Consider the following 55,646-nt stretch of genomic DNA (forward strand, 5'->3'; position numbering starts at 1 on the left):
GATCTGGGTGAACTGATCCGCTGCCATCACCCCCCGGCGGATCCCCGCCCCGCCGTCGAGACGGTGTGCCGAGGCAGAAGGGAGCGCCGCGACGGGCTGTGGAAGGCGGGTGTCGCCGGTCGCGGGGCGGTCGGTGATGGAGAAGACGAAGTCGCCGAGGGTGCCGTCGTCACGCCGTAGCTGTTCGCGCACGAGGTAGCCGTGGGTCTGCAGCTCGCTCAGGCCGGCCCGTATCGCGTCCCGCCCGTCGCGCCCGGCCCGCATGAGATCGGCGACGGTCACCTGCCACCCGGTCCGGTGGGTACTGATCGAGCCGAAGATGCCCTTCGCTTTGAACGACAGCCGCTCATCGCGGAAGAGACCGTGGGCAATCTGAGTGAACTGATCTCCTGCCATCACGCCGCGGCGGATCCCCGCTCCGAGGCGGCTCATCGCGATCCCTGACGCGCCATGAGCCTGCGGCCGTCGATGCTCTGCGGCATGCCTGAGCGGGCGGAGCGAACAGCTGCGTCGATTGAATAGACGTGGGCGATGTCCATGCCGTCAGCTCATCTGGCACCCCAGACCAGAAGGCCGACCATGAGCCCCGACCAACGGTCACGATCCGACAACTTGCGCTGTGGACGGGCTTGGTACGCCCATGGTCTGGCCGTACCACGCATCCCGGCGCTGCTGCGCAATCGGGGCGCACGACCGACTGCGCAGCCTTTCCGGCCTCCTGCGCAATCGGCTTGTGCAGCCGACTGCGCAGCGCGGCCCGCGTCCTGCGCAGCCGACTGCGCAGCCTTTGTCGGCACCCTGCGCACCGGCGCGCGATCCTGCGCAACCGGCTTGTGCGGTGACTGCGCAGCCCGGCCGGTAGAGGGACGCGCCACTGCTTGCCCGACCGCTTCAGACGGCTGCGCAGTACGCATCTGCCGTCCGAGGAACCGCGTGAAGTTCCCCCTGGAGACAGGGCGTCGCGGGGTGTCGAAATGTCGTGGTGCGGCTCGTGGTCTGGGCGTACCACAGGCCGTACCACGGGTTTGTGTCCCTTTCGTAATCGTGGTCTGGCCTTCGTGGTCTGCGGTGTGGTCTGGGGCAGCGGGTTGTCTCGAGTCAGAAGCAACGACTGGTTCTGACCTGGGAGTTCGGAATGTCTCGTGCCAAGCAGGCAGCGCAGGAGCAGGCTGTTCCTGCGACCGCTGCGGGGGCCCGGCTGCAGCAGATGCGGCGCCGGGTCCGCCTGACCCGGCTGAGCGTGTGGGCCGTGATGGCGGCCGGGCCCGTCGCACTGGCCGTCGCCGTGGCCAGCCCCGCGACCGTGGTCCGTGCGGCCCCCGCGACCAAGCCGGCCACCGTGAAAACGGCCGCGCCAGGCAACCCGTCCGGCTACGCCACGGTGTTCCTCACCGCGTGGCTGCGCAGCCACGCAGGAGACGAGAGCACTGCGCAGGCCCGGCTTGCGCAGTCGATGGCCCCCCACGTTGATCTCCCCGAGACGGCGACTGCGCAGCCCGCGCCCGAGTCGGTCGTGGCGGTGCGCAGTGCGCAGCAGACCGACCACGCGTGGTCGGTGACGCTGGCTGCGCAGTACGCCGACGGACGGGTGCGCTACTTCGCGGTGCCGGTCCTCGCCGATCGCGCAGGATCCTCGTTCACGGTCTCCGGGGCCCCTGCGGTGGTGGCGTCCCCGCCGCGCCTCGAGGTGCCGCCGTCGCCATACACAGTGACGGTGCCGGCCAACGGTGACCTTCCCTCCGCCGTCGGGGAGTTTCTGGCCGCCTATCTGACCGGTGCCGGGGAGGTCGACCGCTACCTCGCCCCCGGGGTTCGCCTGTCACCGGTCTCCCCCGCGCCGTACAAGTCCGTCACGGTCGAGCAGCTCCTGGCCGCCGAATCCGTCCCCACGGACGGGACACGGGTTGGGGTGATGGTCCAGGCGGAGGCACGGGACAACGGCGGGCGGTGGCCGCTGGCGTACGAGCTCACGCTCACCGCCCGCTCCGGCCGGTGGGAAGTGTCCGCACTGGAGTCGGGCACCGCTCAGGGCGGGGGTGCCCGGTGACTGCCGTGCACGGCCAGATGCTCGCGGGGAAGCTGGACGATCTCGGCGACGCGTGGATCACCATGTTCCAGGACTGGGCGACCAAAGGTCTGCAGGCCGGTCTGCTCGTCCTGGTCGTCATCATCATGATCCAGAAGTTCTCGCTGAAGGCGGGGATCGGCGCCCTTCTCCTGATGATCGTCGCGCTGGGGCTCTACAACTCCCGCGACTCGCTCGCGGACATGTTCGAGGACGAGGTCAACAACCCCTCCCAGGGCGCACCCGCCGTCCCCGGCACGGTCCGCTCCGAGCTCCCCGTCTCCCGCGTGCACGCGCCCGGCGCAGGGGGCTGGCTGTGACCGCCGCCACCGGGCGGGTGGGCCGCTTCTACACCACCGCGCGCCGCCATCCGTGGGTGCTGGGGAAGGTCGCCGACTGGAAGATCCCGCTGGGTCCGTACACACCCGCGCAGATCGCGGTCGCCGTCGTCGGCGGCTTCCTGCTCATCAAGACCATCGGCTGGTGGTCATGGATGGGGCCCGTCCCGCTGGTGGCCTGGCTGCTGGCGATCTGGGTGGTCCGCCGCCCCAGGATCCGGGGGCGTGCCCCGATGCAGGCGGCGCTGGGCTGGGTGCTGCTGGGGTGGCAGCCGCAGGGAGGCCGCATCGGCGGGCGGGCCGCCCGCGACCGTGCTGCCCGCCCCCTGCTCGGGGGTTTCACCATCGAGGACGTCCCCCACCCTGCTCCGCCCGCCCCATCGGTTCGTCCAGCTTCGCGGCCGGCCGGTGCCCGCGCGTCGATGCCCCGCCGCACAAAGCCGGTTGCTCCCGTGGCAGCAGGGGTGGGGCCGGTGTCGGGGGTCCAGCAACTACTCAATCGTGCCGGGCAGAGCGGGGGTGCGCGATGAGGGTGCCATTCCGTCATATCGCCGGGCACCTGGTGTGGTCGACGCAGGGCAGCGTGTGGGCGATCTACCGCCTGCACCCGGGCCCGGATGCGCGCGGCCAGGTCGAGGAGAGCGTCCAGGGCACCTATGTGCCCGCCGCGGTCCGCGACGAACAACTCGCCAAGATCACCCACATGGTGCGGTCGCTGTCCGGGGCACCGCGGCTGTTCGGGCTTGCCGCGCAGGTCGATCCCGGCGAGATCGCCCTGAAGATGATCGACGGCATCGAGCCCGCCGACACCACGCCGGGCACGGAGCACCCGTGGGTGGAGAACGTCGAGGCCACTTTGGATCTCCTGGACGACCAGGAGATGCACCGCCGCACCCTGTGGCTGGCCGTGCCACTGCAGAGCGAGACCACCGGGCTCCAGGTGGCGGCGTCGCTCGGCTCGGCCTGGGCAGAGCTGGCTCCCCTGCTCGGCATGCGCCCCGGCCCCATCGCCCGCCGCGAGGTGCAGGCGTATCGCGAGCAGGCCGCCCGGGTCGAGGCCACGCTCGCCGGCGGCATCGCGTTCCGCCCCGCCCGCCCGGCGGAGATCGTGTGGATGATCCAGCACGCCCTGCACCGCGGCGCTGCCGAACCGCTCCTGGCGGAGGCAGAAGACAGCGACCTGTACGGCGGACAGCTGCGGGACGGGGTACTGCGCTCCCCCAGCTACGCCGACCTCGGCCAGGTCCGCCTACAGGAAGGCGGCATCGACCCCGGCCTGGACGACGCCGGCGACCTCAAGAACGCAGGCCACATCACCCGCTCGGGCCGCACGGCCTGGTGGCGGATCAACAGTGGCTCACCGCTGGGGCGGCGCTGGCTACAGGTCGAATCCGACGCCGGAGTGGGCTACCAGGCCCACCTGGCGCTGGCCGAATGCCCGCCCGCAGTCAGCCAGGACGCCGCCGACCTCTTCGCCCAACTCGAGTCCCTGGACTTCCCGGTCGACTACACCGTCGACCTCACCTTGGTGCCGGCGGAGAAGGCGCGGGCGCAGGTGCAGCGCAAGAAGAACGAACTCATCGACCAGGCCGACCAGTACGACGCCCGCCCCACTGGCATGCCCGCCTCGCTGAGTGAGGCCGCCCGTGATCTGGGCGAGTTGGATGCGCGGCTGTCGCGTACCTCGGTGGAGGTCGAGGTGCAGTCGGTGACCGTGCTGACGGTGTGGGGGCCAACCGCCGCGGTCTGCGACTCCCGGGCCCGCGCCCTAGCCGCGCTGCTCAGCGGCGCGGACTACCGGGCGGTGCGTCCGGCCGGGCTGCAGGAAGCCCTGTTCACGCTCGGGCTGCCCGGCACCGTGCGGCCCGGTGTGGTGCGGGAGTTCACCCAGCATCAGGTCAGCGAGGACTGGGCACTGTCCGGGGCCTTCACCCTCGGCGAGGTCGGCGACCCGAACGGGATGTTCCTCGGCATCGATCTGGACTGCGGCACCACCCGCCCCGTCATGATCAACGTCGCGGATGCGCCCAAGCAGGACGCCTCCGCCTCCATGGGCATCGTCGGCGACCTCGGAGCAGGCAAGAGCGTCCTGCAGAAACTGATCGCGGAGGCGGTATGGGCGCGCGGCGGCTGCGCCATCTGCATCGACCGCACTCCCGTACGCGAGTGGGCCACCTTCGCCCGCACCGCCGCGCAGGACCGGGTGCAGATCATCGACGCCGCGCAGGCCGAAGTGTCCATCGACCCGCTGCGCATGTTTCCCGGCCCCGAGGGCCGCCACTACGCCCTGTCCTATCTCACGCTGCAGCTCGGCATCGGCCCGATGAGCACGAACGGCGAGGTCCTGCACCACGCGGTCGAGCAGGCTGCCGCTGGCCCTGAGCCGTCCATGCATCGGGTGCTTCAGGTGTTGGAGGAGATGGCCACGGGTGAGGCGGGCAGGCGGCAGGACGCGGCCGCCACCCTGGCCGGCCTGATCCGTGTGGTTGCCACCAACTCGTTGGCGGCGATGGTGTTCGACCCGGCGCTGCCGCCGGTGCGGCTGGACGCTTCCACCGCCCACGACATGATCGTCATCACGACGGCCGGGCTGAAGCTGCCGCCGAAGGCAGCGTTCGTCAACCCGGAGATCCTGCACCAGCAGCCTTTGGAAGCGTTGATCGGCCGGGCGGTCCTCTACCTGATCGCCGCCCTGGCCCGGCAGACCGCGTTCGAAGACCCGGCCAGGTTCACCTCCGTGGTGCTGGACGAGTTGTACTGGCTCACCTCCTCCGCGGAGGGGACCGCGCTGGTCCACGAGATCCTCCACGACGGCCGCAAGCACGGTGCCGGACTGCTGGCCGGCTCGCACGACGCCGCCGAGCTCGGTCCGGACCGCGGTCTGATGGCCTACCGGGCCCTCGCCCGCACCGCAGACCGCAAGCGCGCCCGCCGCGGCCTGGACTTCATCGGCCTCGACCCCGACGACCCGGAGCTCCTGCGGCTGGTGACCACCGGCCTGTCCCCGGTCGGCCAGAAGGGCCGCGAGGGCGAGTTCCTGCTGACCTGCCCCCGCCAGAACACCGGCCGGATCAAGGCCGTCATCCCCCGCATCGCGCGCATCGCCACATCCATCACCACTACCCCGGGAGGCCACACAAGGGAGCCTGCGCCCGCTGCGACCGAACATCCTCCCGGCGAGCGCGTCGGTGCACACCCGGGGGGATACGCCTGATGCCCACCACTGCGTCGTCGTCCTTCCCCTCCGCCCGCTCCAGGCGGCTGGCCGCCGTGGCGAGCGCGCTGACCGTGATCACCGTCGCGGCCGCCGTCGTCGCCCTGGTGGTGGGGGCGAGCCTGCCCGAGTCGTGGTGGCCGCGCACCGGAGCCGCGTTCACCGCCGAGACCTCTTCACCTCGCCAGGATCCCTGCGAGGTGATCGTGGGACCGGCCAAGAAGTACTGCGAGCGCGGGGCGGCCGCCTCGGTCTCGTCTCCTGCCGCCGCCCGCCAGGACCTTGGCGATGCGGCATGGCGCCTGGTGCCCGCCGGAGCAGGCCTGGCAGCCCTGGTGATCTGGCGGCGCCGCAGCACCACGACACGAAGGCGGGCCTGAATGATCCGCCCAGACCGCGCCACGCTCCGCTCGGCTGCCCTTCTGCTGCTGCTCACCGGCGTGTTCGTGATGGTCAACAGCCAGGTCGTATACGCGGCGAGCAGCACCAGCGAGACCGGAGACCTCCTGTCCCCGCTGAACATCACGTCCTCCGAGGGTGTGCCGATCAACGGCTACGAGCTCAATGCCCAGGGCGGTTCCATCTTCAGCTTCCAAGCGCAGTCGCTCTCGTTCGCCCTGTCCGGTCTGTTCACCGTGATCCGGCTGCTGGTCGGCTTGGCCGGGTGGGCGATCGAGCTCGCGTTCCGGTTCCCGCTGCTGAAGATCCTCATCAAACCGGCACAGCGGGTCTCCAACGCCTACGAGACGGTCGTCGTCGACACCCTGGGGCTGAAAGGGCTGTTGCTGGCGTGGGCGTTTGTCTTCGCCGGGTTCATGATCGTGCGGGGGCGGGTCGGCCGCGGTCTGGGCGAAATCTTCCTGACCCTGACGATCGCGGCGTTCGCCGCGTCCGCGTTCGTGCGCCCCGACTACCTGCTCGCCCCTAGCGGCCCGCTCGGGCAGACTCAGCAGGTGGCCGCCGAAGTGGCGCAGGAGAGCGTGAGTTCATACGACTGGGGCGGCAAGCTCGCCAGCCTGGGTCCGTGCGATCGGATGGCCGGGGTGCAGGAGGCCAAGTGCCTCGAGGAGGAGGCTGCAGCGCCGGTTGCCGCCACAGACGTGGCTCGTCCGCTGCAGGACTCGATCACCAATGCGCTGATCGTCAAGCCGTACATGCTTTTGCAGTACGGCCGCATCTTGGACCCGGCCAAACAGTCCGATCGCAAGGCCTATGCCGTCCATCTGAAATGGATCACCGGCGGCTACAAGGCGGGAGATCAGGACGGGGACAGCGGCCAGGACGACGACACGTGCGACCTGATCAAAGGGCCCGCCAAGAAGTACTGCGAGCGCGACGCCAACCCCGGTGCTGCCGCCGAGGGCCCGACAGCAGATGTGCCCGCCGTGGGGCTCGCGCCGGGCCAGTCGCTGGGGGACATCGACAGCGCGCAATTCAGTGAGGAAGGCCAGCAGTTCGCCGCGTTCCTCGAGGACCTCAAAGACGCTGGGGCCGTCGGCAAGGCGTGTGCCGCTTATGCGCAGAAGCCGACCTGGTGGCGGGTCGGCGGCGCCGCACTGCTGCTCGTCGCGGCGTTCTTCATCTGCGGCACGCTGCTGTCCAGCGCGATCGTGCTGCTGGGCACCCAGGGCATCGGCGCGGCCGCGGCGGCCGCCGGAGGGCTGGCCTTCATCGCCGGGATGCTTCCCGGTCCGGCGCGGCAGTCGGTGTGGAAGTGGCTGTCGATCTGGGGCATCGCGATCCTCGCCATGGTCGGTATCTGCGCGTTCGTGCCGTTCTTCGGGATCGCCGTGGACGCCACCACCACCAACGGCCCCGACCTGATGGTCGAGCGCATTCTGCTGATCGATGTGCTGGCGATCGCCGGCGCGGCCGGGCACCGCCGCCTGCTGACCGGCATCACCTCCTTCGGGCGTCGCATGGCGATGCGGATGCGGTACGCCAAGGTCGGCGGCACCCACCTGCCCGGCGACACCTCCGAACTCGGCGCCGCCCTCGCCATGAACTCCCCCGCCGCGCTCGGCGGGTACGGCGGCGGCGGTCTGCGCACCTTCACCGGCGGCGGAGGCCGGTTCGCCATCCTCGGCACCCGCCAGCGCCTGATGGGCGCGCTCACCTCGATGTTCGACGGGGCAGGCATGCCGGTGGACACCGGCCGGGTGCTCGCCGACGCGAGAGCCGAGGCCGGGCGAGGACTGGCCCCCCTCACCGCGGCGGCGGCCGCGGGCGGGCTGGGCGCACGGCTCGGCCTGACCGGCGCCCGCCTGGGGGCCAAGGGGGCGCACTGGCTGCTGATCGGCCGCCGCCCCGACCACGAGAAGTTGGCCAAGTGGCGCAAGCCCACCGCGGACGGCGATCCCTACGAGGGCGGACCGTCGGACGGCGGCGCAGGCCCTGGTGGTCGGGGGCCACGGCGGCCTGGCGGGCCGCCGGACCGCTACCGCAACGACGACGGTGAAGTCGTCGATGCCCGCACGGGCGAGGTGCTCCACGACCAGCACGCGGACCGCACCCTACTGTCCACGCGCGCTCACAACCGGCTGGTCCGCTACCGCGGTTACCGCATCCTGCACCGCGGCGGCCGGATGGTGTACGGGGCAACCCACGGTCTGCCCGAGAACGTCCGCCGGGCCCGGGCGGGAGGCTCCAACTACTCGCAGGATGCCCGCCAGCAAGCACGGGTGTGGGGCAACACCGTCCGCGAGGACGCCCACGCCTGGGGAGACACGAGGCGGCACGTCGAACGCGTCCTGAGCGAGCACACCGACGACCGCGGCGGGACCGGCCCGTTCACCGGCCGCCGCCTGCCCACCACGACGGCATCACGCGCCTCCTCCGCTGGACGTGCGCCCGCCAGCCGCCCGTCAAGCGGACCACCGCCCGCCCCCGCGCGGCCTTCCCAGCCGGCTGCCGGTCCTGAGCCGGGGCCGCCTCCCGTGCCGCTCCCCCGCCGGGACAGCCCTACGCCGCGGCCGAGCTCCGGCAGCCGGCTTGGCGGACCGGTGCTCCCCGGAGGCGGCAGTGCAGACAGCCGCACCCGCCAGGAGGCGGCAGCCCGGATGCGGGAGCTGATGCGACGTACCGCCCCGGAGGCCGAACGGCTGCGCCAGGAGCGGCAGCAGGCCCCGCGACGCGACGAGGACGGTGAGGGCGAGTGAAGCGGCCCGGCCGGCGGGTGAGGCGGTGGGCATGCATGGTCGCGCTGCTGATGTTCGCCGCCGTGTGCTGCGCGGCCCCGGTCGGTAACGCGATCAGCGCGTACGTTGCGCTGCAGACGGGTGCGCAGGACGACGGCGGGATCGCCGAGGGCGGCAGCGCGGCGGACATCCCGGCCCGGATGCTGATGGCGTACAAGAAGGCCGTGCAGCAGGTCGGCACGCATGTCCCGAAGTGCCGGGGGATGCGCTGGCCGGTCCTGGCCGGGATCGCCAAGGTCGAGTCCAACCACGCCTCCGGACATGGCATCGCCAGCAACGGGGACATCCGTCCGCGCATTTACGGGGTGCTGCTCAACGGTTCCGGGGCGGGCGGCAACACCACGGCCTTCCCGGACACCGACGGCGGCCGCTGGGACGGCACCGCCAGTGGGGAGCGTGCTGTTGGCCCGTTCCAGTTCCTGCCCTCCACCTGGGACGGCGTCGGCAAGGACGCGAACGGTGACCAGGTCGCTGATCCGCACAACGCCGACGACGCGGCGCTCGGCGCCGCGATCTACCTGTGCGGGAACGGGCGCGACCTGAGCAAGCGGGCCCAGCTCGAGGCCGCGATCTATCAGTACAACCATTCCGGCGAGTACGTGGCGAACGTGCTCGGGTGGATCGACCAGTACACAGCGGCCGCCACCGGCCCGGGCCTGGGGAACGTCTCGGGCAAGGTCCGCACCGTCCTCGAGGCCGCGCTCGCTCAGCGGGGTGTCCCCTATTCCTGGGGCGGCGGCAACGCGAAGGGCCCGTCGTACGGGATCTGCTGCTCGCCCAGCGGGAAGAGCGGCGCGAGCATCAAGGGCTTCGACTGCTCCGGACTGGCCCTGTACGCGTACGCCAAGGTGGGCATCCGGCTGCCGCGTACCGCGGCCACGCAGGCGGGCGTCGGCCGGCGCATCCCCGCAAGTCTTGGCCCGGGCGCGCTCAAGCCCGGCGATCTCGTCTTCTACGCCTACGCCCCCGGCCGCGATTCGACGATCTATCACGTCGGGATCTATCTGGGCGGCGGTCAGATGGTCAACGCCGCCCGCCCCGGCACGGTGGTCCGTCTCGACGCGGTCGAGGCCATGTCCGGCTATGCGGGGGGAGCACGGCTGCTGTGACCACTCCCCCGCGCTCGCCGCGTCTGCTGGTGCTGAGCACCGTCGTCCTCGCCGTCGCCGGCGTCGCCCTGCTGGCCGTGCCGCACGGCCAGGAGCAGCCGGCCCCGAGCTCGTCGCCGGTCTCCGTGACCGGGGTGCCGACATCGGCGGCCGCCGCGCCTTCGGTCATCGCGCCGACCGTCGCGGCAACGCCGTCCATGCCGCGCGCTGCCTCGCCATCGCCGGCGGCTCCGTCGGCTCTGCCGCCGCATGGCGAGGGGGCGGCTGGCGACCGGGCCGTCCAGCAGGCGCTGGAGGCGGCCTGGCCCGCGGACCTTCCCGCCGCCGACGAACGGGAGTTGCTCGCCACCGGTCGTGCGCTGCTGCGTGCGGACGTGACGGGAATTGGCCGCGAGAAGTGGCCAGTGCTCTTCCCCCACTCCCCTGCCGTGGCCCCGGCATTCGCCAGCGGCCGCTTCCGTATCCAAGCCACGATCGCCCGCCAAGACGGCCGCCCGGACGAGGCGGTGGTCCACCTCGTGTGGGCCGGCATGGACCGCGGCGGCACCTTCACTGACCTGCGCATCACCGACTGGTACTTCACCCGCACCACAACGAAGGGAGCAGCGACGTGGACTCCGCAGCCCCGTACCTGACCCACCAGACCGATACGACCGCCTCAGGTGAGGTACTCGACCTGGTCTCGAGCCTGGTCAAGGCCATCGGCTGGCTCTGGGCCCACTGGTATGTGCTCGCCGGAGTCGTCGGCGTGTGCTGGGGCGCGGGCGAGTTGGTGGTCCGTGCGATCGCGGCGCACGCTTCGGCCGAGCGGATGGCGCTGGAGCTGGTCCCCAACCGGCACTTCGACCCGGGCTTTGAGGTGATCTTCAGGCGTGGTGTCCAGCTTGCTCGCGCGTCCACGGCGATGCCGTGGTGGGCGCCGCGCCGGGCGAAGAGCGTGCAGATCCGGCTGCGGGCGGATGGCAGTGCGCCGTTGCGCTACCGGATCGAAGGACCGGCGGGCGGTGAGCGGCTGCTGTCCATCACTCCGTTCGGTCCGGACATCACCGTCAACCGGGCCCGGCCGATCGTGGATGAGCCCCGCGAACACACCGTGCGCGCCGAGTTCATCCTGCGCGGCAAGCTCACGGCCCCGCTGCGCGAGGTGCCGCTGGATCCTGATCCTCTGCAGCCGCTCGTGGATGCCGTGTCCGACCTGCGGGCCGAGCTCGGCGACCTCGCCGAGATACGGCTCGACATCCAGCGCGCTCCGAAATGGGCCTTGCGGGCGCGTCGCCTGCAGCTGATGAGTGCCGCGCGCCGCTCCGAACGCCGGGAGGCACAGCGGTCCGCGCGCTGGCTGCGGCAGGATGCCAGCGGTATCGAGGATTCCTGGAGCGGGCAGCTGCAGCACCTCCTGAGCGACCGATCCGGTTCCGGTGCCGGGCGGCGGCTGGTGATGCCGCCGGTGCCGCGCCGGGTCGAGCCGGCCGAGGCGCTGGGCAAGCTCGCCGAGGACGACCACCTGGTGCGCGTGCAGCTGCTGGTGATGTGCGCCTCGAACACCGAAGGCCGCGCCCAGGCGCGGCTCGCCCAGCTCCAGGCCGCGTTCGACGTGTTCGGTGGCCGCTCAAGGTGGGCGATGCGCGGCTGGCGGCTGGGGCCGTGGCGGATCGGCGCCGACCAGTGGCCCACCCGGCACGCTTTCGAGCGCCGCTGGACGCTGGGGCACTGCCAGCCACCACGCGCGAACTGGGTGCGGCTGGAGGAGCTCACCGGGCTACTCAAGCCGCCGACCGTGCACTGCCGCCTGCCGGTACTCGCCGGTGACCTGCCGACCTTCACCTTCGGCGATCCCGCGCTGCTGCTGCAGGGCACCTACCGCGGTCCGGACGGTAAGCCACGGCTGGTCGCCACCTACGCCGAGGAGACGTTGTTCGAGGTCGGGACGGGCAAGGCGGGCGGCGGCAAGACCGAACGCGCGCTGGCCCAGGCGATCGGCTGGGCCCACGCGGGCGGCGGCCTGGTCTTCGTCGACCCGCATCGCGACTCCTGGCCACGGGCCACCCCGTTCCTGGCACACGAGTCCCTGATGCCGCGGATCGCGCTGGTCGACCTCAACGCGCTGGGCGCCAACCCGAAGGTGAGTTCGTGGAATCCGCTCGGCATGCACCACGGCCAGAAGGCGCACGAGGTCGTCGAAGCGATCGCCGACGCCTACGCGGCCGCGCTGGCTTGGGACGACGCGAGTGCTCCGCGCGCGCTCACCATCCTGGTCGCCGCGCTGACCGTCTTGGTCGCGGTCAACGAGAAGGCCTGCCAGGCCGGCCGGCCCGAGGACCAGGCCACGATCTTTCACGTCCGGGCCCTGCTCACCGACGCCGGGTTCCGCGCGGCCGCGCTCGCCGCGGTCGCCGACCGGCTGGACGAGGAGAGCCGCTCGTGGTGGACGGGCGTCTTCCCGACGCTGGCGCCGGACGCGTTCTCGGTGGTCCTCAACCCGATCGCCCGCCTGGCCGCCAACCCGATCACTCGCGCCTTCCTCGGCCAGCCCGTCGGCGTCTACAACATCCGCGCGGCGATGGACTCCCGGATGATCGTGTGGGTGTGCCCGGGCGGCAACGGGCCCACCGACCGTCTGCTGACCGCACTCCTTGCCCGCGACCTGCTGCGGGCCGCGCGCTCCCGGCGTGACACGCCCCCGGAGCAGCGGGTGCCGTTCCGCCCGTACTTCGACGAGCTGATCACCCTGACCGGCGCGGCCCCGGAGACCATCGCCGCGATGTTCGAGGATCTGCGCAAGTACCGGTGCCACGTCCACGGCATGACCCAGCTGCTGTCCCGGCTGCCCGCCCCGGTACGGCTGTCCCTGCTGCAGAACGCCTCCACCCTAGCCACCACCGCCGGATCGAAGACCGCGATCGCCGCGCTCACCGCCGAATGGGGCGACAACCCCAGCCCGGACCGGGTCGCCACCATGGAGCGTTTCGAGCACTACATCTCCCTGACCGTGCGCGGCCACCGTGTCGGGCCCGTCCAGCTGCGCGGCCCCCACCTCGACACCGTCTTCGCCGCCCAGGCCCGCCCCGGACGCGTCCCCGCCCTGGAGCAGGCCGCCCAGGACAAGGCCGGGGCACTCCCGCTGGACCAGCTCACCGCACGCGCCGCACAGCAACTCGACAAAGTCGCCGCGTTCCTCGCCGCGCACGCTCCTGCCGGCGCCGCCGCTGCCCACCAGTCGAAAGACGAACACGGATGGACCTGACCCTGGGAGCCACTGTCCTGGACGGCCCCGAAGAGCGCGGCCCCACCGCCGACGTATGGGACTCCCGAGGTGAATGTCGCAGCCTTGCAACTACCCCGAAAACCTCTTGCAGTTTGCGCACGCGAACCATAAATTGTCTGCCACGCAACGAGATCCGCAAGAGCTATGGCCTTACGTGTAGCCGAACTTGGGAGTTCCTGATGGCGCAAGCAACGGAAATGATTCGCAACGACGAAGCATGCAGTGAGGACGGGTGGCCGCCCCTAACGCGGGCCGTCTCCTACGTCGGGAGCGCCTGCGTCATCCAGGGCAGCGGCGACTTCGACCCGAACGACCTCGCGGCGGTCCGCCGCCGCTTCCCCGACCGGTACGTGTCTCTGGACGGCGACGTGATCACCGTATGGCCGCCCTGCGGGCCCGCCCGGTGACCGGCCGGCCCCCACAACCTGACGCAGAAGCGCCTGCAGATCGTTCATCCGACCCGAAAGGACACAGATCCATGAGGAGACGGAACACCACAGAGCGCAGAACGCACCTGCCGGCCGTGGGGATCACGGTGGGACTGGCGCTGGCAGTGGCCGGCTGCTCGGACGTGGGCAGCAGCACGCTGCCGGACCGTGCTGCGGCAGCCACCCCGCAAGGGGGTGACTCCTTACCGCGCAGCCAGCAGGAACGGACGGTGGCGCCACAGGCGGAGCTCGCCGGGCGCAGCGGGCTGGTTCTGACGATCACGGTGGCCGAGCGGGACCGGGCGGCCGGCTACCTCACCGTCCGCGGCGACCTGACGAACAACGGCCCCAAGACGACCGCGGTCCCGGCCGCAGTGCGCGGCAACGAGGTGGACGTCCTCAGGACCGGCTCGTCGCTGGCCGGTGCGACGGTCGTCGATTTCTCAGCCCGCAAGCGCTACTACGTCCTGCGCGACACCGAAGACCGCCCGCTCACCACGACCGGCCTGTCCACCCTCGAGCCCGGTGAGAGCGCGCGTGTCTTCATGCAGTTCCCTGCGCCACCGCCGAGCACCAGCACAGTCGGCTTCCACCTGCCTCAGTTCGACACCGCGAACATCACGATCTCCGGGTGAGGTGACGGTCTCCATGCGATCGACCCGTTCCCTACTTGCCGGCTTGCTCGCCGCCGGAGCCGCCGCGGCAATCGCCCTGAGCGCGGCGACCGGCGCCACCCCCTCCACGGACACGACACCCGCTCCCGGCGCGCTGCTGTCCGCCGATCCCACAAGAGCCGACAGCGGCACGGGCAGATCCGGCCTCGCGCTGCACACAGGAGCCACGCTCGCTCCGCCCAAGATCCTCGATATCGGCTCAGATCCGGTCGACATCACTCAGCGGATCTTGGACCAGGACGACGCCCAGCGCCGACGGGCCCCGGAGAAGGAGGAGCAGTGACGTTCACGCAACTGGTGCGTCCCTGTCCTGCGGGTCCCGGGAATCGCGCGCGGCCGAAACGGACGTATCCGCACCCGCGTAGGTCGCCTTCTGGCCCCGCATGTGACCAGAGACGGCCCGAGTGGTTTGAGTCAACTCGCCGCCCGCAGAGCGTAGTTGGCTGGCATATGCGTTACCTTGCGGTCACTCACGATCATCACAGCAGCTGGAAGCGGCCGTGCGCCCAGAACGCCGATGAGCGGCGGGCGGAGATAGCGGTCATGTCGTACGGGGAGACAACATGACACGAGCAACACGACGCAAGACCGGGCACCGCGGTGTTCGCGCCCGCACCTACGCAACCGCCCTGCTCGCCACAGGCAGCCTGGTGGCGCTGGCCGGTTGCAGCGAGAGCACGGCGAAGGACGACGCCTCAGAGTCGAAGGCTCCGTCTGCTGCGCCGTCGACGCCGACCGCCACCTCTGTATCTCCGAGTGCTGATCCCGGAGCAGCCGTCGAGGCCGCCTACCGCAAGTACTGGGACGCTGTAGTCAAGGCGTACGGGAAGGGCAGCGTTCAGGGCACGGATCTGAAGAAGTACGCCGTCGCAGAGGCCTACCTGCAGGTTAAGACCGACGTGAAGGCCCTCAAGACCAAGGGGATCGTGGCGACCGGGAAGCCGGTCCTCGCCCCCAAGGTCGATTCGGTCGACGTGAACCGGCAGACGCCGCAGGCCTCCTTGACCGACTGCACCGACATCTCGCAGTGGACGCTCGTCAAGAAGTCCACCGGAAAAGCGGTCGCCCTCCCCGAGGGCCGACGGACGAAGTACGTCACCAAAGCCGAAGCCGAGAAGTGGTACGGCAACTGGGTGATCATCAAGATCACGCCGCAGGACCAGACATGCTGATTCGCCACAGAGCCATTGCCGCGCTGGCCTCCACGTTAGTCGTCGCCTCAGCCGCCACAGCCCAGGCCGCGGATAACCCGGACATCGACAAGGGCACCTGCGGCCTGCTGTTCTGCGTGGGGGTAGGCACAGAAGACAAGAGCGACGGGCAGAACGGCCAGGGGTCCAACGCTGGCCAGGACACCTCCGGGGACGAAGCTCCCGACTGCACATATCAGGCCATGGACCCGCAACCGCCCCCCGGCAGTAAGCACTACCAGGGCGGAAAGATCGTCTACGAATACGTCTGCGACGTGGACGGTGACGGGCTCGTCGAGATAGGCGCCGGAGCGGACCAGGACGGCGCACCGCCGGTCGATCCCGCCGTTGTCGCGCAGCAAGCCGTCGACAAAATGAAGTTGGCGGGGCCCGATGTCGCCAGCCCACGGGCGGCGGGCAAGTACACCGTCGGTGTGCCCGTGTGGATGTGGGTCAACCAGAGCGCAACGACCTACGGCCCCAACACCGCATCCGCAACGGCCGGTGGAGTCACCGTCACCGCCACCGCGAGAGTCTCGAAGATCGTGTGGCAGATGGGCGACGGCACCACGGTGACGTGCACGGGCCCAGGCACGGCCTATCAGGCATCGGACAGCATGGCGAAGTCCCCGACCTGCGGCCACGTCTACACCACAACGTCAGCCAAAGAGCCAGGCGACAAGTTCACCCTGAGCGCCACGTCGACCTGGACGATCAACTGGCAGGTCACCGGAGGCGGTGGAGAAGCAGGCCAGCTCACCGAGACACGGCAGTCCCAGATCCCCGTCGCGATCGGCGAACTCCAAGTCGTCAGGTAGCACCGCCGGAAGGAGAAAGCGTTGAGCACGACACAAGAACGCCCTGCGCCCCCGGCCGGCATACCTCTGCAGGGGCAGGTCGCCAGCCCGGTGCGGCCGCCCGGCCGTCAGAGGGGTCGAGGCATGCTGAGGCACTTCGGTCTGGCTGCGTTCCTGACCACCTCTTGCAATCACGCACACGCAAAAGCATCACCGCAGATGGTCCGAGACTTGATGCCGGGCCGGTGCCTGCTGGTAACCACCGCAGCGGTTCTGCCGCACCGCTCGTACGGGGAGACAACGTGACACGAGCCCACCGACTCCGAAAGCACGCCGCCCTGATGGCCGTGACCGGCCTGGCCCTGCTGACCGCGTGCAGCGACACCGACGGGGACTCCGACGACGCCGCATCAGCATCTCCGTCAGTGGCCACGAGCGAGCCGGCTTCTGCTACGCCTTCCGTGAGTGGAGACCCTCAGTCGGCAGAAGAGACGGCCGTCCTGAAGGCCTATGCCGCTTTCTGGGCGGAGCAAGTCAAGGCGTACTCCAAGGGAGATACGCAGGGGACTGACTTCGCCCAGTACGCCGCCGCGGAAGCCAAGTCCAGCACCGAGGCTGACCTCAAGGATCTGCGGTCCAAGGGCATCGTGACGACGGGTGCCCCTACGCACGAGGCCGAAGTCGACCGTCTGTCGTCGGCGAAGCAGGTGCCCTCTGCCCGGCTGACGGACTGTCTGGACAGCGCCGACTGGAAGTTCATCTACAGCAAGACCCGCAAGCCAGTGCAGATGCCGGAGAACCGGCTCGTTCGCTACGTCACGAAGGTGGACGCTGAGAAGTGGGGGAAGCAGTGGAAGATCGTCAACGTCACGCCCCAGCAAGACGCCTGCTGACGCGCACCACCCTCGCACTGGCCCCCGTGACCGCACTGTCGCTGCTGTGGCCCTCGCAGGCATTAGCCGGGCCGCCAGAGGGCGGTGATTGCAGTGGGGCCGGCAAGTGGGTGGTGTGCGAGGCCGACAACGACACTTCAACCCCGGGATCGGGCTCTCAACCAGCCGGCGCCGACGGCGGCAAAGACGGTGCGGAGCCTGTGTGCACGGTCAGGAAGCTCGACCCGCAGCCGCCCAAGGGCAGCATGTATTGGAAGGGCGAGTCTCCAGGGGACGGCAAGGCCGTGTACGAGCGGGCCTGTGCCACCGGAGATGGTGGCACCCCGGTCTACACGTACTTCGTCGCTGAGGATGCTGCAGACGTCCCGGTGGTCGACCCCGTTGTCGTGGCGCAGCAGGCCGTCAGCAAGATGCAGCTCACCGGTCCGGACATCGCGAACCCCCGCGCCGTCGGCAAGTACGTCGTGGGCATTCCCATGTGGATGTGGGTGAACAAGAGCCCCACAACGTTCGGACCGAACACCACCAGTGCCACCGCAGGCGGGGTAACCGTCACGGCAACCGCGAAGGTAACCAAGATCGTCTGGGGCATGGGCGACGGGACGACCGTCTCCTGCACTGGGGCTGGCACCGCGTATGCAGCGTCGTATGGAAAACAGGAATCGCCGACTTGCGGCCACACCTACACGCGCAGCTCCGTCTCTAAAGCCGACGGCAAGTACACCGTCACGGCCACGTCCACGTGGACCGTGGACTGGCAGGTCAACGGAGGTGGCGAAGCTGGCCAGTTCACCGAGATCAGACAGTCCCAGGCACAGGTAGTGATCGGCGAACTGCAAGTCGTCAGGTAGCACCGCCGGAAGGAGAAAGCGTTGAGCACGACACAAGAACGCCCCGCGCCCTCGGCCGGCGTGCCCCCGCAGGGGCAGGTCGCCAGCCCGGTGAGGCCGCCGCGGGTGTCGGCGCGCAGGCGCCGCCCGGGCATGATCGCCTTGTCGCTGGCGCTGATTGCCGCCGGCGGGGCGGGAGTTGCGGTCCTGCTGCTGCAGGTCGCGCAGCGCACCGAGGTGGTGACGGTGGTCCGCGATGTCCAGGTCGGGCAGGTCCTCACCGAGCTGGATCTGGGCCAGGCCTCCGTCGCGCTGGACCCGGCCGTCAAGGCGGTCGAGGCCGACGAGCTGGAGTCGGTGGTGGGCAAGCGGGCCGCGGTCGAGCTCAAGCCGGGCTCTCTGCTTACGCCGTCGCAGGTGACGAAGGATTCCCTGGTCAAGGCGGGCGAGCAGTTGGTGCCGATCGGCCTGAAGCCGGAGCAGGTCCCGGCCACCGCCCTGGTACCGGGCCAGAAGGTCCGCCTGGTCCATGTCCCCGCCCAGGGCGCGGCGGCCTCGGAGTCGCAGAGCAACGAGGCGCCGAAGACCCTCGCAGGCCGGGTGGTCAAGGCCTCCGCCGCCGCCCCTGGAAGCGGTGTGGTGGTGGTCGACGTCGCTACCGCCGCCGCGGACGGTCCGACCGTCGCGGCGTGGGTGGCATCCGGCACCCTGCGCCTGGTCCTCGATGCTCCGGACGGCAGCTGATGAGTGTGATCGCGATGGCCGGCTGCAGCGGCGCGCCCGGGGTGACCACCAGTGCGCTGGCGCTGTTGCTGAACTGGCCGCTGGAGCGGGGCCGGAAGATGATTCTGGCTGAGTGCGACCCGGACGGCGGTGCAGTGCTGCACGGTCTGCTGCAGGGCACGCTCGGCGACCGCTACGGGCTGCGCAATCTCAGTGTTGCTGTCCGCAAGGGCGAGTTCGGGGAGGCGTTCTGGCGCCAGCTGATCGACCTGAGCAGCGAAGACGGCACCAAGGAGTCACCGCGGGACCGGATGCTGCTGCCCGGCATCACCGACCCGGCGCAGGCAGCCAGCCTGGCACCAGTGTGGAAAGCCCTCGCGCTGATGTTCCGCGGCATCGACGCCGAACACGGACACGACGTACTGATCGACCTCGGACGCAGCGGGGCCTTCGGCCCTTCCGGCGTCCTGGCCGAACAGGCCGACACAACACTGGTGGTGGTACGCAACACGCTGCGCTGCCTGCAGGCCGCACAAGCGCGGGTGAGCGCCCTGGAGGAGCGTGTCGGCGGCGTCGGCCTGATCCTCATCGATGACGGCCCCTACCCCGCCGGTGAGGTGCAGCGGGTACTGCAGGCGCCGGTGGTGGCCACCCTGCCGTATGCGCCGCAGGACGCGAAGGTGCTGTCCGACGGCGCCGAACAACCGCGCCGCTTCGCCAAGTCACCGCTGATGAAGGCGGCCCGCACCGGCGCCACCCTGCTGGTCCAGCGAGCCGCCTGGCAACAGGCCCACCTCGCCCCCAGCGCGGGCGCAGGTGCGGGCGCGGGCGCGACAAGCGGGGAGGTGACCCATGCGCGGTAGACCGCTGCACGACAACCCCACCGTGACACCTCCGCCCGGACGTGCCCCGGTGTGGCCACGCCAGACGAACGGCGTCCCCCTCGGCTCCGCGGCGAGCGGGGAGCACCTGGGGGCTGCGGTTCCTCAGATCACGGTCGACTACCGGGTGGCCCGGCACATCGCCGGGCAGGTGGCCCGCCAGCGTGAGGAGCTGCTGAAGAAGAACCCGGAGGCGGACCGGGCCACTGAAGAACAGCAGTGCCTGAACTGGATCAATGAGGCCGTCGCACTGTGGGCCGACGCCCAGGGCCTCGAGCGCGGCCTCAGCACGACCGCGCAGGAGGACGACACGCTGCGGCGTGCCGTCTACGACCTGCTCTACCGAGCCGGGCGGCTGCAGCCGTACCTGGACGACGAGCGGGTCGAGGACATCATCATCCAGGGCCCGGGCGAGGTGTGGCTGGACTACGGCGACGGCGAACGCCGCAGGGTCGGCCCCATCGCGGACTCCGAAGAAGAACTCCTGGACCTACTTCGCGAGTTGGCGCGGGAGTCCGGGCACAGCGAGCGCACCATCTCCACCGCGAACCCGACGCTCGCGCTGTCGCTGCAGGACGGCTCCCGGCTGCAGGCCATCACCGGGCTCGGTCCGACGACGTATGCGGTCATCCGCCGGCACCGGGTCTCCCACGCGAATCTCGACGACCTTGTACGGCTGGGGACCATCGACCCGATCCTGCGCGAGTTCCTCGGCGCGTGTGTCCGCGCGGAAAAGAACATCATGATCGCGGGAAAGCAGAAGGCCGGGAAAACCACCTTGTTGCGGGCGATGCTCAAGGAGTTCGACCCCGAGACCCGCTTTGCCACCATCCAGACCGAGGACGAGCTCTTCGCCCACACCAACGGCTACCACCGCCAGGTCGTCTCCCTGATCGGGCGCGAGTCCAACGGGGAGAAGGACGCCACCGGCCGCGGCGCCGGCGAGGTCACGCTGCTGGATCTGATGCACCCGGCGCTGCGGATGTCGCTGGAGCGGATCGTGGTCGGCGAGGTCCGCGGCCCCGAGATCGTCGCGATGATGCAGGCCCTGACCAATGGCGCGGGCGGCAACCTGTGCACGATCCACGCGCGTCGCCCCGACGTCATCGTCGACCGGATCGCCGAACTGTATGCGCTCGCGCAAGGCAATCTGTCTGAGCAGCTGGCTTACCGGCAGACCGCGAACGGGCTGGACTTCGTGGTGTTCGTCGACATGACGGACGAGACCCGGATCGGCGGCCGCCGCCACCGCTATGTCTCCCACGTCCTGGAGCTGACCGGGATCGGGGAGTCCGGCCGCCCGGCCATGAACGAAGTCTTCTCCCCCGGCATCGAGTTCGGTGACCTGCGGGCGGTGCCGCGGATGGACCCCGGCTGCGTCGATGACCTGCGCCGGGTCGGCTTCGACTCCACCCTCCTGCAACACCCCTACGGAGCCTGGGCAGCGCCGCTTCCGCTGAAGGTCGGGGCCGGCCGATGACCCTACTGCTGGCATTGCTGTCGGGGATGGCCGTGGTCGGCGGGCTCATCGGCACCGTCGCCGGGATCGTCGGCACCACCGCACCCTGCCGAGCCCCGCTGCGCCGGCGCTGGCAAGCCCTGCGCGCGGGCCAGGACCAGGGCGAGGAGGTGCGGCTGCGCCGGCGGACCCTGACCGTCTGCGCGCTCGTGGTGTTCGGCGCGGTGTGGCTCATGTCTGGGAACTTCGTGGCCGGCCTGCTATTGGGCGCGGCGGTGGTGGGAGTGCCGTGGCTGATCACACCGTCCAAGATCGCGGCCGAGCGCATCGGCCAGCTGGAAGCCCTCAGTGAGTGGACCCAACGCCTGGCCGGGCTGCTGCGGTTAGGAATGGGCCTGGAACAGGCGATGATCACCAGCCGGAAGGGAGCACCGGACGCCCTCGCACCGCAGATCGCGACCCTGTCGGAGCGGCTGCGCCGCGGCTGGCGCCCCGAAGAAGCCCTGCGGGCCTTCGCCGGCGAGCTCGACGACGTCACCGCCGACAAGGTGACCGCAGCACTCATCCTGTCCGTCAACGACCGTGGCCCGGGCCTGGCCCAAGCCTTGGAGGACCTGGCGGGCACGGTCCGCGAGGAGGTCGGCCGCAAACGCTCCATCGAGGCGGACCGCGCGAAACCCCGCACCACCGTGCGGTGGATGACGTTCATCACCCTGGGCGTGATCATCGCGGGGTTCTTCGTGCCGTCGTACACCAGGCCCTACTCCACCCTGCTGGGCCAGCTGGTACTTGGGTTCCTGACCGCAGGGTTCGTGGCGGTGCTGGCGATGATGCGGCAGCTGGGCAGCTTCCGCCGCATTCCCCGCTTCCTGATCACCGACCCGCGCAGCACTGTCCGTCTGCCCGCCCCGCACCTCGAGACATCAGCGGCGGCGGTCGAGCGTGAGCCGGAAGGAGCCCGCTCGTGAACCTGTTTCCCGTCGTCATCACCGGCGGCCTGGTGGGCGGGGGCGTCGCTCTGTTTGTGCGGGAACTGCTGCAGCCGCAGCCCGCATTGGCCACCGCGCTGGCCCGCAGTGCACCCGGGACGTTGAGCATGCCCCAGGAGGAGGTGCTCGACCGGGACGAGGTGTGGGGGCGCTGGCTGCTGGCCCGTCTTCAGCGGCTGCCCGGCGTGACGGTGCCGGCCACCAATCTCGCCCTGCTCGGGCAGGGGCCGGGCACCTTCATGCTGAAGAAGACCGCGCTCGCCGCCCTCGGGCTGCTGTGCCCGGTGCTGGTGACCATCCCCTGGCTCCTCGCGGGCATCTCGCTGCCGTTCTACGTCCCGGCCGTGGTCGGACTCGCCGTCGCGGGGCTGCTGTTCATCACTCCCGACCTCGCGGTACGCGACCAGGCCAAACGGGCCAGGGAGGAGTTCGCGCACGCCCTGTCCGCCTACCTCGACCTGGTCGCCCTCAAGCGGGCCGCGGACGCCGGACCGACCGAAGCCCTGGAGAAGGCGGCCGCGGTCGGGCACGGCTGGCCGTATCTGTATCTGCAGGGCGCACTGCGCCGGGCCCGCCTGGAAAAGATTCCGCCGTATCAGGCGCTGACCGAACTCGCTGACACCTACGACCTGCCGGGCCTGGCCGATGTCGCCGACATCATGCGCGGCTCGGCGACCGACGGCGCCGCCGTCTACAAGGCCCTGCGCGCACGGACGGCCGCGCTCAATACCGAGCTGCTCACCGCGCAGGCCGCCGAGGCGAACGCCGCCAGCGAAAGGATGACCGCCCCCGGCGCCTTGCTCGCCGTGCTGGTGATGCTGCTGATGGCGTTCCCCGCAGTGATCCGCATGCTCACCGTCTGACCAAACCCGATGCACCGCAGTCAACTCACGCAACTTGGTGGAGGAGCACTCTGATGAAGTACCTGGCAGTCCGTAGCTACCGTGCCGTCCGCTTGCTGACCGAGCGTCTGGAAGAGGGCCTGGCCGAGGCGGGCCGGCGTCCTGACCGGGGGGATATCAGCATCACGACCGTCATCATCTGGGTGGCCGCCGTCACCGGCGCCCTGCTCATCGCCGGAACCATCGCCGTCGTGATCAACAAGTACAACACCAGCCTGAACGGCATCTGATGCCCCGCGGCGACCGGCTGAGAGCCTGGTGGCGCGGGCGAAGATGGCACGAGGACCGCGGGGATGCCTCCATCCACATGGCGATCGTCTACCCGTTCATCCTGCTGGCCACGATCGCCGTCATCCAGGCATCCCTGTGGTACTACGCCCGCTCCATCGCCCTGACCGCCGCCCGCGAGGGCCTGACCGCGGCCCGCGCGTATGAGGCCTCGCCCGCCGACGGCACCGCCAAGGCGCAGGAGGTTCTGGGCAGGGCGGCGGGTGACAGCCTGCTCGGGTACACCGTCTCCACGGCTGGCAGCACCGCAGAGCGCGTGCGTATAGAGGTGTCAGGCACGGCGCAGTCGATGATCCCGGGCGTGGCAGGACTGCAGGTCAAGCAGGCAGCGTCTGGGGCCGTGGAACGGTGGACGGTGGCGGCTGGTGGGTTCGCGAATTCCGAAGCACTCAAGGCTGGGAACCCCGGCGGCGGTGGCCCGTGACGAGGGTGCCCAGGGCTTCGGGTTCGCGAACTGACGGTGCGAGCAGCGTTGCGTCAACCCCGCTGCGTGGTCAGTCCGGGATGGTCGAGGACGGCCGCGTAGCGCTGGGCGGCCAGGACGGACAGACCGAACAGGTCGCAGATCTTGCGAAGGTCTCCGCCGGTGGCCTGTACCTCGTGCAGGATGCGGTCGGCGCGTATGTCGCGGGCGGGGACCGTCAGGTGGAGACGGATCCAGCGCACGCCGACAGGCCAAGTAGCCAGGGCGGAACGGGTGTTGATGAACAGGTGGGGGTTGGCCGTGTTCGGCCAGCGGGCGTTGCGGTAGTCGAGGTAGGAGGCGATCCGCGTCCGGACGGGCTCGGCGAGCAGGACGGTCTGATCCGGCAGATGGATGCGGCCGTCCCGGATATCGGTGAGCTGCAGGTGACGCAGTTGTGCGGGACGCACCGCGTGGAAGGCGAGCAGGGCGGTAAGGACGGCTCGGGCGGGATCGGCGGACTGCAGACCCTCGCGCACGGTCTGCAGGGCGGCGGCCAGCGGCGTGGTCTGCTCGGGTGTGCCGACGCGGATGCGGACGGTGGGGTCGCGGAAGATCACCCGATGTGCCTTGAGCGTACGGAAGATGGTGCGCAGTCCCGTGACGGTGTGCACTCGGTCGTTGCCGCTCGCAGGCAGGGCCGCGAGGAGCTCGGCGCGGGTGACCTCGCGCAGCGACTGAGTTCCGCTCAGGGCCAGTTGACGCAGCACGGGCAGGGCGAAGCGCAGGTTGTGGCGCGCGGTGTTCTGCGAGCGGGGCAGGCTGCGCGGACGGAGCCCAGGGAACGCACCACCGCGAGAGACATGCCCCACCTCGGTTCACTGCCGGTGACTCAACGCCATCTATACCGACGGATCTTCAGGAAATGCGACAGATGACCGGAATTCGCAGGAGTGTGATCGCACCGTGCCGACCTGGTCCGTATGCCTGCCAGGGATCTCGCCCTTTACGAGAACTCGCGACAGTTCAGACACCGGGCCAATGAACGCGCTGCGACGCAGGGCCTGTTGGGTGCGCCGGAGCCGGGGGGACGACGGCAGTGTGGCGATCGAGGCCGCCATCATCGTCCCGCTGCTGGTCATGTTCCTGTGCCTGGCGATCGCGGGCGGCCGCATCGTCACCTCCGGAGCGAAGATCGACGCAGCGGCCGAGGACGCCGCACGGGAGGCATCCATCCACCGCACGGTGGCCGCCGCCCAGGACGCCGCGCATACCGCGGCCGCCGAAACACTGAGCGATCAGGGCATCGCGTGCGCCTCCACCAGTGTGGCCGTGGACGCTGGCGGGCTGGCCGTGCCGGTCGGGCAGGTCGCCACCGTCACGGTGACGGTGACCTGCACGGTCACCCTCTCCGACCTGCTGCTGCCAGTCCCAGGAAGCCGCACCCTCACCTCCACCGCCACCTCGGTCGTGGATCAGTACCGGCAAAGAGCTCTTGGGTTCGCGAATTCTGACGTGCCCTGGAGTACGAACCGAAGTGCCGGTGCCGCGCAATGAGCGCGCGAGGGTACTTGGGTTCACGCTCCGTGCGTCGAGCGTGCTCGAGCTCTGGCCTGGCAGGTTGCTCGTGCGGTGAGCCAGACGGTCTCGAACTCTTTGGCGGTGAGGTCCTGCGGCTCGTGTGCGTCCCACGCGTGGACGGGAGCCTCCGCCGTGGCACCGAACGTCGCTTCGTAGTCTCGAAGGGTTCCGGCCTGCCGGGCAGCTTCCCATTCGGTCGACGAGGCTGCGGCGACGGGTTTCTCGAACGGTCCGTGGAGTTCGACCTGGCGGGTGACCCAGCCATCGGCGTCGACCTCGAAGTAGAACCAGGTGTCTTCCTCGGCCCAGTAACTGCGGAACCAGCGCGTCATGACGTCATTGTCCGCGATGGCGCTGCGGTTGCCTCTTCACAGATCCTGCGTCCACACCCCGACGGGGTGTTCGTCGGGACGCAGCGACAACCGGGGCTGGCGGCCGTGGAGGTCTTCTCCACCGGGCTGCCAGGGGAAGACTCCATCGCGGTTGGACCAGACGACCTGGAGGAACGGGAACGGTGGCTTGCGGTAGTAGCCGATGGCGGTGCCGAAGAACGCCTTGTACCACCGGTAGTCGACGGGCTTGAGGACCACCGGGACGTTCGCGATGTCGTGCCGCTCCTGGTCGGCTTCCAGCAACTGCCCCTTACCAGCCCGCTGTGCGAGGTCGTTGAGGAGTGTCTGCATCCGCGAGATGTCCAGGCCGAACATTGCCAGCTCGGGTATCCGGTGCTGGTGCCACAGGCCGATGGTGTAGGCCCAGCCCGGTCCCAGGTCGTCGGCGGGGATCATCATGACCTGCCAGCCGTGCTGATGGATGGTGTCGACGGTCGACTGGGTGCGGGGGTCCAGTTCGTTGATGTCCTGGCAGACGACGCAGTGGCAGGCGCTGTGAGCGGTCGGCATAGCCGTCAGGCTATGCCACCGCGTCCGCGCCGCATCCGGCGGGAACGGTCCCGGCCAGACCGGCGGGCCGTCCCCTACGGCGGTCGCCGCCCGGGCCAGCCCGCACTGGTCAATGCTCTCCTGCGCGGCGTCCGCACCGTCGACGTCCGGTCGCAGGAGCCGGGGCGGCTGCACACCCGCGCGCGTCATGACCGCATCGGTTCACCGGGAGAGCCCACGTCTACGGGTGATACACCTCCGGCCCAGCGTCATGACAGTTCGACACCATCCGCACCCCGTCGGGCGAACTTGCTGACCAGCAGGAGCACGACTCACCGGGGACATCGCTTCCACACCCACGACCGGTCCGACACGGGAGAGCGCATGAGCTGCCCACGCCACGCCCGGCACCTCGCGTTCGACGACCGCGGCGGGGTGACCGTGTTCGTCGCGGTGTGCGTCATCGCGCTGATCGGCATCATCGGCATCGCCGTCGACGGGGGCAGCAGAATGCGCGCTCTGGAACGCGCCGACTTCCTCGCCGGTGAGGCCGCCCGGGCCGGCGGACAGGCCATCGACCCCGCCCAGGCCATCCCCGGTGAGGCCGTCGTCGTGGACCCGCAGGACGCGGTGGCCGCCGCCCGCGCCTACCTCGCCTCCGCCGGCGCCACCGGCACGGTCACCGTGTCGAGCGACGGCACCACCCTCATGGTCGACGTCACCGACGCCTACGACACGACGTTCCTGTCGGTCGCCGGAATCGGCTCACTCCCGGTGTCTGGCCATGGCGAGGCCACCCTCCTGTACGGCGTCAACGCACCCGAAGGAAACACCTGATGGGCACCACCCCCACCCCCACCACCGCAGGGTGCCGTGTGGTCCACCCGGCGCGGGTTACCTGGGAGACCACAGGTGAGCGCTGCTGTCCCGTGCTCAGGCGGAATCTAGGCGCGGCCATGAGTGTCGGGCCACGTCGTCGTGTCGTCGGCGCGGGCGTCAGTGAGGTCAGCACCTTCCAGGTGCACGCCCGACAGGTTGGCTCCCCGCAGATCAGCGCCGCGCAGGTCGGCCTGGCGCAGGTCAGCGTGGTGCAGATGCGCGCCGCGCAGGTTGGCCTGGAACAACCGGGCTCTTTGAAGATGGGCGTGCCGCAGGTCGGCGTTCACGAGTTGGCTCCTCTCGAGGTTGCTGTCGGGCATGTAGGCCCGGGACAGATTCGCATGCCGCAGGTTGGCGCCCGCCAGCTGCGCTTTGGAGAGCTGGGCGCGGCGCAGGTCTGCTCGCGACAGGTACAACGCGTGTTCCTGGGGGTGCCCAGCGCGGCGGCCCAGCACGTACAGGGCGGTCTGTACGTCCGGGGCTCGGCTGGTCAGCCACGGTATGTGGCTGTCGACGGTGCGTGTGGGGTGTTCCGGTCCGTCGGGAGCGCCCACCGGCCAGCGGGCGTGCTCACGGACGAACGCACACAGAATGTCAGTGACGGTCGGCTGGTCGTCGGGCGAGTTCTTGGCGACCCGTTCCAGCGCGTAGATGCCTCCCAGCCGGACGTCGAGCGTTTCGCTGCCGAGGTGATCGATGGCCCGGGTGAAGCGTTCCGTGATCTGTCCCTCGCGGGCGAGCCGGAATTGCTGCCAGCCCACGGCTGCGCCGGCCACGACGACCAACCCGCCCAGAGTTTGCAGCAGTTGGCCGCGCAAGTCGTTTTGCACGCGGGACTGGGCCTGCTCCAGTTCGACGCGCTTCTCCTTGCTTGTCACCCCGCTCAGGTCACGCGACGTCAACGGTGGATAGACCTGTTTGGGAAGCCAGACGACCGCGGCCACAGCGACCACAACAGCAACCGCCCCCAGCGTGCCGAGCGCTTTGGCCTGCCACCGCATCGGAATCACCGATCCCCCTGCCGACGAAGCCGGACGCGTTACCTTGCCCACCTTCCAACACGGTCAGTCCCCGCACACCGCAACCCGCCCCGCGGATACGGCTGCTGGAGCCGAACCACCGACGTTTTCCACGCGCAAGGAGCGATGGGCTCCCTACGGCGGTCGCAACGGGCATCGTTCAACGATCGAGGCGGCGTGACCGCTTTTGGCGCGGCGCGCGTGAGCGTGCTGATCATCAGCGCCGGCGAACGCACGGCGCGCACGGTCGAACCAGCCGCTCTCATCGCCGAGAAGGCCGCCCACGCCGACCGACAGACGAGCGACCTGGCACAGGCAAGTACCCGCAAGACGAGCGTTGTCGACCCGCAGGTCGCGGTGGCCGTCGCCCGCGCCTGCGACCCGGCGTTCCTCTCCGCCGCCGGGACCGGCTCACAGACGGTGACCGGCCACGGCGAGGCCTCCCTCCTGTACGGCGTCACCACACCCGAAGGAAACCAGTGATGGGCACCACCCCCACCCCCGCCGCCAACGCGGGCCGCCGCGTGGCCCGTGGGGTCACGGCCGTGCTGAGCCTGCTGGTCTTGGCCGGCACGCTCGTGGGCCTGCCCCTGCTGCTGGCCTGGGCCACCCCGGTGCTGTGGGAGGCAGGCCACGACGACCTCGCGCACCTGCTCGACCGGCAGGACACCGGCTCGGCCGCCCTGCTGCTCATCACCTGCATCGGCTGGATCGGGTGGGCGCAGTTCACGTACTGCACGATGCGCGAGCTGGTCGCGCAGCTGCGCGGCCGGACCTGGCATGCCCCCCGCGGCATGGGCTCCTCCCAGCGGGCCGCGGCGCTGCTGATCGGCAGCATCCTGGTGCTCCTACCCACCAGCTCGGCGCTGGCCTCCGACGCCCAGGCCGCCCCCGCCGCACCCGCAGCCCGCCTGCCCGCACAAGCCCAGGCCGGGCACGACACCGGAGCCGACAGGGCGTCCACGGCGACCGGGCGCACGACGTCCCCGACCTACACGGTGCGCCAGACGCGGCCCGCGGAAAGCCTGTGGAGCATCGCCGAGCAGGAACTGGGCGACGGCGAACAGTGGCGTCAGATCGCCGCCCTGAATGAGGGCCACACCATGGGCGACGGTCAAGTGTTCCGCTCCAACGGGTTTCTGCAGCCCGGCTGGCAGCTGAACATGCCCGCCTCCTACACCCCGGCGGGAGGCGTCCACACGCAGCTCGACCAGGCTGCTCTAGCGGCGGCTGACGAGGCCGCGCAGGTGGAAGTCGTCGAGCCGGGCGACTCCCTGTCCACCATCGCCACCCAGGAACTCGATGACGGCAACCGGTGGCCGGAACTCTTCGCAGCGACCAAGGACCAGCCGCAGCCGGACGGCCTGCCGGCCATCACCGACCCCGACATGATCTACCCAGGCCAGCACGTCACCCTGCCCGGCACCGGCACCGGCACGTCGGACACCCCGCCACCCGCAAGGGATCAACCAGGAGAGGACGAGCAGGACTCCGAGCAGCCCGCGCCGCCGGACCCTTCGGCCTCCGACGACGAGCACCAGCCAGGACACGACGACGACCATGAGGCGCAGCCACCGGCGCCCAGCCCCTCCGCCAGCCCAACACCAGAGCGGTCTGCCTCCAGCAGCCAGCCGGCCGAGCGCCCCGGACAGGAACACGAGCAGGGCGCTCCGCCCCCAGCCGGCTCGACAGTTCCTGGGCCGAGCAGCAGCGGAGCGCCCTCGACCGCCTCTTCCCCGGCGTCACCCGAGGTGTCCGCCTCCGATGCGTCCCCGGGCGCGGCACCGACGGCCGAGTCGGCTCCGGCCGGCAGTTCGCTGAACCTGCGCCTCGTGCTGGGAGCCGGCGCACTGCTGGCAGCCGCCGTCACCGGGGCACTGGCCTTGCGCAGGACGCTGCAGCGGCGCCGCCGTAGGCCCGGCGAGAAGATCGCCATCGCGCCGGAAACGTCCACGGCCGAGGCCAAGTTGGCGGCCGCTGCCGAGGCGGGCGGCGCCGCCCGTCTGGACCTTGCCCTGCGCACCCTGGCCCACCACCTGCCCACCGACGCCGACACCGCGCCGGGGCTGCCGCGGCTGCGGGCCGCGCGGATCGGCACGCACACCGTCGACGTCCTGCCCGAGGATCTCGCCCGAAAGCCGATGTCGCCGTTCGTGTCCGGGACAGCGGGGTGGTGGGCCCTGCCCGACGACGCCGTCCTCCTGGACGAGGAGGCCGCCCGCGAGGTGCCTGCCCCCTACCCGGGGCTGGTCACCATCGGTAGCACGGACACGGGTGACCTGCTGCTGCTCAACCTCGCCGCCCTGCCCGCCTTGCTCCTGGACGGCAGCGCGGTGCACATCACCGAAGTCTGCACCTCCCTCGCCCTCGAGCTGGGGATGAGCCCGTGGGCCAGCGACGTCGAAATCGTCACCGTGGGGTTCGGCGAGGACCTGCCGCAGCTGCTGCCGACCGCGCGGATCGCCCACGTGCGCCAAGCCGCGCACGCGCTGCGGGACCTGAGCGAGAGGCTGCTGGAAGCACGCCAGATGCCCGACACCCAGAACCAGCCCTACCTGCTGCTATGCGCGTCCGCACTGGACGCGGACACGTCGTGGCGGTTCGCCGATCTGATCGACAAGGCCGGCCCGGTCCCCGTCACCCTGATCGCCCCGGCATCGTCGGCCGCCGCTCACTTCCCCGACGCCGACATCCTCAACGCCTCACTCAACATCCCACAGCACCTCGGCTGCGTCGGCACCGACATCACCATGCAGCGCCTGGAACACGACGCCTACCAGCAGATCACCACCGCCCTCGCAGTGTCCGGACAGCCCGCCCAGCCCGCCGAAGGCCCCTGGAGAGACGTCCCGGACGAACCCAACCAGCTGCCCCAGCCCGCGCCAGCCGACCAGACCCCTGCACCAGCAACCGACGCTGTCGAAGTCCCCGTTCCACAGACCGCGTCGGACACCAGCCCTACTGGTGGGGCTTTCGCGGCCCTGGTCGCTGCCAGTGCCGATCCGTCCGGGCTGCGTCTGCTGCCTAGGGCGTCGCCTTCAGCGGGCGACGAGTCTGCGCCGAACACCGAAGGGACCCCGCGGACAGCTACCGAGCCGGTAGCTGACGCAGCGGCCGCGGGGAACGACGACCACAAGCACAGTGCCGAGAACGGTAAGGAGCCGACAGCCGCGGAGGGCGCGGCGCATGACCTACGCGCGCCGGAGATCCGCGTCCTGGGGCCGGTCGAGGTAGACGGCGTCTCCGCCTCCGGGCACGGTCCGCGCAGCAGCCAGCTCGCCGCGTTGTTGTATTTTCGGCCAGGTCGCTCCGCTGACGTGCTGTGCACCGACATGAACCCGCTCAACCCGTGGAGCGTGAACACCCTCAACTCGCGGCTGCGCGGACTACGAGGCGCCCTGGGCAGCGACACCTCCGGCAATCCCTACATTCTGCGGCGTAGCACCGGCGAGGACCCCTACCGCCTCTCCCCCGCGGTGCGGTGTGACTGGACCAGGTTCCTCCAGCTCGCCGAACGCGCGCTACCCCAGGGACCAGCCGGTGTGCCGGACTTGGAAAAGGCCCTCAGCCTGGTACGGGGCAGGCCGTTCGGCGGCAGGCCCCTGCCCTGGGCCGAGCCTTTCCAGCAGGAGATGATCACGAGGATCATCGACGTCGCACACGCGGTGGCCACCCACCGCACCCCTCCCGGACCGCTGCACGACCTCAGCGCGGCCAGACGAGCCGTCATGACCGGCCTCGGTGCCGACGACAGCGCCGAGTTGCTCTACCGGGACCTGATGCGTATCGAACACACGGCCAGCAACCGCTCCGGCCTGCACACCGCCATCACCCGCATCCAACAGATCAACAAGACACTCGACTGCGATCTCGAGACGGAGACAGAACAGTTGATCAACGATCTTCTTCACACACGACGCGAGCCGGACATCGGGGGTCCGCGGCTCCACTGCCCGTGAAGGGGCCCGATTGACAGTGGATTGGCCAATCCGCAGACACGTCGGCCTCACTGAGCCGAGGGCCACTCCCCCACGTAAAAGAGCTCCAACTGGCCGTAGGGCTCGTCAAGGTTCGACAGCTCGAGCGACAGGTTCTGCAGGACCGAGACCGCGCGCACGAATCCGTGGACGTCGGCGCGGAGGAACGCGGGAGCCGAGGAAAAGACCACGGCAATGGCCCAGGGGGCGCTCGCGCCGCGCTCCCTGAGGAGGTCACGGAGCGCATCCCAGTTGTCGTCGTACTCGTCGGGCTTTGCCAGGGCTCGTCCAAGTGCGGCCTGCAGATCACCCTCCCGCCGCACGCTCGCCAGATCGATCTCCAGTACGGACAAGCCAGAACCCCTCAACACCTCCAGCAGAGGACCGTGTTGTTCCTCGGCGACAAAGTACGGGGGCGCCGGCAGCCAGGGCAGCGCCTCCTCCACATCCACCCAGGCATCCAAGAACTCGTCTTCTACCGTCACCGAATCCGCCCCTCGCCACGCTCACCCACGACCAACATGATCCCCTACCGCGGGCGGTCAGGCTGCAGCCTCTCGGGCAGCCCGTATTGCATCGGCTGCTGCCATGCCGCAGTGGGCCATGCAATGCCGAAGCTGGCACCAATCCGCATGGCTCGCCCCTCGGTCCGGAATGGCTGGATGATCTCATTGCGTAGTCGCACTGCGAAGTCCCAACAGCGCGGTCGAGTCCGTCAGCAAGAATCACGAACTCGTCGCCTCCGAACCGGGCAACGGTGTCACCGTCACTCACTGCCTGGGACAGCCGTCGCGTAACCTCCACGAGGGCCGCGTCGCCCGCTTGCTGTCCGAACCGATCATTGATCGACTTGAAACCGTCAAGGCTGCAGAAGAGGACCGCCAGTCCTCTGACGCCGCAGTCCCGCACGCCCTCAGGGGCGATGGCGTGCACGTGGTAGTCGTGAGAAGCGTCGTGTGCTTCCAGCTCCGAAGACTCCATCGTTCTGGGGCGGGCCGGATACTGACAGAGACGGGCCGAGAGGCCGGAGAGCAGCTCGGTGGAGTTCGGCAGACCGGTGAGAGGGTCGTGGGCTGCGCGGTGGGCGAGTTCGAGCACGCGGCCGGGAACCGCTCCGGCCTGCACACCGCCATCACCCGGATCCAGCAGATCAACAGAACACTGGACTGCGATCTTGAGACAGAGACCGAAGACCTCATCCGCGAACTCTTCAATGCCGAGTGCGGCTGATTCTGGTGCGATTCACGGTGGTGTTCAGGAGCCGCCCAGGTCGTACTCGTCGACCGGGCGGGCCTTCCAGATATGGTCACCGCCGTACATACCCGATCCGACGTTGGCGATGAGGTCCCGGTCCCTGCGCGCCAGACCGCCGCTGTACGTGAGTAGCAACTCGTGGACCTGGCGCAGCCGTTTCGTCAAGTGGTCGGTCGACTGCTGGTCGTACTGCGAGGATTCCCGGAATACGTCGAAGGCGTCGAGGATGCCGAGGACGAGGAGGGCGAGTCCCGAACGGACTTCCTGGCGGTGGCCGGTGCTGGAGCGCAACGCACGCTCCACGGTGTCGTTGGTGAGGACCAGGAATTGGGCCTCGCGTTCGAGGCTGTCCCACAGCCACGGACGATCAAGGTTCTGCAGCGGGGCGCCGAAGGTTCGGGCGTCGCCCAGTTCGCCCAGGATACGTGCGGCCCGCCCGGGGCCCGGCTGGCCCTTCCGCCGGTTCGCGGCCATCGATCTGATGAGCCAGAGGGCGGAGAAGCTCGGACCGAGGCGGCTCTCGGCGCTCACGTTGGTGAAGTGCCTCGTGTAGAGGGGCCGCAGAAGCCTTGAGGTGACCGCCGCATTTCCTCCGTGAAGCCCTCGGCGCAGACCCAATTCATGCGCCAGGGCAGCTGGTTCGAGGGAACGCAGGGGTTGCTCCCAGCCTCCGGCGAGGTTGTCCGCCGCTTCCTCCAGCCTTGCCCGGGTGCTCGGGACGCAGTCGGATGGAGCCAGGTCCTCCAGGTGTGTGGCGATCCAGAGGAGCTCAAGGAAGGCGTTCCCCGAACTCTCTTGGAGAGAACTGCGCAGGGTGGCCTCGAGCGACCGCGGGACTTTCGCTTCGTGCCGGAAGGAGGGTGCGAGGATCTGGACCAGGGTCTGGGGCGTTTGTGGGGTGCTAGCGGAGACGGCCTCCATCACGATGCGGTGGACGAGGGATTCGAGAACGTCTTGCTGGAGTTCAACGACGTCCACGCATCTCACGAGTACGTCCAGTGCGTTGGACTGGGTGGCGCGGGGGAGTTGAGTGAGCCGGCTCAGCATCCTTCGCACGACTCTGCTGCCACCATTGCGGGTGTTGAGGTCACAGATGCTCATACTGATTTGGGCCAGGATCTCCCACTGGCCCGCACAGATGTAAGGGAAGAGGATGTCGGCCAGGGCCTCGGGGGTTTCGTGGTTGCGATTTAGGAACCAGGCGGAAAAGTACTCGCGGAAGCTCTGGTGGGTGAAGTTGAAGTACTCCCTTCCCCTGCCGTCGGTGCCGACGTCCGTGAAGATCCATGCGCGGCCGCGGCACACCTCCAGCATCTCGTCGACGGTCGCTCTGGCCTGTGGCAGGTCCATCCCCCGGTCCTGAACCAGATACCGGTCCAGGAGCTCGTGCACGTCCTCGATGGTGAAGCCGGACCGATACGCCTGATCGGTCAGAACCGGATAGGCCAGCTCTGACAGCACGATCTTCACTGCGCCGAGGTCGACCAGGTCATCTATTACGCCACGATGCATGTCCCATTCACCGAGAAGCAGATCCGCACATTTGCTATAGAGCTCTGGTCTGCTGTGAGGGATGTATTTGTAGCCGAGGCCTCGGTACAGGACACACATGAATGCGAGCATCAATGGGTTACTGCGGAGGTCTGGGATCGTGCTGCTCTGCCCCATGAAGTGCTCCACGGCGGTGAGCACTCTGTGCGGATCGAGTTCCCCGCTGAGAGAGAACCAGTTGCGCACATACTGTCTGACCTGTGGTTCCGTGAACGGATGTAGTTTGTAGACCTGGAACATGGCCCCTTGCAGTCGAGCGGCATCGTAACCGACACGCCGAGACGTGACGACTATGGTGGCGAGCGGGTAGAGATTGCTGACCGATTCGATGACCTCTGCGGCGAGCCTGCGGTTCCGGGGATTGAGAAGCTCGTCGAGTCCGTCGAAAAACAGGACTGCGGAGCCGTCGAGAAGAAGCTCTTCCAGAAGTCTCCTAGGCAGTGGGGTGTTGTATCTCTCATCGAGCATCTTCTCGACGGCAGCGATGACGGAGAACCCCGTTCGTGAGATGTCGAGCTCTTTCATCACGATATAGAACGGGACCCTTTTACGTTCTTTGAGTAGCCGCAGGGCCAGAATGCCCGTGGTGGTTGATTTCCCTGCTCCCGGGTCCCCCAGAATCACCGTTCTGTCGATCCTGCCGAGCATCTGGCTCGTCGAAAAAGTCGACGCGTCGTTGCGCTGAGCCTGTTCCAGGGATGGTTCTACGTACAGGTCGGCATAATGTACGGTCGTTCTGCTCTTGAGGTCCGGAAGTACGACCTTTTCATGGAAACCGTTGAAGGCTGCGGTGTAGGTTTCTATCAACTGTCGGCGGGTCTCGATGTCGATACGGCCCGGAGCATTGAGCAGGGAGACGTATTTCTCAATGGATTCCAACGTGGCCTTCATTAGGGTATGCTGGGCCCACTGCAAAACCTGCTCCGGCGCCTTGGACTTGCTGACCAGAACCCCAGCCGCCTCTCTCGCATGGGAATCCAGTACCGTGAAAAGGATCTCGGCGTACTGATTCTTCACGGGAAGCTTTATTTCCGGGTCAGGGAAGCTCGAACGGAACTCGCTGCGCAGGGCGAAGTTCAGCTTTCGGTGCGCCTGGTCGTCTTGGAGTACTTCGACGGCGACCAGTTGTTGAGTTATGGCCCTGACTGTGGGGGTTTCCAAGAAATCTTTGACGACGCTCAGCGCTATTCCCTCGGGAAGATCCTCCAGCGTGCCGAGAAGTTTTGCTGGTTTCTGCTGAGCTTTTTCCATGCTGCGTTTGTAGCTGAGATACAGATCGCCTTTGGCGATCCCTCGTTGTGCCAAGTAGCCGTAGAGCCGATCGAATACCGGCTTGATGGCCTGCACGGCGACCCGCCCCGCCATGACTTCCACACCCGACATGACTCCCCCTCTGATGCTGGATCAGCTTAGCCGTAGGGTGTAAATATCCACCAGAAGTCGTTCCGTGTTTCTCCTGTGACTGTTGTTTCTATTGGGAACCATGAGTCACAAAGATCGATCGTCCACGAGTCCCCGTCGATTTCCTGACAGGTACTCGATGTTTGCGGCGGCCGTGTGGTCCAGGCCCGGGAGGTGGGTGAGGACGAGGACGTCGAGCTGAGCGGGCAGCCGACTCACACCCCCCAGGCTCAGGTCGGACGTTCAAGGGCGGCTTGCGGTGGCCCCGCTCAAGCGCCCCGTACCTGGTGGGAGGCGGAGCCGCACACGACCGATACATGCCCCTGTCCGATTTGGGCGGGTCCACCGCTCTCGGGTGGTCGGCGTGCGGGCTGCTCGGCTACCCGCCGAAGGTGAGGTTGTGCAGTCGAGCGATACCGAGCATGGCGTGGTGCACGCCGTCGCCTTTGAGGCGGCAGTCACGGAGGATCTTCCAGCCCTTCGTCCGGGCAAAGGTGTGCTCGACGCGGGCGCGAACCTGTTTGTGGGAGCGATTGTGCTTCTCCTTCCAGGCCGGGAGCTCCTGGCCCTTACGGCGGCGGTGCGGAATGACCAGACCGGTGCCCTGGTAGCCGCCGTCGGCGACAGACGTTGTGGTGCCGACGGCAGCCTTGGCCCCGGACTCCTCCCAGCCGCGGGAGTCGTGCCGGTTTCCCTGCAAGGGCCGACCGACCACGACGACCCGCCGGGTGTCAGCGTCGATGACGACCTGGTGGACAGTGGAATAGCGGTAGTTTCTCGACTGCTCGGCCACCGAGTGGTCGCGGGTGGGCACGAGGGTGCCGTCGACGATGAGCACGGTGTCCTTGCGGAACTTCTTCCGCTGCTGGAGCGCCAGCATCGGACCATTGTGGTCGATGATCCGGTCAGCGGCCGACTTGGAGATCCCGAACAACAGGGCAAGCTGTCGCATCGTCAAGTTCGTGCGCCAATACGCCGTCACCATCAGGACACGGTCCTCCAGCGGCAGGCTCCAGGGCCGGCCGCGCTGCTGATCCGAGGCTTGCTCGCGTCGCACCGATGCAACCAACTTCCCAAAGCAGCGCGAGCTCAGCCCGGTAAAGGGCTCTATCCAGGACGGCACCGACGCCGTGATCACACCAGCCACAACATGATCGTTTCACTCGGAGAAGGGCAACCAACGCCCTGTACCTTCTCGGCCTGAGCCGGTCCAGAATGCCGCCATGGCCGACGAAGAGCACAAGAAGCCAGCTGCACGCTCGTTCCTGTCATGCGCCACCGAGGTGGCGCGGCTGATGGATCTTGGGAACGCGGCCGACGTGCCGGAAGCACGCCGCGCACGGCACCTGGCCCATGCGGTGCGCAAGCCACTGCTCGAACGCACCCACCTGCCCGAAGAGTTCTTCGCCCCGTTGCTGGCCGCTGCCGTCTACGACCCGGACCCCAGCTTCTGTCGCTGGTTCGTCGAACCAGCGGTCTACGTCTTCGGGCGGCGCCGAGTCATGACCGCACTGCTCGACTATCTACGGACCGGCACGGAGGCGGAGCAGGCAGGCGCAAAGCGGGCCTGGTACTGCGCTCATGTGCCGCTCCGCACCGACCTGTCCCCTGCCTACGCACCCGGCGGAAGTCGCGATCCCGCCATGGATGAGTCCCACGATGTAATGGCCGAGTGGCGGGAAACTGTTCGGCGATCAGCCATGTGATTGGGGCTCCGCGAAATCTGATCCGACCCCATTGCCATGGGGCTGTTGGTCACCCTGACCAGCTGCGGGACAAGTCTTAGGCACGTGCGCGGGAGACGCCGGGCGCTCTACCGGTCGGTGTCGACGTCACGGGCGACGTAGGCGAGCAGCTCGCGCACGCCCGCTTCCTTCGATGCGGGCGGCCGTGCCTGCCAGCCGCCCGCGTCTACGGTCTGGGCGACGGCGTGTACGTGTCCGGCGAGTGTGTCGTCCAGGGCGCTCGTTTCCCCGTCCGGCGTCCGGCCGGTGACGACCACGTGGCCGCGGAACGGGTACAAGGGCATGCCGCGCCAGGCGCTCGCCAGGGCCCAGGCGGTGAGGTTTCCATCGAGGCCGGTCGCTGTTCCGTCGCCATGGACGTGGAGCAGGGCGCGCGGGTGGTAGAGGCCCTGGTCGACCGTGTCTGCCGATCCGACGTGGTCACGGATCGCACAGTGCGCAGCAGACTCCGGGAGGTCGAGTTCTGTGACGGTGTCGTCGGTGGCAATGAGAAGGACACGCATGGTTCCTTCCGGGTCCGTTGCGCGGTGCGCAGGTTCCGTGCGCACTGCGCAGTTCGATCCGAGCTGCGCAATCGCCATCTGACCTGGTACTTCTTCCAATTGCGCAGCCTGGAGGGGTGGACGGGATCGGCCCTTGCGTAGCTGCTGCGCAAGGGCCGGTTTCACTGCTGGTTCTGTGCATGGTGGCGGGTGAGGGCCTGCCAGCGCCGTTCGAAGTCGTCGATCTGGTCGGCGAGGTAGGCGGTGGTGATGGGCCTGTTGTGCTGCGCCGTGATCCCCTGTGCAGCGCACTCCTGCGCAACGGCGTCCAGAGAGGGTGTCTGGCTGCGTACCTGTTGCTCGGCCCACAGGTGGTAGATCCGGAACGGCAGGAGGTAGCGGCGCAGGTTGCTGGCGCTGACCGGTTTGCCGCCGCGGCCGCGCAGGCCCTTCTCGTCGGCGAGGTAGCGGGACAGCTTCGCAGCCTACTTCGCCGAGGAGCGGATCGGTCGGATCCGTAAGTACCGGCCGAACCTCACAGTGGCAGAGACCCCGGACAACGACTGATCCCACGAGCTGCGGTCCGCCCCTGAGGAAGACCCGCCGACACCCCGTCTGACGGGTCTTCGCCTGTCCCGGCCCTCGCCCTCGGTGCCGGCAGCTACGATCCGCCGCACGACTCGTCCTTGGGGGGACCATGCGCCACACCACCATCCTGCTCACCGCCGTCCTACTCGCCGTCGGAGCTGTCGGCTGCTCGAAGTCGGACGAGGAGAAGGCCGAGGACTGCGCCACCGCGCTCACAGAACGGACCGGGGGCGATTCCGCGGACAAGCCGACCGTCAGCGAAGCCGAGGAGCGGGTCGACGCCCTCGACAAGACGCTCGCCGACATGGTCCGTTCGGGGTACGCGAGCGTGGCCAAGGACGCGTCCGACACCCTGGAAGAGAAGACCAAGGCGGGCGGCAAGGGCCGGCCTGAGGGGTGCGGGCCGCTCTCGGAGGACGACTACACCGTGCTGCTGATGGCCAAGGCGATCGATGGTCTGGGGTGGACGGACAAGGATGGGCAGTTCGACAAGCTCAAGATGGTGCAAGGCCTGCGCGACTAGCGCTGCTGTCGTGGTGAGGCCCTGCCGGTTGGGCGGGGCCATCGCGTGACCGCATGCAACGCCTGCCGTTGATCAGCACGTGATGCGACTCGGCGGTGAAGGTGGCCCAGCTGACGGCCGGGAAGTGGTGGCGGGGCCCAGCAAGTTCGGCCGGCCTCCGGGTCAGATGGAGATCGGAGGCGCCCGGTACGTGCTGCGGATGTTCGGGGCGCCACCGCACGAGGATGCGGAGTGGCGCTACTGCCGGGTTCGCCCATGAAGCCCCGCCTAGCGCCGCAACTTGGGCACACTGCCTCCACGACGGAGGGCCGACGGCTCGACAAGCCGACCAGGAGAGACATGGCCAAGCAAGGCGGCGTTGGCGGCTTCTACGGAGTCATCGCCGGGTTCGGCGCCATCTGCCTCATTGGAACCGCCGTCACCGAACCCTGGGAGCGCGGCGACTACGGCCCGGCGATTGTCCTCGCCTCAGTCGTCGTCGGTATCGCTTTGGCAGCTGGCGCTGGTTTTGCCGTCTGGTTGTTCGGGGTTCCCTGGTGGAACCGTCGGCGGCGCGAGCCTGAGGAGCCCTAGCAGTGGCGTGACTGACTACATCTGTAGTTGCCTTCCGCGCGATCCTGCCGCATCCTGAGGCCAGTTCCGGCACGCCCAGAAGGAGTGGCAACAGGCACTCGTTCGTGTCACAGGAACGTCACTTCACCTTCACGAGTCCCACACGCCGCTAGATTCGCTCCCCACGCAAACTGCGCAAGGGGGCACATGAGTCAGCAGTACCCGCAACAGCCGGGACACGGGGCACCACAGCAGCCGACACAGCCTGGCTACGGCTATCCGCAACAGCCCGGTTGGGGCGCTCCCCCGCCCCAGCCGCCGCGGAAGCGCAAGATCGGCAAAGCCCTCGGAATCACCGGCGCCGTGTTTATCGGCCTCATCGTCATCGGCGCCGTCGCTGGCGGCGGGGAAGACGGCTCCGCCGACAACAGCAACAAGGACAAGGCCGTTGCCGCGACGTCGGACAAGCCCAAGGCCGCAGAGGACGCCGCCGACGAGAAGGCGCCGGCCGAGGACAAGAGCCAGGCCGAGCAGTTCAAGGACTGCGTTGCCAAGTCCGGCACCGCGAGTGAGAAGGACGTCATCGGGCACGTCACGAAGGTCACGGGCGCCGACAAGAAGAACGACATCCTGGACTCGGCTGAGGTGTTCACTGACTACACCGGTGGTCTGGTCGGCCCCAACGCCTCGAAGGGCAAGCTGATCGCGTCGGCGTTCGCGTCCTGCTACGAGTCGGAGAACGGTCTGGTGACCGTGTACGACAAGGGCGGGGAGCTCCTTTCCAACGGGAACTACTGACTCGTCGCTGAACTGGCCCGGCTCGCGCCTGTGCGTGGCCGGGCCTTCGTACGCCCGCAGGGAGGTGGTGACCATGGGCCAGCCGAACTTCAGCACGGGCGGACTGGTCACCGACGCCGAGCGAGCCGACATCATCCGCCTGCACGGCGAGGGCCACGGCCGCAACGAGATCGCCCGCCTCACCCGCCGTTCCCAGCGCACCGTCTCCCTGATCTGCGCCGAGGAAGGCCTCGTCTTCGACGTCACGGTGACCGAGGAAGCCACCCGGCACCGTGTCGCCCAACGCGCCGACCGCCACGCCATGCTCACCGAGGCGCTCCAGGATGACGCCGAACGCCTCACCGAACAGCTGTGGCGGCCAGCAAAGGTCTTCCGGATCGGTAACTCCTCCAACACGTACACGGAACGAACGGCTCGGACCATGCGCACAACGTCCGCCCGGTCCGCACCGACGGCAAGAAGACGTTGCGCGGCCGGCAGCTGTGCGAGTGAGCCCGGCCCGGTCCAGCCGTCGATCGCACCGCGCCACAGGCAGGGGCGAGAATGCGGATGCGGGGAGGTCGAACGATGCGCGGCCGGACAACGCCCTCCTGGGCCCGTCCCCCCCGGATCACGTACCCTTCCACGACACCGGGAACTGCGCAGCCAGCCGCATGCAGCGGCACAACCGCGCGGCAAGACGACCGCCGAGATCGCTCGCGATCGACCGCAGCCAGTCCGCCACCTCGCTGTCCGGATCGATGCACAGCCGCCTCAGCTGCACAATGATCAACCGGTCCTCATGTTCGGACGGTCCAGGAGGATGTGAGTGAGCACCAGCGGGGCTCAGGCAGCGGCCTTCTTTCGCGAGGTCGCCCGGACTCGCACCGTGTGGTGGGTTCGAGACGACGACGGCAGTCCCGCCCCGATCTCCGCCTCCGGGCACCCCGCTTTTCCCTACTGGTCGTCACAGACCCGCGCACAGCGAGCCGCTCAGCTGTGGGGGCCTCAATTCCGTGCAGTCTCCATGCCGCTGGATCATTGGCGAACAGCGGCTTTGCCGGATCTCGCCAGGGACGGCTTGCGGGTAGGGATCAACTGGAGCGGACAGCGCCTGACCGGATGGGACTTCACTGCCGGTGAAGTCGTCAATCGACTCGTCCACGCACTCAGCGAACCGCCCCACGACCGATAGATCCAGTCCAGTGGCAGCTGTGCCGGGCAGGCGCGGAACTCCATGGTGCGGTCCCGACAGAGGCGGCCGAGATGACCAACTGGCCGGCTGCTACTGCTGGGTCTGCGCGGGGTGGCGGGTGAGGGCCTGCCAGCGCCGTTCGAAGTCGTCGACCTGGTCGGCGATGTAGGCGGCGCTGATGGGCCTGTTGTGCTGCGCATTGATCCCGTGCGCAGCACACTCCCGTGCAACGGCTTCCAGAGAGGGCGTCTGGCTGCGGATCCGCTGCTCGGCCCACAGGTGGTAGATCCGGAACGGCAGCAGGTAGCGGCGCAGATTGCCGGCGCTGACCGGCTTGCCGCCTCGTCCGCGCAATCCCTTCTCCTCGGCGAGGTAGACGGACAGCTCCTGCGCCTCCACCGTCGACGACGCAGGTTCTTCACTGCGCTGCGCCTGGAGCTCCGCCCAAGCCAGGTAGTAGCGGTCAACAGTGGTGAGCCCGGCTACTTCCCCGGCTGACGGGTCCTCATGGGGCGGAGGACCATCGATAGCGGCGCTCACCCGAGGGCCCCGCCGGTCCGTGGCCGCCTGTGCACCCGCTCCGGCCGACGCGGACTCCGTCGTCTCCTCGTCGCCCGACGCCAGCTCGTCGGCGCGCCGCTCACGCAAGTCGTCGGCTGGGCCTTCGACGTGCGGGGCCGACGCGGCGACCTCGCGCTGCTGGAAGTCCTCGACAAAGGCCTGAAGGTCGGCGCCCGTGAGGGGGCGGCCACCGGGGCCGGCGATCTGATCCCGCTCGTAGACGTACGCGGCCAGGGCGCCGGCATCCGGGTAGGCGCCGTGTTCCTGCGCAAACGCAAACCACGAGTTGTAAAAGTAGTCGTACCAGGACAGTTCGTCGTCTCCCTGCTGCTCCGCGGTCATGGGCTGCGGTGTCGGACCGTGGCGTTGGGCAAGAACCTGCAGCAGGGGCTGCAGCTGGGTGTCGGTGAGAAGTCCGCCCGCGGCGGTGGTGATGCCATGGTCTTGAAGCCAGTACGCGAACTGGGTCGCGGTGGGTTCGGTCTTGAACCTCGCGATCCAGGCCTGGTAGGCCGCGGCAAGGCCCTCTGCTTTGTCCGTCTGCGCTTCCTCAGGAGTTTGTTCCGCCGCCACGAGCGGGGCCTGGCCCGTCGCGCCTGTGGCCTGACTGCTCAGTGGGGCCGGTTCCGCCTCGGCCCTGGTAGCGGGCTCGAGTGCAGGCTCCTCAGCGGGCGTTGGGACTGATGCGCGCTCGGCAGCGAAGGTGAATGCGATCGGTGGCTCGGTGATCCCGGCGGCCGCGAGACCGGCGGGAGCCGTCTCGGCGAGCGGGACACCGTACCGGGCCAACCGCAGCGGCATCAGCGCTTCGACGGGTGCCTTGCGGCGCCAGGCGCGGCCGAACCGGGACCGGAGACTGGCCTGGTACACCAGGCGCTCCTGCTCCAACTTGATCACCTGCTCGTAGGAGCGCAGCTCCCACAGCTTCATACGCCGCCACAACAGGAACGTCGGCCCCGGGGACAGGAGCCAGCGGGTCAGGCGGACACCCTCCATGTGCTTGTCCGCGGTGATGTCGGCGATCCGGCCGATCGCATGGCGGGCGGCCTCGACCGAGACCACGAACAGGATCGGGATCACCGCGTGCATGCCCACGCCGAGCGGATCCGGCCACGCGGCCGCACCGTTGAACGCGATCGTCGCCGCCGTCAGAAGCCAGGCCGTCTGACGCAGCAGCGGGAACGGGATCCGGATCCACGTCAGGAGAAGGTCCAGGGCCAGCAGGACACAGATACCCGCGTCGATGCCGATCGGGAAGACGTAACTGAAGTGCCCGAAGCCCTTCTCAAGCGCCAGCTCGCGAACGGCCGCGTACGAGCCCGCGAAACCGATACCGGCAATTGCGACAGCACCGAACGCCACTACGCCAATCAGTACCCGGTGCGTCCGTGTCAGCTGTAACGGCGCAGCCACCCCTACTCCCCCTTCGATCGCACTAGCGAACACATGACACTCTGTCATGCCCGGCGGGGCGACGGGAGAGCTTTACGCGTCGCGCAGGAGGACGCGGCTTGGTCAGTCTCATCCACCCCTGCGTCAACCTGATTTGGCCCGATTCTCGGGGCGGGTTTCGGCCAGGGTGTTTTTTGGCCCCAGCAAACCGAAGGGTGAGAAGCCGATGACGCTTGATCCAGCTCGCGTGGAGCGGATCTCCGCTCTCGTCACGGAGTGCGGGCCGTTGCTTGGCTCGCCTGCGGGGATGGACGCGGTGCAGCGGCTGCTGAGGGACCGCGGGGTGAGCGTGATGGACGCGACCCTTGTCACGCGCGAGCTGCTCGGCGCGGGCCCCACCGCCTTGGGCGAGGCGATGAGCATCGTGCTGTCCAGCCCGTCACGGGGTGTGGAACGTCAGCGTCATGCCGAACTGGTGGACTCGCTGCTCGACGCGGTGGACCAGGGCGTGTCTCCCAACTTCGGTGGGGCATGAGGGGCTTCACCGATTCTCGTAGACTCATGATGTGGCATTCATGAGCACCCCGCACTGCTGCTTCCTGTGATCGGAAGGCGCTGAGGGCGATGCCGGACGGCGTCGCCCTCCTTAGCGTGCCTGCTGCGTGAGCCACGTTCCCACCGCTGCCCGCTCCTTCCTCAGGCAGTGCCTCTCTGAGCGCGCGTACAGGCACGGACTCTTCCCTTCACCCTTGCCAGGAGTGCCTCGTGCCCGTGTCGCTGCCCCCTGCCCTCGAGCTGTCCCTCGACCTGCTGCGTTGCCCAACGTGCCGCACGCGCCCCCTGCGCCCAGACCGCGGCGCACTGCGATGCCCGGTGGGCCACGCCTTCGATATCGCCCGCCACGGCTACGCCGGCCTGCTCACAGGCACCCGCGCCACCAGCGGCGACGACGCAGCCATGGTCCAGGCCCGGGACCGATTCCTGTCCACCGGCACCTACGCCCCCATCCGCGACATCGGAGCCCGCCTGGCGGCCGACGCCGTCTCGAAGCAGGCAACGGTCGTGGACGTAGGGTGCGGCACGGGCTACTACCTGGCCGGCGTACTCGACCAGTTGCCCGGTGCCCGCGGTCTGGGCCTGGACACATCGGTACGCGCACTGCGCTCGGCAGCCCGAGCCCACCAACGAGGCGCCGCGGTGGCCTGGGACGTCTTCCGCCCCCTTCCCCTGGTCGACGGGGCGGCCGATACTGTGCTGAACGTGTTCGCCCCGCGCAACCCGGCCGAGTTCCACCGCGTGCTGCGCCCAACCGGCCGACTGATCGTGGTCCGTCCCACCGGGCAGCACCTGGCCGAGCTACGCGGCCGATGGCCTGCGATGGTCACGATCGACCCGGCCAAGGAACAACGCCTGCACCGGGCACTGGACCCCTTCTTCGAGGCCGCCGTCACCGAACACGTGGAGTACCCCGCAACCCTGACCAGGCTCAATGCCCTGGACCTGGTAGCGATGACGCCGAGCGCACGCCACGTGAGCCGAGCAGACCTCGACGATGACAGCTTCGTGCCCGATCAGGTCACCGTGTCCGTGCTGGCCACCGCCTACCAACCTCGGTGACCACGAGCAGGCGCATGCGCCTGCTGACCGACAAGCAGAGGGAGCCCCCTCGCCACGCTATCCCTTCGGTAAGGCACCGAACGGCCACAGCAGTCGTGCGCACCACGCTCAGCCAGCGTGCCGGACGGCGTGGTAAGCCAGACCCGCCCCCTTGGGCCCCTTCAGCGTCGCCGACATCGCCGTTCGGGCACGCGACGGCATCGGTATAGCGAGGCGGCCCAACCGGTGCGCGGCCGCGCGGAGTCTGTCGCCGGTCAGGTGTCCTAGCGCTCAGGCTTGGGGGCCCGTGCCATGAGGCGGGCGGCGGCGTCTTGGACGGTGAGCTGGCCGTTGATGACGTCGACAACGACGTCGGTGATGGGCATCTCGACGCCGTGGCGGCGGGCCAGGTCGAGGATGGCCTGGCTGGACTTGACGCCCTCGGCGGTCTGCCCGGTGGCGGTGGTCGCTTCGACGACGGTCATGCCGCGACCGAGGTGTTCGCCGAAGGTGCGGTTGCGGGAGAGCGGGGAAGCGCAGGTGGCCTGGAGGTCGCCCACGCCGGAGAGCCCGGAAAAGGTGAGCGGGTCGGCCCCGAGGCGTTCGCCGAGACGGGCGGTCTCAGCGAGGCCGCGGGTAATGAGGACGGCCGTGGCGTTGTCGCCCAGGCCCAGGCCGGTGGCAAGGCCGACGGCGAGCGCGATGACGTTCTTCACGGCGCCGCCGAGCTCGCACCCGATGACGTCGGTGTCGGTGTAGGGCCGGAAGTACGGGGTGAGACACGCGGCTTGGAGGGCCTTCGCGGCGGTCTCGTCGGGGCAGGCGATGACGGAGGCGGCCGGCTGGCTGGCGGCGATCTCGCGGGCGAGGTTGGGGCCGGAGATGACAGCGACCCGCTCTGCAGGGATGTTGGTGGTTTCCGTGATGACCTGGCTCATCCGCAGGCCGGTCGTGGTCTCGATGCCCTTCATCAGGGACACGATCACTGCATCGGCTCCGATGTGTGGCGCCCAGGCGGCGAGGTTGGTGCGCAGTGTCTGGGCGGGGATGGACACGATGACGTGGCGGGCTCCGTCCAGGGCCTTGGCCGGGTCAGTGGTGGCGCCGATCGTGGTGGGCAGCGTGATGCCGGGCAGGTAGGCCGGGTTCTCGTGCCGGGTGTTGATCGCATCAGCGATCTCGCTGCGGCGGGCGTGGAGGGTGACGTGGTTGCCGGCGTCGGCCAGGACCATCGCCATAGTCGTGCCCCAGGAGCCGGCGGACAGGACCGCGACCTTGTTCATCTGGCGGTTTCTCCTTCAGTGATCTCAGTTGGAGACTACTGCGCGGGCCGCTGGCGGCGATCGGTTACGGGGCGGCGCAGGGTGACGGCGAGCGCCTTGCGGGTGGCGAGGCGGGGCAGCATGCGGCGGGCTTCGGCCAGCATGCCCTCGGCCTGGTCGTGACCGAGCTCCACCCGCAGGCGGTCCTCGTTCACGATCCAGAGCTGATACACGCGATGCCACAGGTCGGGTTCGTCGCGCCGGGTGTCGATGTACTCGACGGTGAGGCCGGCCGCACGGGCCTGGGCCTTGATCGCGGTCCGTCCGCCGGGTGGCAGGGTGCGGGTGTGGACGGCGCGGCCGCCGGGGGCAAGGACGCGGTGGAACTCGGTGAGGGCCGCGATCCGATCGCTGGCGTTGAAGAGGGCGTCGATGCAGATCAGCCCGTGGGCGCAGGCGTCGGGCAGGCCGGTGTGTTCCAGGCTGCCGATGGCGAAGTGGGCGCGTTCGTTGGCAACGAAGTTCTCCCGGCGTTCGGTGGCGAGGCGGATGGCGGTGGCGGAGACGTCGATCCCGGTGAGCCGTACGTTCAGCGCGCGGGCCAGCCACAGGCCGACGCCGCCGGTGCCGCAGCCGATGTCGGCGAGGATCTGGTCCGGGCGGAGTTGGAGGCGGCCGGTCAGGGTGGCGAGGAGGGGCCAGTCGCAGCTGCTGTTGGGGGCGACTTCGGGAGGGTAGGCGTCGCCCATGGCCTGTGCATAGAGCTGGGAGACGATCGGGCTGTGAGCGCGGGCGGCGTGGAAGGCGTCGTAGTGCCCTGCCTGTTCGCGTTCGCGGTCGGTGCGCAGGGTCATCGCGGGATGGCCCTGCGGGTGCGGGAGCGGGCTCCGGGCGCGATGACCTTCACGGCGGCGAGCGGCTCGTCGGCACCGGAGAGGGTGACGGCGATGGGTTCGAAGCCGGTGGTCTTGTGCAGGCGTTCGGCGAGGCTGTGCACGAGGTCGGTGAAGGTGGTCGCGGCCTGCGGGATGCAGCTTTTGAGGGGGCCGGGCCAGCTGGTCGGCGCCTGGTGGGGTGGTGTGGGCATCGGCTGGGGGACGGCGAAGACGTCCTCGTGGCTGGGCAGGTCGTCCCGGGTGCCCGCGATACAGGTCAGACGGGACTGGACGGCCTCGGTGATGGCACGGCTCAACGCGATGTGGGCATCGCTGTGGCATCCGGTGCCGGCGAACCAGACCGGGAAGTCCTCGGACCACAGATAGGCCAGGCAGACGGGCAGGCCGAAGGTGCTGTCGACGACGAACAGTTCGAGGACGGCGCCGCTGGTGCGGATGTGGTCGATGAGTCTGCGGGCACAGGGGTCGTCGATGCTGTCCGGGTCGATGAGCGTGCGCAGGGTGCCGCCGGTGTTCGCGTCGATGTGGAGGGCGTGCCGCTCGATCACTTCGAACAGGGCATGTGTCACCGCTTCGTCGTGGGTGTTGCCGCATGCCAGGCCGGTACTGGTGCAGTGCCACAGAGCCGGGGCCCACAGCGGCTGCGGCGCACGGGAGACCACGGCGGTCGGCACGAGCAGGGGACGGTCCGTGGTGAGGCCGGTGCCCTGGGCCCAGTGCAGCGGGAGCCGGTTCAGAGCGGTTACCTCCTGCAGCTTCTGGGGCGGGATGCGCAGGTGCAGGGCGTCGAGCGGGTAGTCGACGTTCACCTCGCAGGCGGGACCGTCGAAGGCGACGTCCAGGGGCTGCTCGGCGTGATGGAGTTCGATGGCTTCCATGACGGCGGAGATCGCGGCGAGCCGTGGGGTGGCGCCTTTGCCCTGGGACACGGTCAGAGTGTGGGCGTTGGGGCGGTGCGCGGCGTAGACGGGCAGGCGCAGACAGTCCAGGCCGGTCAGGTCGGCGACGCGGGTGATGCCGTAGTCGGACAGTCGCGGCGCCAGCGCGGTCCAGGTGTCTTCAGGGTCACGGGCGCGCATAGTGCCGTCGAACGACAGCAGCTCAGTGGCGGGCATCGGTGGCCGACTCCTTCCTATGGATAGGCGGTTGCTGCTGCTCCTGGTCACGGAGGTAGCCGGCGCAGAAGGTCTTCATGGCCGTCACGGCTTCGGCCAGGCCGCGAAATCCCCGGGCCACGGCCTCTTCTTCCAGACCGGCGACCGGGCGCATCCAGATCTGATGGAGTATCGAGATCACGCCTTCGTCGCGGATGCTCTCGGGTGTGAACCAGCGCAGTTCGCGCCGGGAGTCGTCGTTGGCGGTGAGGTAGCGGGCCACGGCCTGGCGGTCCAGGTCCGTCTCATGAGCCAGGAGATGAGCGACGGTGGCGGCCTGGCGCAGGTCGATCGGCACCCGGAACACCGTCTGGGCTGCGAGCGAGGCGGGTTCCTGGCCGGTGAGGCGGACCATGCGCTCGGCCAGCGGTATCCCACGCGTGCCGTCGCCGGGATGGCGGGAGAGGTGGTCGAGGTGCCACTCCCACAGCAGACGAAAGTCCGGGTCGAACAGCTGCTGATAGGCCACCCGCAGCACGGTCGGCAACCGCAGGCCGTCGACGTGCTCGGTGGCGAAGGCGTTGTACCAGCGGCGGAAGTAGACGCTGTCGGTATGCAGCGCGGGCGGGACCGGCCCGCACGGGTTGGGGCCGTGCAAGGCGGCGCGGACCGCGGTCAGGGCGTCGGAACGCTTGATGTCGCCGAAGTACGGATCCTCACTGCGCCGTTCACCAATCCAGTCGGCGAAGGCGATGATGCCCAGGTCGCGACAGATCGCGCGGATCGCGGCGTAGGTGCGCTGCGGGTAGTAGACGGCGTGCAGGGCGTCGAGCAGCGCGGTGGCCTGGGGGCCGGTGAGCAGGCTGCTGTTGACGGCCAGGTTGATGACGTAGCGGCAGTTCACCATCGGCCAGGTCACAGCCTGGCCGGTGGCGGGGTCCTGGCCGACAGCGACCTCGTCGTCTCCGACGATCTCCAGGTTGCGGTAGGAGCGGTAGACGTTGCCGACGCCGCCCATGCCGAACGGCCACAGCTCGGCGGCGCGCAGCGCCCCGATGCTGGCGGCGCCGATGACGCGCACACCCCGGGCCAGGACGGCCAGGATCTCTTTGTGCCGCAGCGCAGGGCTGTGGTGGTAGAGGCCGTCGATGAGGACGACCGTGTCGGTGTCCGCGATCGCCGCATCGAACAGGTCGCCGTGGCGTACGGGCGGTCGGCGGCGCACGGCCTGGTGGGCGAGCAGTTCCTCGTCTGCGGGGAGGGTCGGTCCGACGTATACGTGAATCGTCATGGCTCTCAATAGCCCAAGGCTCGGGAAGTACAGGTCAGGGAAGGAAGTGCCCCTCGACACAAGGGCGTTGAGGGGCACTTCCGGGTGTGGCCGGCCCGTCCGCGAGAACGGAGGTGATCCGGGACCGGTCACCTCACCGGCACGGGATCACCTGGCGCCACAAGACCCGGTCAGGGGCCCTCGTCCTCGACGTCCTCGATACGCACGGTGCTCGACGGCGCGACGATGTCGACGAGCCGCAGCAACGAGGCCGACCCTCGCTGGGCGGCCGCCTCGGACTTCGACAGGTCCTCCACGACTGTTCCTCCTTCCCTTCTCGGTGTTCCGGCCAGGCGATTGCCTGAGCCGGTAGCGCGCACCGCGCCTGAAGCCACGGTGGTCGTACCGGAACCTCATCAGTCGTGCCGGACGAGGCCCGCTCTTCGTCTGCCAGACTCGGTGCCGGCCGTGCTCCAGGGGAGTTGAGCACGGCCGGAACCGGGAGATCATGTGGGCACCGAGTCAGTCAGCGGCGGTCCCGCGAAGGGGCTGGCGAGGTGTCCGTCCGCAGGGACGCCGCGAGGGGGGACGACCAGCGCCATCGGGATCGCCGTCTTGATGATCCGGCTACGTGGTGGCGGTTTCCGGGGCCGAACCATGTGCGACCACTGCGGCGCCCGTCGGCACTGGCCGCATGGCGCAAGCGGAGCGGCCGGGCAGAACCTCACTGTCGGACCGGCATTTCCAGCTCAGCCCAGACGACCTTGCCCCAGCGGTGGCGGTCGTAGCCCCACCTGCAGCTCAGGGCATCGACCAGCAACAGGCCTCGTCCTCCTTCTGAGTCCTCGTCGGGTCTGTCCATCTCTGGTACGTCGCGGCAGGTGTCGACAACGCCGATCCGTACGCTCGCCTCCGTCGGATGCGTCACCAGCACTCGAACGCTGCGGCACCGGGTGTGCTCGATGGTGTTGTTGATGAGTTCAGCCACAATCTGCGCACCCGCCTCGGCCAGCTCACCTGTCTTCCAGGTGTTCAGAGCGGCGGAAACGAGCAGTCGGGCTCGGCGGGCGGATTCCGGCTCGCACACAAACGTCTCGGTGTAGCCGGGAGCATCGGTCACAGAACGTCGAGCGGCGGTCATGGTCACAGGATCCCTCCGGGGTGGACGCCTGCCCCCGCGACGGGTTGGCGCCGGGGCGGGCTCTCCTCCATGCCGTTGAGGGAAGGGGAGATCGAGAACCTCAACGAGCTGATACCGAGTCAACGACCTGTGGCCCATGAGGAACAGGAAAGGTCGTGCTCCGACCAGGCGGCCCGAACCGGAAGACTTTGCGTTCCCGTGACCTGAGGTCTGGTTCGGTCGGTGACTGCCGGTCTACGGTCAGTGGCATGGGAGCAAATGCCGTACTCAAGAGCCGGATGGAGGAACTCGGGCTCACCCAGGACGAATTGGCTGGTCGGATGAACTGTGCACTGGCAGAAATCACCGGCCGTCCCGGCGACGTCTCCGCCCGCACCGTCCGCAACCTGCTCAACGGCACGTCCCGCCGCCCCATTGGCCGTACCTGCGCGGCGCTGGAGCGGGTGTTCGGTTGCCCCGTCGAGGAATTAGGGTTCAGCGCACCACGCAGCATGCACTACCCGCAGGAGGACCCTGTGCGGCGTCGCACCTTCATCGCCTCGGCCGCCGGGACCGCGGCCGCCGCGGTTCCCTTGGCCGCCCAGCGCCGCGCAGTGGGCATGTCAGATGTGGCTCGGGCAGCCGCCGGGATGAACGCCCTTGTCGAAGCCGACGACCGCCAAGGCGGCCACGCGGCGTTAGAGAAGGCTGCTATGAAGGGCCGCAACGGCGTACTGGAGTTGCAGCAGCGCAACGCCGGCGAACGTGTGCGCCGAGCCCTTTATGCGCTGGCCGCCGAGTACTCCACCATCGCCGCCTGGTCTTGCATCGACGCCCGCAACCTTGAGCATGCGCAACGGCACCTCAACGAGTCCGCGACGTACGCCGGTCTCTCCCAGGACGGTCCCACCCAAATGCGGGTCTGGGTCAACCTGTCCATGCTCGCCTACCAGCGGCAAAACTGGCCGGACGCGCTCGCGGCAGCCCAGGCCGCACAAGCCTCCTCAGCCGCCCGACGCGACCCCTTCTTCGACTCCCTGGGCCGCGTCCGCGCCGCCCTCGCCTATGCGGCACTCGGTGATGGCCGCATCGCGGTACGGTCCCTCGGATCGGCCCAGAACGCCTTCACCAAGGTGACGGAACGCGAGCGCCCGCGCTGGACGGCCTTCTACGGCCAGGCCGAACTCGATCACCTCGCCGCCATCGTCCACTACAACAGCGGACACCACCCCCACGCCGAGGCCATGGCACATCGCGCCCTGGCGAAGATCCCGGCAGCCTTCCGGCGCAACAGGGCACTCGCAACGGCCCAGCTCGCCCTCGCACAACTGAACCAAGACGACCCTGAACAGGCCACAGTGACAGCCTCCGACGTCTTCACCATCATGGGCAGCGACCCCCTGCCCGGCCGGATGCGTACCCTCATCGGCGACTTCCACCGGGGCCTGTTCGCACTGTCCCCCTCCGCCTCCTACGCACGAGACTGGGCAGACCGCATGCGAACCGAATGGAGTCGAGCGTGACCGACCTGCGTCACTTCCAGCACGGAAACCTCCCCGAAGGCTTCCGCCAGATGCTCATCGACGTACACGCCGACGCCTACGCCGACCAGATGGATGACCCGTTCCACCAGCGCTTCGCCTGGTTCGTCGATCACTGGAGCAACATGGCTGGGTTCTCCTGCGTCGTGGCCTACGACGAAGACGAACCGGTCGGCTTCGCCTACGGCGCCCCCCTCGCGCCCGGCCGCGAGTGGTGGCGTTCCACCGGCTACCAGCCGGACAGCGGCCACACCTCCACCTACGCCGTGTCCGAGGTGATGGTGCGCCCCGGCTGGCGCAAGAAGGGCATCTCCGAGCACCTGCACGAAGCACTGCTGAAGGAGCGCACGGAAGACCTCGCCGTACTCCTGGTCGACGTGACCCACCCCAAGGTGCAGGGGCTCTACGAAGCATGGCGGTACGCCAAGGTCGGCGAGCAGCAGCCCTTCGCCGACTCCCCCGTCTACGCGGTCATGGTCAAATACCTGCGAAGCTGACGCGCGAGTCCGGCTGAGCCCGGAGGCGGACGATTGGGACAGGAGCGGAGAGCCGGATGGGTCGTCAGCGGATGTGAGGCTGCCTGCGCTGCTCTGAATGACCGGACGCTCGTCAGGAGGGCACAGCCCAGCTCGTACGCCGGACCGGCGCATCCCGACGCGGTAGCTGTCGCGACCGTGTTGGTGCGCCTTCCTCAAGGGTGCAGAGACCTCACGGGCCGCCCTCCTACTCCTTGGGACCCTGCTCCGGACAGGGCCGCCGAGCGGCACGACGGCCAGGCAGCCGGGTGGCGGCCCGGCGTGCTCTCGGTGCTCTCAACGTGCTGGCGGCCGAGGCCGCGGCCAAGAGGACGCCGAGCTGTGCAGCGAAGTCGTCACCGGGCACGGGCATGTCGAACTCCGGGTCGTCGAGGTAGCCGAGGGCGACCGCTGCGGGGACGTAGTGCATCACGGCGTCGGCGACTTCGGTGCGTGGTCTGGTCTTGGCGTCGAGGTGGGTCAGGACGCGCAGGACGGTGGGGAAGCTGTCGTCGAAGTCCGGCACGTGGGAGTCCGGCTCGTCGGTTTCCTGGTCGATGCGGCTTTGGTGAAGCCACCAGTCGGCCGCATCCGTGTCGCCGTGACCCAGGTGCTGCAAGTAGAGGCAGTAGGGGGCGAGGCCGTCGCCAGCTCCGGCCGCGTACTGCCACCAGGAGCGGGCGCTGTCCTCGTCGTCCGCCAGCTGCAGGGCGCAGCCGAGGACCCGGGCGCCGGGGGGTTCGGGCAGGTGCTCGGTGGTGAAGGCCTGCAGGGAGGCGGCGGCGGTGTGGGCGAGGACGGTCTCGCACAGGGTCTTCAGCTCGCCGGCCGCTCGTTCCTGTTCCGGATCCGCCGTGGGGAGGGGCAGGGCCGGGAGCAGGGTGCTGGTGGTGGGGACGATGTCGCGGGGGACGTGGCGGTGGTCGAGGAGGCGGGCGCGGGCGAGGAGTTGGTCGATGGGGGTCATGCGGGTATGTCTCCCGGGTCGTTCTGGGGGTGCAGAGCGGTGTTGAGGGTTTTGCGGGCGTAGCGGTCGGTGGAGTGGATCGCGGCGATCGGTGCGCCGAGGACGTCGGCGACGGCGGTGTGGTCCAGGCCCAGGAGGTGGGTGAGGACGATGACGTCGAGTTGGGGTGCGGGCAGCCGGCTGATCGCCCGGAACAGGGCCAGCGATTCGGTGATCTGGGCGAAGCGAGCGTCGTCGTTGGTGAGATGGCTCAGGGCGATGGTGTTGAAGGCGGCGTGGGTGAGTTCGGGGTGGCCGTCTTCGCTGTGGTAGGCGCGGTCCATGACCCGCTCGCGCAGCACGGGCCAGGCGAAGGCGACGACGTCGGAGCTGGCCAGCGCCTCGTGCCAGCGCAGCCACAGCAGGTCGAAGGTCTCCACGACCGCCTCGTCTGCCTCGTGGTCCTCGAGGAAGACGCGGGCGTAGGCGGTGTACGGGTCGCGGTGGAGTTCGGTGAATGCCTGGTGCTCCAGCGGCGGGACGGCGGGGTCGGTGCTCAGGGCGACTTTCTGTATGCAGCCGTCGATCCAGTCGGGCTTCTTGTGTGCTTCCAGGGCGGCGGCCATCCACAGCCGGCGCATCGGCCAGGTCGGGACCTGAAGCACCTGCAGCAGTCCAAAAGTGATCTCCCAGCGTGGGTACAGGCCCATCCCGCGCAGCAGTTCGGAGATCTTCGACTTCGCCCAGCCGGAACGCTCGCTGAGCTCGCTGATGGTCAGGCCGCTGGCCAGGAACCGGCCGCGCAGCGGCTCGAGCCAGGCGCGGTGCGTGGGTCCGGCTGTCTCCGCGATCGGCCCGAGTTTGCGGCCCGGCCGGCCGGGCTGGCCCCCGTCGGGTGGCGGGGGCACCGATGCCACACTCACCCGGCGCGCTCCTCGTCCCCGCCCTCAGCGGGTGCAGCCGCAGGGGGCGGCGACTGAGTCCGGTGTGCCTCGCCGCCGGACAGGGCCGCGCCGACATGTTCCACGGTCAGGATCAGCGAGGGGACCAAGGCGGCCACCGCCGCCGTCTGCCCGACCACAGCCATCACGGCGCTCCATACAAAGACCGCCACCAGCGCGATGACGGCCCACACTTGCCTTCTGGACATCGAGAACCTCTTCCCTACGTGTGTCCGAAAGAGCTCCTCGGCGCGGGTGCCGGCCACGCCCTCGAGGAACCGGACGCCAGCATGGAGCGTGATCGCCCGCACACGCCACGTGATCAGCGAATCGCGGAACAATGCGCCCCTCCCCCACAAGGGCGCCCACCGAGCACCGCGCGCCCAAGGCACATCGGGTGTCAGGCTTTCGGGGCAAAGTTCCCGGAATTCGCTGGCGCCCGGCCGCCCAGCGCCCATCATG

The 55,646-nt window shown here is 69.0% G+C and carries 56 protein-coding genes and 2 pseudogenes (1 of these 58 cut by a window edge); 37 read left to right on the top strand and 21 right to left on the bottom strand.

What is annotated here, in order from left to right; genetic code table 11:
• A protein-coding gene (locus ACWD3I_RS38065; protein ID WP_365410965.1) for a hypothetical protein crosses the window boundary here: on the bottom strand, positions 1-432 show its start. 996 nt of this gene lie to the left of the window's left edge; the window shows 432 of its 1,428 coding nt (coding positions 1-432); its start codon is at positions 430-432; its stop codon lies off the left edge, out of view.
• Between the two features lie 703 nt (positions 433-1,135).
• Here ACWD3I_RS38065 and ACWD3I_RS38070 point away from each other — a divergent pair.
• From ACWD3I_RS38070 to ACWD3I_RS38180, 23 genes are all read left to right on the top strand, one after another.
• Positions 1,136-2,047: a conjugal transfer protein gene (locus tag ACWD3I_RS38070; protein WP_451084294.1), complete on the top strand. Its 912-nt coding sequence runs from the start codon at positions 1,136-1,138 to the stop codon at positions 2,045-2,047.
• 17 nt (positions 2,048-2,064) lie between these two features.
• Positions 2,065-2,385, top strand: coding sequence for a hypothetical protein (locus ACWD3I_RS38075; protein WP_365403620.1), 321 nt, complete (start codon positions 2,065-2,067; stop codon positions 2,383-2,385).
• On the top strand, positions 2,382-2,933 hold the full coding sequence (locus tag ACWD3I_RS38080) for a hypothetical protein (RefSeq protein WP_365403453.1): 552 nt from the start codon (positions 2,382-2,384) through the stop codon (positions 2,931-2,933). Before ACWD3I_RS38075 ends, ACWD3I_RS38080 begins: the two co-directional genes overlap by 4 nt.
• Positions 2,930-5,617 (top strand): ATP-binding protein, encoded by a 2,688-nt coding sequence (locus ACWD3I_RS38085; RefSeq protein WP_365403455.1) that lies wholly within the window; start codon positions 2,930-2,932, stop codon positions 5,615-5,617. Before ACWD3I_RS38080 ends, ACWD3I_RS38085 begins: the two co-directional genes overlap by 4 nt.
• Positions 5,617-5,997: a hypothetical protein gene (locus tag ACWD3I_RS38090; RefSeq protein WP_365403458.1), complete on the top strand. Its 381-nt coding sequence runs from the start codon at positions 5,617-5,619 to the stop codon at positions 5,995-5,997. The genes ACWD3I_RS38085 and ACWD3I_RS38090 overlap by 1 nt, the downstream gene beginning before the upstream one ends.
• Complete coding sequence (locus ACWD3I_RS38095; RefSeq protein WP_365403461.1) at positions 5,998-8,775, top strand: hypothetical protein; 2,778 nt, start codon at positions 5,998-6,000, stop codon at positions 8,773-8,775. It abuts the gene before it with no gap.
• A gap of 35 nt (positions 8,776-8,810) precedes the next feature.
• Positions 8,811-9,923 carry a C40 family peptidase gene (locus ACWD3I_RS38100; RefSeq protein ID WP_365403464.1) on the top strand — a complete coding sequence of 371 codons (1,113 nt, stop codon included), beginning with the start codon at positions 8,811-8,813 and terminating at the stop codon, positions 9,921-9,923.
• Positions 9,920-10,558 carry a hypothetical protein gene (locus ACWD3I_RS38105; RefSeq protein ID WP_365403467.1) on the top strand — a complete coding sequence of 213 codons (639 nt, stop codon included), beginning with the start codon at positions 9,920-9,922 and terminating at the stop codon, positions 10,556-10,558. Before ACWD3I_RS38100 ends, ACWD3I_RS38105 begins: the two co-directional genes overlap by 4 nt.
• A complete protein-coding gene (locus tag ACWD3I_RS38110; protein WP_365403469.1) occupies positions 10,534-13,167 on the top strand; it encodes an ATP/GTP-binding protein in 2,634 nt (877 codons plus the stop codon). The genes ACWD3I_RS38105 and ACWD3I_RS38110 overlap by 25 nt, the downstream gene beginning before the upstream one ends.
• 200 nt (positions 13,168-13,367) lie before the next feature.
• The gene (locus ACWD3I_RS38115; RefSeq protein ID WP_365403472.1) at positions 13,368-13,595 is read left to right on the top strand and encodes a hypothetical protein; all 228 of its coding nucleotides are present in this window, start codon (positions 13,368-13,370) and stop codon (positions 13,593-13,595) included.
• Positions 13,596-13,666: 71 nt separating this feature from the next.
• Positions 13,667-14,251 (top strand): hypothetical protein, encoded by a 585-nt coding sequence (locus tag ACWD3I_RS38120; protein WP_365403475.1) that lies wholly within the window; start codon positions 13,667-13,669, stop codon positions 14,249-14,251.
• 13 nt (positions 14,252-14,264) lie between these two features.
• Complete coding sequence (locus tag ACWD3I_RS38125) at positions 14,265-14,573, top strand: hypothetical protein (RefSeq protein ID WP_365403478.1); 309 nt, start codon at positions 14,265-14,267, stop codon at positions 14,571-14,573.
• A 280-nt stretch (positions 14,574-14,853) separates the two neighbouring features.
• Positions 14,854-15,462, top strand: a complete 609-nt coding sequence (locus ACWD3I_RS38130) for a hypothetical protein (protein ID WP_365403481.1) — start codon at positions 14,854-14,856, stop codon at positions 15,460-15,462.
• Entirely contained in the window at positions 15,456-16,298 is an 843-nt protein-coding gene (locus ACWD3I_RS38135; RefSeq protein WP_365403484.1) for an ATP/GTP-binding protein, read from the top strand. The genes ACWD3I_RS38130 and ACWD3I_RS38135 overlap by 7 nt, the downstream gene beginning before the upstream one ends.
• A 320-nt stretch (positions 16,299-16,618) precedes the next feature.
• The gene (locus ACWD3I_RS38140; RefSeq protein WP_365403486.1) at positions 16,619-17,170 is read left to right on the top strand and encodes a hypothetical protein; all 552 of its coding nucleotides are present in this window, start codon (positions 16,619-16,621) and stop codon (positions 17,168-17,170) included.
• A 26-nt stretch (positions 17,171-17,196) separates the two neighbouring features.
• On the top strand, positions 17,197-18,021 hold the full coding sequence (locus ACWD3I_RS38145) for an ATP/GTP-binding protein (RefSeq protein ID WP_365403489.1): 825 nt from the start codon (positions 17,197-17,199) through the stop codon (positions 18,019-18,021).
• Positions 18,022-18,042: 21 nt separating this feature from the next.
• Positions 18,043-18,744 (top strand): SAF domain-containing protein, encoded by a 702-nt coding sequence (locus ACWD3I_RS38150; protein ID WP_365403492.1) that lies wholly within the window; start codon positions 18,043-18,045, stop codon positions 18,742-18,744.
• Positions 18,744-19,586, top strand: a complete 843-nt coding sequence (locus ACWD3I_RS38155; protein ID WP_365403495.1) for a hypothetical protein — start codon at positions 18,744-18,746, stop codon at positions 19,584-19,586. Before ACWD3I_RS38150 ends, ACWD3I_RS38155 begins: the two co-directional genes overlap by 1 nt.
• Positions 19,576-21,084, top strand: a complete 1,509-nt coding sequence (locus ACWD3I_RS38160; protein ID WP_365403498.1) for a CpaF family protein — start codon at positions 19,576-19,578, stop codon at positions 21,082-21,084. Before ACWD3I_RS38155 ends, ACWD3I_RS38160 begins: the two co-directional genes overlap by 11 nt.
• Positions 21,081-22,031: a type II secretion system F family protein gene (locus ACWD3I_RS38165; protein ID WP_365403501.1), complete on the top strand. Its 951-nt coding sequence runs from the start codon at positions 21,081-21,083 to the stop codon at positions 22,029-22,031. Before ACWD3I_RS38160 ends, ACWD3I_RS38165 begins: the two co-directional genes overlap by 4 nt.
• Positions 22,028-22,915, top strand: coding sequence for a type II secretion system F family protein (locus ACWD3I_RS38170; RefSeq protein WP_365403504.1), 888 nt, complete (start codon positions 22,028-22,030; stop codon positions 22,913-22,915). Before ACWD3I_RS38165 ends, ACWD3I_RS38170 begins: the two co-directional genes overlap by 4 nt.
• 53 nt (positions 22,916-22,968) lie before the next feature.
• The gene (locus tag ACWD3I_RS38175) at positions 22,969-23,184 is read left to right on the top strand and encodes a hypothetical protein (RefSeq protein WP_365403507.1); all 216 of its coding nucleotides are present in this window, start codon (positions 22,969-22,971) and stop codon (positions 23,182-23,184) included.
• Between the two features lie 77 nt (positions 23,185-23,261).
• On the top strand, positions 23,262-23,666 hold the full coding sequence (locus tag ACWD3I_RS38180) for a TadE/TadG family type IV pilus assembly protein (RefSeq protein WP_365403509.1): 405 nt from the start codon (positions 23,262-23,264) through the stop codon (positions 23,664-23,666).
• 53 nt (positions 23,667-23,719) lie between these two features.
• Here ACWD3I_RS38180 and ACWD3I_RS38185 read toward each other — a convergent pair whose 3' ends face one another.
• Entirely contained in the window at positions 23,720-24,517 is a 798-nt protein-coding gene (locus ACWD3I_RS38185) for a hypothetical protein (protein WP_365403512.1), read from the bottom strand.
• A 169-nt stretch (positions 24,518-24,686) separates the two neighbouring features.
• On the opposite strand from ACWD3I_RS38185, the gene ACWD3I_RS38190 reads away from it, so the two are divergent.
• Complete coding sequence (locus ACWD3I_RS38190; protein WP_365403515.1) at positions 24,687-25,202, top strand: TadE/TadG family type IV pilus assembly protein; 516 nt, start codon at positions 24,687-24,689, stop codon at positions 25,200-25,202.
• A gap of 20 nt (positions 25,203-25,222) precedes the next feature.
• On the opposite strand, the gene ACWD3I_RS38195 is transcribed toward ACWD3I_RS38190, so the two are convergent.
• Together ACWD3I_RS38195 and ACWD3I_RS38200 are read right to left on the bottom strand one after the other, a co-directional pair.
• Entirely contained in the window at positions 25,223-25,558 is a 336-nt protein-coding gene (locus ACWD3I_RS38195; RefSeq protein WP_365403518.1) for a hypothetical protein, read from the bottom strand.
• A 36-nt stretch (positions 25,559-25,594) separates the two neighbouring features.
• On the bottom strand, positions 25,595-26,128 hold the full coding sequence (locus ACWD3I_RS38200; protein ID WP_365403521.1) for a DUF4262 domain-containing protein: 534 nt from the start codon (positions 26,126-26,128) through the stop codon (positions 25,595-25,597).
• A 363-nt stretch (positions 26,129-26,491) separates the two neighbouring features.
• Between ACWD3I_RS38200 and ACWD3I_RS38205 the strand changes: the two genes are divergently transcribed.
• A complete protein-coding gene (locus ACWD3I_RS38205; RefSeq protein ID WP_365403524.1) occupies positions 26,492-26,944 on the top strand; it encodes a pilus assembly protein TadG-related protein in 453 nt (150 codons plus the stop codon).
• 107 nt (positions 26,945-27,051) lie between these two features.
• Here the strand turns inward: ACWD3I_RS38205 and ACWD3I_RS38210 are convergent, their stop codons facing one another.
• The gene (locus tag ACWD3I_RS38210) at positions 27,052-28,038 is read right to left on the bottom strand and encodes a pentapeptide repeat-containing protein (RefSeq protein ID WP_365403527.1); all 987 of its coding nucleotides are present in this window, start codon (positions 28,036-28,038) and stop codon (positions 27,052-27,054) included.
• Between the two features lie 144 nt (positions 28,039-28,182).
• Between ACWD3I_RS38210 and ACWD3I_RS38215 the strand changes: the two genes are divergently transcribed.
• Together ACWD3I_RS38215 and ACWD3I_RS38220 are read left to right on the top strand one after the other, a co-directional pair.
• Positions 28,183-28,488 (top strand): hypothetical protein, encoded by a 306-nt coding sequence (locus ACWD3I_RS38215; protein ID WP_365403530.1) that lies wholly within the window; start codon positions 28,183-28,185, stop codon positions 28,486-28,488.
• Positions 28,488-31,964, top strand: a complete 3,477-nt coding sequence (locus ACWD3I_RS38220) for a hypothetical protein (protein ID WP_365403533.1) — start codon at positions 28,488-28,490, stop codon at positions 31,962-31,964. The genes ACWD3I_RS38215 and ACWD3I_RS38220 overlap by 1 nt, the downstream gene beginning before the upstream one ends.
• A 47-nt stretch (positions 31,965-32,011) precedes the next feature.
• Here ACWD3I_RS38220 and ACWD3I_RS38225 read toward each other — a convergent pair whose 3' ends face one another.
• Positions 32,012-32,467 carry a barstar family protein gene (locus tag ACWD3I_RS38225; RefSeq protein ID WP_365403536.1) on the bottom strand — a complete coding sequence of 152 codons (456 nt, stop codon included), beginning with the start codon at positions 32,465-32,467 and terminating at the stop codon, positions 32,012-32,014.
• 57 nt (positions 32,468-32,524) lie between these two features.
• Positions 32,525-32,924 (bottom strand): annotated as a pseudogene (locus ACWD3I_RS38230) (GGDEF domain-containing protein); the annotation flags it as partial.
• Here ACWD3I_RS38230 and ACWD3I_RS38235 point away from each other — a divergent pair.
• On the top strand, positions 32,805-33,212 hold the full coding sequence (locus ACWD3I_RS38235) for a hypothetical protein (protein WP_451084295.1): 408 nt from the start codon (positions 32,805-32,807) through the stop codon (positions 33,210-33,212). The pseudogene ACWD3I_RS38230 and the gene ACWD3I_RS38235 sit on opposite strands and share 120 nt — an antisense overlap.
• Positions 33,213-33,236: 24 nt before the next feature.
• On the opposite strand, the gene ACWD3I_RS38240 is transcribed toward ACWD3I_RS38235, so the two are convergent.
• Together ACWD3I_RS38240 and ACWD3I_RS38245 are read right to left on the bottom strand one after the other, a co-directional pair.
• The gene (locus ACWD3I_RS38240; protein WP_365403539.1) at positions 33,237-36,170 is read right to left on the bottom strand and encodes an NACHT domain-containing protein; all 2,934 of its coding nucleotides are present in this window, start codon (positions 36,168-36,170) and stop codon (positions 33,237-33,239) included.
• A 397-nt stretch (positions 36,171-36,567) separates the two neighbouring features.
• Positions 36,568-37,335: a transposase gene (locus ACWD3I_RS38245; protein WP_365403542.1), complete on the bottom strand. Its 768-nt coding sequence runs from the start codon at positions 37,333-37,335 to the stop codon at positions 36,568-36,570.
• 76 nt (positions 37,336-37,411) lie between these two features.
• On the opposite strand from ACWD3I_RS38245, the gene ACWD3I_RS38250 reads away from it, so the two are divergent.
• The gene (locus ACWD3I_RS38250; RefSeq protein WP_365403545.1) at positions 37,412-37,894 is read left to right on the top strand and encodes a hypothetical protein; all 483 of its coding nucleotides are present in this window, start codon (positions 37,412-37,414) and stop codon (positions 37,892-37,894) included.
• 107 nt (positions 37,895-38,001) lie between these two features.
• Here the strand turns inward: ACWD3I_RS38250 and ACWD3I_RS38255 are convergent, their stop codons facing one another.
• Positions 38,002-38,436, bottom strand: a complete 435-nt coding sequence (locus ACWD3I_RS38255) for a hypothetical protein (RefSeq protein ID WP_365403548.1) — start codon at positions 38,434-38,436, stop codon at positions 38,002-38,004.
• Between the two features lie 676 nt (positions 38,437-39,112).
• Here ACWD3I_RS38255 and ACWD3I_RS38260 point away from each other — a divergent pair.
• From ACWD3I_RS38260 to ACWD3I_RS38270, 3 genes are all read left to right on the top strand, one after another.
• The gene (locus tag ACWD3I_RS38260; RefSeq protein ID WP_365403551.1) at positions 39,113-39,526 is read left to right on the top strand and encodes a hypothetical protein; all 414 of its coding nucleotides are present in this window, start codon (positions 39,113-39,115) and stop codon (positions 39,524-39,526) included.
• Positions 39,527-39,865: 339 nt separating this feature from the next.
• Complete coding sequence (locus ACWD3I_RS38265; protein ID WP_365403554.1) at positions 39,866-40,099, top strand: LapA family protein; 234 nt, start codon at positions 39,866-39,868, stop codon at positions 40,097-40,099.
• 186 nt (positions 40,100-40,285) lie between these two features.
• The gene (locus tag ACWD3I_RS38270; RefSeq protein WP_365403557.1) at positions 40,286-40,876 is read left to right on the top strand and encodes a hypothetical protein; all 591 of its coding nucleotides are present in this window, start codon (positions 40,286-40,288) and stop codon (positions 40,874-40,876) included.
• A 610-nt stretch (positions 40,877-41,486) separates the two neighbouring features.
• On the opposite strand, the gene ACWD3I_RS38275 is transcribed toward ACWD3I_RS38270, so the two are convergent.
• Positions 41,487-41,648, bottom strand: a complete 162-nt coding sequence (locus ACWD3I_RS38275) for a hypothetical protein (RefSeq protein ID WP_365403560.1) — start codon at positions 41,646-41,648, stop codon at positions 41,487-41,489.
• Between the two features lie 36 nt (positions 41,649-41,684).
• Between ACWD3I_RS38275 and ACWD3I_RS38280 the strand changes: the two genes are divergently transcribed.
• Positions 41,685-42,050: a DUF2750 domain-containing protein gene (locus tag ACWD3I_RS38280; protein WP_365403563.1), complete on the top strand. Its 366-nt coding sequence runs from the start codon at positions 41,685-41,687 to the stop codon at positions 42,048-42,050.
• A gap of 1,137 nt (positions 42,051-43,187) precedes the next feature.
• Here ACWD3I_RS38280 and ACWD3I_RS38285 read toward each other — a convergent pair.
• Positions 43,188-44,024, bottom strand: a pseudogene (locus tag ACWD3I_RS38285) (DUF2637 domain-containing protein); the annotation flags it as partial.
• A 205-nt stretch (positions 44,025-44,229) separates the two neighbouring features.
• Here ACWD3I_RS38285 and ACWD3I_RS38290 point away from each other — a divergent pair.
• Both ACWD3I_RS38290 and ACWD3I_RS38295 read left to right on the top strand, forming a co-directional pair.
• A complete protein-coding gene (locus ACWD3I_RS38290) occupies positions 44,230-44,538 on the top strand; it encodes a hypothetical protein (protein WP_365403566.1) in 309 nt (102 codons plus the stop codon).
• A gap of 230 nt (positions 44,539-44,768) precedes the next feature.
• Positions 44,769-45,620: a methyltransferase domain-containing protein gene (locus ACWD3I_RS38295; RefSeq protein ID WP_365403569.1), complete on the top strand. Its 852-nt coding sequence runs from the start codon at positions 44,769-44,771 to the stop codon at positions 45,618-45,620.
• Positions 45,621-45,883: 263 nt separating this feature from the next.
• On the opposite strand, the gene ACWD3I_RS38300 is transcribed toward ACWD3I_RS38295, so the two are convergent.
• The 6 genes from ACWD3I_RS38300 to ACWD3I_RS38325 all read right to left on the bottom strand — a co-directional run bounded on the left by ACWD3I_RS38300 (position 45,884) and on the right by ACWD3I_RS38325 (position 51,262).
• On the bottom strand, positions 45,884-46,882 hold the full coding sequence (locus tag ACWD3I_RS38300; protein ID WP_365403572.1) for an NAD(P)H-dependent glycerol-3-phosphate dehydrogenase: 999 nt from the start codon (positions 46,880-46,882) through the stop codon (positions 45,884-45,886).
• A 35-nt stretch (positions 46,883-46,917) separates the two neighbouring features.
• Positions 46,918-47,715 carry a class I SAM-dependent methyltransferase gene (locus ACWD3I_RS38305; protein ID WP_365403575.1) on the bottom strand — a complete coding sequence of 266 codons (798 nt, stop codon included), beginning with the start codon at positions 47,713-47,715 and terminating at the stop codon, positions 46,918-46,920.
• Complete coding sequence (locus tag ACWD3I_RS38310; protein WP_365403578.1) at positions 47,712-48,872, bottom strand: YcaO-like family protein; 1,161 nt, start codon at positions 48,870-48,872, stop codon at positions 47,712-47,714. The genes ACWD3I_RS38305 and ACWD3I_RS38310 overlap by 4 nt, the downstream gene beginning before the upstream one ends.
• Positions 48,859-50,142: a TfuA-like protein gene (locus ACWD3I_RS38315; RefSeq protein ID WP_365403581.1), complete on the bottom strand. Its 1,284-nt coding sequence runs from the start codon at positions 50,140-50,142 to the stop codon at positions 48,859-48,861. Before ACWD3I_RS38315 ends, ACWD3I_RS38310 begins: the two co-directional genes overlap by 14 nt.
• Before the next feature lie 170 nt (positions 50,143-50,312).
• A complete protein-coding gene (locus ACWD3I_RS38320) occupies positions 50,313-50,438 on the bottom strand; it encodes a hypothetical protein (protein WP_365403584.1) in 126 nt (41 codons plus the stop codon).
• Between the two features lie 407 nt (positions 50,439-50,845).
• On the bottom strand, positions 50,846-51,262 hold the full coding sequence (locus ACWD3I_RS38325) for an ATP-binding protein (protein WP_365403587.1): 417 nt from the start codon (positions 51,260-51,262) through the stop codon (positions 50,846-50,848).
• A gap of 278 nt (positions 51,263-51,540) precedes the next feature.
• Between ACWD3I_RS38325 and ACWD3I_RS38330 the strand changes: the two genes are divergently transcribed.
• Positions 51,541-52,764 (top strand): helix-turn-helix domain-containing protein, encoded by a 1,224-nt coding sequence (locus tag ACWD3I_RS38330; protein WP_365403590.1) that lies wholly within the window; start codon positions 51,541-51,543, stop codon positions 52,762-52,764.
• Positions 52,749-53,279, top strand: coding sequence for a GNAT family N-acetyltransferase (locus ACWD3I_RS38335; protein WP_365403593.1), 531 nt, complete (start codon positions 52,749-52,751; stop codon positions 53,277-53,279). Before ACWD3I_RS38330 ends, ACWD3I_RS38335 begins: the two co-directional genes overlap by 16 nt.
• Before the next feature lie 226 nt (positions 53,280-53,505).
• Here ACWD3I_RS38335 and ACWD3I_RS38340 read toward each other — a convergent pair whose 3' ends face one another.
• The 3 genes from ACWD3I_RS38340 to ACWD3I_RS38350 are packed head-to-tail and all read right to left on the bottom strand — an operon-like array spanning position 53,506 to position 55,393.
• A complete protein-coding gene (locus ACWD3I_RS38340) occupies positions 53,506-54,264 on the bottom strand; it encodes a hypothetical protein (protein WP_365403595.1) in 759 nt (252 codons plus the stop codon).
• Positions 54,261-55,166, bottom strand: a complete 906-nt coding sequence (locus ACWD3I_RS38345; protein WP_365403598.1) for a sigma-70 family RNA polymerase sigma factor — start codon at positions 55,164-55,166, stop codon at positions 54,261-54,263. The genes ACWD3I_RS38340 and ACWD3I_RS38345 overlap by 4 nt, the downstream gene beginning before the upstream one ends.
• Positions 55,163-55,393 carry a hypothetical protein gene (locus ACWD3I_RS38350; RefSeq protein ID WP_365403601.1) on the bottom strand — a complete coding sequence of 77 codons (231 nt, stop codon included), beginning with the start codon at positions 55,391-55,393 and terminating at the stop codon, positions 55,163-55,165. Before ACWD3I_RS38350 ends, ACWD3I_RS38345 begins: the two co-directional genes overlap by 4 nt.
• Positions 55,394-55,646: the final 253 nt, after the last annotated feature.

This window comes from Streptomyces sp. NPDC002817 (assembly GCF_053592055.1).

What these genes read in the sequence shown, in the direction of transcription:
- ACWD3I_RS38070 (WP_451084294.1), top strand. Translation starts at nt 1,136, where the DNA reads ATGTCTCGTGCCAAGCAGGCAGCGCAGGAGCAGGCTGTTCCTGCGACC.
- ACWD3I_RS38075 (WP_365403620.1), top strand. Translation starts at nt 2,065, where the DNA reads ATGCTCGCGGGGAAGCTGGACGATCTCGGCGACGCGTGGATCACCATG.
- ACWD3I_RS38085 (WP_365403455.1), top strand. Translation starts at nt 2,930, where the DNA reads ATGAGGGTGCCATTCCGTCATATCGCCGGGCACCTGGTGTGGTCGACG.
- ACWD3I_RS38090 (WP_365403458.1), top strand. Translation starts at nt 5,617, where the DNA reads ATGCCCACCACTGCGTCGTCGTCCTTCCCCTCCGCCCGCTCCAGGCGG.
- ACWD3I_RS38095 (WP_365403461.1), top strand. Translation starts at nt 5,998, where the DNA reads ATGATCCGCCCAGACCGCGCCACGCTCCGCTCGGCTGCCCTTCTGCTG.
- ACWD3I_RS38100 (WP_365403464.1), top strand. Translation starts at nt 8,811, where the DNA reads ATGGTCGCGCTGCTGATGTTCGCCGCCGTGTGCTGCGCGGCCCCGGTC.
- ACWD3I_RS38115 (WP_365403472.1), top strand. Translation starts at nt 13,368, where the DNA reads ATGGCGCAAGCAACGGAAATGATTCGCAACGACGAAGCATGCAGTGAG.
- ACWD3I_RS38120 (WP_365403475.1), top strand. Translation starts at nt 13,667, where the DNA reads ATGAGGAGACGGAACACCACAGAGCGCAGAACGCACCTGCCGGCCGTG.
- ACWD3I_RS38125 (WP_365403478.1), top strand. Translation starts at nt 14,265, where the DNA reads ATGCGATCGACCCGTTCCCTACTTGCCGGCTTGCTCGCCGCCGGAGCC.
- ACWD3I_RS38130 (WP_365403481.1), top strand. Translation starts at nt 14,854, where the DNA reads ATGACACGAGCAACACGACGCAAGACCGGGCACCGCGGTGTTCGCGCC.
- ACWD3I_RS38135 (WP_365403484.1), top strand. Translation starts at nt 15,456, where the DNA reads ATGCTGATTCGCCACAGAGCCATTGCCGCGCTGGCCTCCACGTTAGTC.
- ACWD3I_RS38140 (WP_365403486.1), top strand. Translation starts at nt 16,619, where the DNA reads ATGGCCGTGACCGGCCTGGCCCTGCTGACCGCGTGCAGCGACACCGAC.
- ACWD3I_RS38155 (WP_365403495.1), top strand. Translation starts at nt 18,744, where the DNA reads ATGAGTGTGATCGCGATGGCCGGCTGCAGCGGCGCGCCCGGGGTGACC.
- ACWD3I_RS38160 (WP_365403498.1), top strand. Translation starts at nt 19,576, where the DNA reads ATGCGCGGTAGACCGCTGCACGACAACCCCACCGTGACACCTCCGCCC.
- ACWD3I_RS38165 (WP_365403501.1), top strand. Translation starts at nt 21,081, where the DNA reads ATGACCCTACTGCTGGCATTGCTGTCGGGGATGGCCGTGGTCGGCGGG.
- ACWD3I_RS38175 (WP_365403507.1), top strand. Translation starts at nt 22,969, where the DNA reads ATGAAGTACCTGGCAGTCCGTAGCTACCGTGCCGTCCGCTTGCTGACC.
- ACWD3I_RS38180 (WP_365403509.1), top strand. Translation starts at nt 23,262, where the DNA reads ATGGCGATCGTCTACCCGTTCATCCTGCTGGCCACGATCGCCGTCATC.
- ACWD3I_RS38190 (WP_365403515.1), top strand. Translation starts at nt 24,687, where the DNA reads ATGAACGCGCTGCGACGCAGGGCCTGTTGGGTGCGCCGGAGCCGGGGG.
- ACWD3I_RS38195 (WP_365403518.1), bottom strand. Translation starts at nt 25,558, where the DNA reads ATGACGCGCTGGTTCCGCAGTTACTGGGCCGAGGAAGACACCTGGTTC.
- ACWD3I_RS38200 (WP_365403521.1), bottom strand. Translation starts at nt 26,128, where the DNA reads ATGCCGACCGCTCACAGCGCCTGCCACTGCGTCGTCTGCCAGGACATC.
- ACWD3I_RS38205 (WP_365403524.1), top strand. Translation starts at nt 26,492, where the DNA reads ATGAGCTGCCCACGCCACGCCCGGCACCTCGCGTTCGACGACCGCGGC.
- ACWD3I_RS38220 (WP_365403533.1), top strand. Translation starts at nt 28,488, where the DNA reads ATGGGCACCACCCCCACCCCCGCCGCCAACGCGGGCCGCCGCGTGGCC.
- ACWD3I_RS38240 (WP_365403539.1), bottom strand. Translation starts at nt 36,170, where the DNA reads ATGTCGGGTGTGGAAGTCATGGCGGGGCGGGTCGCCGTGCAGGCCATC.
- ACWD3I_RS38250 (WP_365403545.1), top strand. Translation starts at nt 37,412, where the DNA reads ATGGCCGACGAAGAGCACAAGAAGCCAGCTGCACGCTCGTTCCTGTCA.
- ACWD3I_RS38255 (WP_365403548.1), bottom strand. Translation starts at nt 38,436, where the DNA reads ATGCGTGTCCTTCTCATTGCCACCGACGACACCGTCACAGAACTCGAC.
- ACWD3I_RS38260 (WP_365403551.1), top strand. Translation starts at nt 39,113, where the DNA reads ATGCGCCACACCACCATCCTGCTCACCGCCGTCCTACTCGCCGTCGGA.
- ACWD3I_RS38265 (WP_365403554.1), top strand. Translation starts at nt 39,866, where the DNA reads ATGGCCAAGCAAGGCGGCGTTGGCGGCTTCTACGGAGTCATCGCCGGG.
- ACWD3I_RS38270 (WP_365403557.1), top strand. Translation starts at nt 40,286, where the DNA reads ATGAGTCAGCAGTACCCGCAACAGCCGGGACACGGGGCACCACAGCAG.
- ACWD3I_RS38290 (WP_365403566.1), top strand. Translation starts at nt 44,230, where the DNA reads ATGACGCTTGATCCAGCTCGCGTGGAGCGGATCTCCGCTCTCGTCACG.
- ACWD3I_RS38300 (WP_365403572.1), bottom strand. Translation starts at nt 46,882, where the DNA reads ATGAACAAGGTCGCGGTCCTGTCCGCCGGCTCCTGGGGCACGACTATG.
- ACWD3I_RS38305 (WP_365403575.1), bottom strand. Translation starts at nt 47,715, where the DNA reads ATGACCCTGCGCACCGACCGCGAACGCGAACAGGCAGGGCACTACGAC.
- ACWD3I_RS38310 (WP_365403578.1), bottom strand. Translation starts at nt 48,872, where the DNA reads ATGCCCGCCACTGAGCTGCTGTCGTTCGACGGCACTATGCGCGCCCGT.
- ACWD3I_RS38315 (WP_365403581.1), bottom strand. Translation starts at nt 50,142, where the DNA reads ATGACGATTCACGTATACGTCGGACCGACCCTCCCCGCAGACGAGGAA.
- ACWD3I_RS38325 (WP_365403587.1), bottom strand. Translation starts at nt 51,262, where the DNA reads ATGACCGCCGCTCGACGTTCTGTGACCGATGCTCCCGGCTACACCGAG.
- ACWD3I_RS38330 (WP_365403590.1), top strand. Translation starts at nt 51,541, where the DNA reads ATGGAGGAACTCGGGCTCACCCAGGACGAATTGGCTGGTCGGATGAAC.
- ACWD3I_RS38335 (WP_365403593.1), top strand. Translation starts at nt 52,749, where the DNA reads ATGGAGTCGAGCGTGACCGACCTGCGTCACTTCCAGCACGGAAACCTC.
- ACWD3I_RS38340 (WP_365403595.1), bottom strand. Translation starts at nt 54,264, where the DNA reads ATGACCCCCATCGACCAACTCCTCGCCCGCGCCCGCCTCCTCGACCAC.
- ACWD3I_RS38350 (WP_365403601.1), bottom strand. Translation starts at nt 55,393, where the DNA reads ATGTCCAGAAGGCAAGTGTGGGCCGTCATCGCGCTGGTGGCGGTCTTT.